Here is a 57671-nt window from a genome sequence, read left to right as displayed (position 1 = left end):
CGGACACCTCGAAGAGTCCGTTGACTTTCCGCCACATCAGCGCTGGACAGTTGTTGCCGGTCGGTCCGCCAATTAGTCCGAACGCCGGCGGTTCGAACAGCGCCGTGCACAACGCCGGAGAAATCTGGTGCGCAGCACTATGGGAGATCTTTGTGAACCTGGTGGCGAAGCACGGGCACGACGAAGCCGAGCGGCGGATCCTGTTGGACGTGGTGGGCGGCCTCAAGCTGACGCCGTCGCGACCGACCTTCCTGCACGCCCGGGACGGGATCATTTCGGCGGCGACCGTCCTCAACCCCGAGGACTTGCCCGAAGTCTGGGCGGGTTTCGCCAAACGTGGGATGGGAGATGGGGCAGTTGCCCCGGCACAGAACTCCACTGATCTGAGGGGTGTCGTGGAGAGTTTTGTGGTACCGGATCTCTAATGGTGAGGCCATTACATCCCGTTGAATCGCCGATTTACGAGGAGAGCCATGGATGTACCAGTGCAGCCTTCAGGGTGTCGTCGAAGGCTGGGCGGGCTGCCGGTTCCCGTGTTGTTGCCACGGTCGGAGTTGAGTTCCGGGCGCGCTGCCGGAATGGCGGCAACCGCGCTGGTTGATGAGGTCTCGACTGACACCTATCGGGCGACCCTCGAAGCCCTCACCGCACACCCGACCCGGCATTCGTTCTCGGCGGCTTACCGCGACGCGGCACGGACGGTCTCCGACCGCTTTGCCGCGCTTGGATACGGCACCCGCGAGGAGCCGGTCGCCGTCGGCGGCCGCGAGACACTCAACATTATCGCCGACAAGCGCGGCACTGCCCCCGAGGGCGAGCGGCAACTGGTCTACGTCGTCGCGCATCTGGACTCCATCAATGAGGCCGGGGGAGTCAATTCACCAGCACCCGGGGCAGATGACAACGCCTCGGGTGCCGCGGGAGTCCTGGAGATCGCCCGCGTACTGGCGACCGCCATCATTCGGCACGACCTGCGCTTGGTGCTGTTCGGTGGCGAGGAACAGGGGCTCCACGGGAGTCGCGTCCACGTTGCCGACCTCACTGACGCTGATCGGGCAAGGATCATCATGGTCGTCAACATGGACATGATCGGTAGGCTCAACACCGCCGCGCCCTCAGTTTTGCTGGAGGGAGCGACGGTTTCTCAACATGTGATCGACACGTTGGCACAAGCTGCTCACGATACTTCGGATTTGGAGGTATTTGTCTCGCTTGCGCCCTTCGCGTCTGACCACGTGTCCTTCATCGACGCGGACCTTCCTGCCGTGCTGACCATCGAGGGCGAGGACCAATTGAACACCGATGAGCACACCCCCAGAGACACCCTCACCGGACTGAATATTTCGGTTGCCATCAGCATCCTCCGGATGAACACGGCCGCGGTCGCAACCATGCTCGGTGTGTCGGCCTAACGACCAGACCCGGGATTAACCAATCTCGCTGCCCCGCCATCGCTAGAAAGGCAAGCAAATGGAGGATCTCATTGGTCGCCTCAAGGCCGCCAACGCTCAGATCGAACGGCGGGACAGCCTGCTGGGCGAGGAAATGCTCGAACGCCGTGCGGCCACGGCATCAATCCCGGAATTGGCCGGTCGCACCCCCGAAGGAACCCCACGGGATCCCGGGCCGACGATCGAGGTAGGCGGACAAACTGTCGATCGATCCGAATTCGCACAGGAGACCATAGTCTTGCGGACCGGCCGGCCCGTCCTGGCCGTCATCGGTGACCAGGCGCAACTCGTGTTCTCCGATCCGGAGAGCACCGTCTGGAAGTCGCGTCTTCGGGATGCCTCAGCACATTTGGTGAGCGCCGCCCGGGCGGTTGGCCGCATTGAGGTCGAGGGACACAGCCTGGCTTGGCTGGGCACCGGTTGGCTTGTAAGACCGGATGTCGTGGTTACGAATCGTCATGTGGCGGCCGAGTTCGGGCGCAACGACGGTACGTCATTCGTGTTCAAACAGGGAATCAGCGGTAGTCAGATGAAGGCCTCGGTCGACTTCCTGGAAGAGATCGGAAGCACCAAAGAGCGTACGTTTCGGCTCAATCGCATCCTTCACATCGAGGACTCAGACGGACCTGATTTGGCGTTCGTGAGCGTCACCCCGACCAGGGAGCACTCCCTTGCCGCGCCTGTCAGGCTTTCCACACATTCCGAAAACAACGAGATGGTTGCGGTGATCGGCTACCCGGCCCGGGATAGCCGGATCCCGGACCAACAGTTGATGGACGAGATCTTCGGGAACGTCTATGACAAGAAGCGGCTCGCTCCGGGACAGTTGACCGGGTCGGATTCGACGGCGCTACGCCACGATTGTTCGACTCTTGGCGGCAATTCCGGATCGGTGGTGGTGTCGCTTAAGACGGGTGAGGCGGTGGGTTTGCATTTCGCGGGGCGATTCCTCGTCAGCAATTTTGCGGTGCCGAGCACTGTCGTGGCGGAGCGGCTCGAAAGGGTCTTGAGCGGCCGAACCCGGCCGGGTCCTGTTCAGCCGTCGGTTCCGGATCGCCCGGCGCCGACAATTCCCCAGGCAGCCGCAGCTGCCCGTGCGGAGACCAGACTATCGGTCGTGGTTCCACTTCGGGTGACGGTGGAGGTTGGAAACCCGTACGCGGATGGCGACGACAAACGCGATCGGTTGACAGTCGGGTTGTCAACGCCCGATACCGACGATGATGTATTCACCGAGGCGGTTCCGGCTGACTACCGGGACCGTCTGGGTTACGAGGACTCATTTCTCGGCGATCCCCTTCCGATGCCGTCGGTAACGAGCGGGCGGGATGATGTCCTTACCTTCACTGCCGATGGCAAAACGGAAGATGTGCTGCGGTACGAGCATTTCGCGGTCATGATGAGCAGGAGCCGCCGGCTGTGTTTGTTCAGTGCGGTAAACATCGACGGGCTGCAATCCGTCTCGATGCCGCGGGTGGGCTGGCGCACCGATCCGCGTATTCCGCTCGGAGCGCAGATCCTTAAAGAGTGTTACGGCGCCGAGCCAAAGTTCTCCCGAGGTCACATGACCCGGCGGGAAGACCCCGTCTGGGGTCCTGGGGTTACTGCTTCGAAGGCAAATGCGGACTCCATGCACGTCACCAACACCGTCCCTCAGATGCAACCCTTCAACGGTGGAGTCTGGCTTGAGCTCGAAAATTACGCGCTCCAGAACGCACGCAAAGACGACATGAGGATCTCCGTCTTCACCGGTCCGTTCCTGACCAGCGAGGATCCAACCAGGTTCGGTGTACAGGTCCCGATAGAGTTCTGGAAGGTCATCGCCTTCATTCATGACGAGACGAGGCAACTATGTGCCACCGGCTACACAATGTCCCAGCAGGATTTCCTGCGTGAAGAGGAATTCGTTTTCGGCAAGCACAAAACGTCGCAGCGATCAATCGCCTCCATTGAACAACGCACGGGACTCTCCTTTGGGCCGCTTGCCGCCCTCGACCCCTTCGAGGACAACGAGGGCCTGGTTTCCGAACTGACCGATGTCCGGCAGATCCGGTTTATCGGACGCTAGCAGCGATCAGAGCCAGGGAAGGCTGTCGACCAACCCTGCGCTCTGGTGAGGTTTTTGGATTCTGAGGGGCCGTCGCCGGCTGCCACGTCGGCAGAATCCGCGTGGCTGCCTATGCCACCAAAGCGATGTCGTAGGCGATAACGCGGCAGTAACGGGTGGGATGCTGAAGTGTCTTTGTACAGACCTGACAGGTGCATCCTTCCAGAACTGGCGTTAAGGAGTTAGCCATGGCCCCGCGACTCATTGAAGTGCGCCAGCCGAAGCCGAACGACGTCATAGGCAGCGACTTTACGGTTGCCGGTTTCGGAACCGGATTCGAAGCTACCGTCCTTTGGCAGCTGCTCGACAAGAACGGTCAAAGCATAGCCCAGGGAAATATTCAGGGCGCCGGTTCCATGGGGATCATCCGGGACTTCGGCCATCAGGTTTCGGTCGGTGACTACACTGCCCGCGCGGCCCATGTGACGCTTCAGGTCTTCGGCGACGATCCCTCCGGCATCCATCCCCCGGGGACCGATCTCAACATACTTCCCGTCACCCTGTTTACAGCATTGGAGGGCTTCAGGCTTTACGAAGTCGAGGCCGGCGATACTCTGACGAAGATCGCTCGTGAGCAGGGCCAAAACACGACCGTCGAGGACGTCTTTCAAGCCAATCGGGACCGCATCAACAACCCTGACCTCATCTTTCCCGGTCAGATTTTCCGTATCCCGCTGCTCGCCTGAAGTCTGTCTGCTGTGGCTGCGGCCCGTTGGGGACGCGCCTACGAGGTATCGGCTCGTCCGACTGCGGCGAACAAATTCGCCGCCGTGGCCGCCACCGGAGGACGGGACGCCGATACAGATGCCCGTCCCACCAGTACGACGCCCGAGCTGCAGAATTCCGCCAAAGAATGGAGTCAAGAATGGCAGACCAGCCGTCTGGCGAGATCACTCTCGTCCTGAATCAGCGCAGCACCCTCGATCCAGAGGATGACCTCCGCGATGGATTGTCCGCCGTAGTTCGCCAGGGCGACTACCTCTGGGTGGCCAACGACGAGACGACCAGTGTCGAACGGCTCACGATTCAGGGCGACCAGGCCCATGACCATCACAGCTCTGACCTCACCGATTTATTAGAACTGCCCGGGGAGGGGGAGCTCGATATCGAGGGCCTCGATATCGACGGTGACAACCTGTGGCTGCTCGGGTCGCACAGCGCGGTCCGCAAGCGGGTCAAGGACAAACACAACCCGGACCAGGCCCGGAAGGCCCTGGCGACAGTCGAGGTCAGCCAGCGCCGGCGAGTGTTGGCCCGGCTCTCGACCAGAACACTCCTTGAGCCCGGTGCAAGCGGGAACGGTGGGCAGCAACGGCCCGTGGTGTTTGGCCTGGATGGAGGCGCCGGCCAAAGCCTTTTGGATCTGCTGTCCGATGACCCTCACCTTGAAGGCTTCATACCCTCACATCCGATCCCGGGCAAAGACAACGGGATCGATTGCGAGGGCCTCGCCGTGACGGACGACCGGGTGTTCATCGGCCTCCGCGGGCCAGTGCTGCGCGGGTGGGCGGTGATTGTCGAACTCGGCGTCGGCGACGGGTCCGGCATCGAGCCGCAGCCGATCGGTCCCGGGGGTCGCCGCTACCGCAAGCACTTCCTCGACCTGCGGGGGTTGGGCGTGCGGGATCTGTGCCGTCACCGAGATGACCTGCTCGTCCTGGCTGGACCCACTATGGAGCTCGACGGCCGCACAGCGGTGTTCCGGTGGCGGAACGCGCTGACGTCTGACAGCGAGGCCGTGTTGCACAGGGACGACCTGAAATGTGAAATTGACGTACCGTTCGGAAAGGGTGAGGACCGGGCCGAGGGGATCACGTTGCTGCAGGACCACAGGTCGGTGCTGGTGGTATACGACACACCAGCTGGGGAACGCAAGAGCGGAGACCACGGCATTCGAGCCGACATCTTCGACCTCCGGGAGTGAGGAAACGGCCGGAGCCTACGAGGCCGCAACCTGCCTCCGACGAGGCATGGCAGTCGCCGGGGAAGCAGGGCGATGAGCCGCCTCACTCCCGAACTCCCGACAAAATTCCGTAACTGCTAGTGAGGGCAAAGATGCTTTCGATCAATGAAATCCCGTGGGCACAACTCCTGCAAAAGAACAACTATCACCCGTCGCCCCGCGACTGGTCGGACCAGGTGATCTACTTCCTCCTGATCGACCGGTTCTCTGACGGCAAGGAAGATGGCTATCGGGATGTCGCGGGGCAGATAGTCCCAGGCGCCACCCAACTGTTTTCACCCGCCGATGCTGGCAACGGAGTCCGGTCACAGGCTGCCATTCAGGATTGGGAGTCAGCCGGCGCCAAATGGCTCGGTGGCACCCTCAAAGGGATCACATCCAAGATCGGCTACCTCAAGAGGCTCGGCATCTCCACCTTGTGGATCAGCCCGGTGCTGCGGCAGCGGCCCGGAGTGGACGACTACCACGGCTACGGAACGCAGAACTTCCTCGAAGTCGACCCCCACTTCGGCACGGACGAGGACTTCAAGGATCTCGTCGCGGCCGCGCACAAGGCCGGGCTCTACGTCATTCTGGACGTGATCCTGAACCATACTGCCGACGTCTTCCAGTACAACACCGTCGATCCGAGCGGCAATCTCTACACGCCGGCGTGGAGCGGTGCCACCTATCCCGTGCTCGGGTGGCGGGACCCCAATGGCGCCCCCACCCTCCCCTTCCCGACGCAGGTCAACCCCCATGACGTGAACAGCGCCGTTTGGCCCGAAGAGCTGCAAGCAGCGGACGTCTTCACGCGCAAGGGGAACATTGCCCACTGGGATGACAGGCCGGAGACAACCGAAGGCGACTTCGACGGGCTGAAGAACATTCACCAAGGAACGGGGCCGCTGTCCGAATACACGCCCTCGGAAGCCCTTCGAACCCTCTCCGAGGCCTACCAGTACTGGATCGCCTACGCAGACCTGGACGGCTTCCGCGTCGATACCGTCAAGCACATGGACCTGGGTGCAACCAGGTTCTTCACCTCTGAGATCCATGAATTCGCCCAGACCATCGGCAAGGACTCATTCTTCCTGGTCGGAGAGATCACCGGCAGCCGGGATGAAGCCATCAGCACCCGCGACAAGACCGGGCTCGACGCGGCACTGGGATTGCGGGACGTCCAGCAATACATGGTTGACGCCGTCAAGGGCTGGGGCAACCCGGCCAACTACTTCGAACTCTTCCGCAACTCAGCCGAGGTCGACAAGCCTTCTCACACGTGGTTCCGCAACCACGTGGTCACTGCTTTTGATGACCATGACCTCGTCAGGCTGGACAAGGAATGGAAGGCGCGCTTCGCCGCCGATCAGGATGGGCGTGCACTTGAGCTCGCCATCCTGGCCATGAATGCGACCACATTGGGAATCCCCTGCATCTACTACGGAAGCGAACAGCGTTTCGACGGAAAGTTTCCGTCCGACTTCAATCCCGCGCCCGATCCCAGGGACAAGGCGGATCGCTATATCCGGGAAACGATGTTCGGGGGCGGCTTCGGCTCATTCAGGAGCCGGGACAGGCACTTCTTCGACGAGACATCGGCGACTTACATCGAGCTGGCCAAAATCCTGGCCGTTCGAACCAGCGACATTTCACTCCGCCGCGGCCGCCAGTATCTGCGGCCTATTTCCGAGGACGGGTTCACCTTCTGGTACCCGAACCGGATCGGCGAGGGGCGGATGACCTCCATGGTGGCGTGGAGTCGGATCATGTCGGACCGGGAGGTCGTCTGTGCCATCAACACCGACTTGGCAGCGCCAAGGACGGCGTGGGTAACCATCGACGCCGGCCTCCATGCCGTCGGTGACAAATACCAGTACGCCTATTCAACGGACCCGACCCGGATTGGGTCGCCGGTGGCGGCCCAGGCGCGGAACGGTTTGGCCATCAGCGTAACCGTTCCGGCGGCTGGCTTCGTGATCCTGGCGCCATAAAAAGCAGGGGCTGATATGCCTTGGGCTGGCACCTCCACTCGAAGCCCAGGCCGGTCCAGCAAGACCTTTTGCACGGGCCGCAACCTACCGTTGACACTGCTCAGGGCCGCGAGGAGACTTCTTTTTGGGGGTGCCTCTTCGAAAGGAGCCCGAGATGCCGTGGCACGTCGAGGGTACGTATTTTGAGAACTGCAACTGCGACATGGTCTGCCCGTGTACGACTTCAGGGCAGACCGCTCCGGCGGACAACGAGCGCTGCAACGTGGCTTTGGCGTTCCATGTGGAAACCGGCGAAGTAAACGGTGTCGACGTCGGCGGTCTGACTGTCTGTGTCGTCGCCGATACCCCGGCGTTGATGAGTGACGGGGGCTGGAAGGTTGGAGTCCTGATGGATGCCGCAGCCTCGGCTCAACAGGCCGAAGCGCTCGGTGCAGTCTTCGGCGGACAGCTCGGCGGGCCGATGGAGGGCCTCGCTCCCTTGATCGGTGAAATGGCGGGAATGGAGTCCCTGGAGATGGCCTACGCCGACGACGGGCGTACCCACCAGGTCCGCATCGGCAGCGCCGTGGACATGGTGGTCGAGGACTTCGTGTCTCCCTTTGATCCCACAGGACAAGGGGTCAAAGTCAGCGGGGTTGGATTCCCGGCCGACCCTCTGGCAGCGGGCACATCCAGCACCGCGCGTGTGGACGTGTTCGGGATGACCTGGGATAACGCCGGGAAGAACTCGTTCTCGGCCCCCTTCGCCTGGTCCGCGTAAGTGCCGGTCAGGAGCGGCCTGACAGTCAGCCGCCATGCCGCAGAGCTGGCCCTGATCGCGTGCGCCGCGCTGGCGTGGTTTTTCACCTTCTCGGGCTTCGCCGGCATGTCCGCAGCCCCGGGGACCATGGGGCTGGGCCTCTGGGGTTTCCTTGGGGTGTGGGCGCTGATGATGACAGCCATGATGCTGCCGGCGCTGGCACCGCTCACTTCGACGTATCTGAGGTCCATCCGGGCCGTCCGCAGCCGCCGGGTCCGGGCCATCCGGACAACCGGCCTGCTCGGCGGTTACCTGCTGACATGGGTCGGATTCGGAGTCGGTGCCTACGCGGCCGCGTCGCTCACCGGGCTGCTGGCTGAGGACGCGGCGGCTATCGCACCGTGGGTGGGAGCCGGAGTGCTCGTGGCGGCCGGCGCCTACCAGCTGACCCCGCTGAAGGATTTCTGCCTCAGGCACTGCCGGTCGCCCGTAGCATTCCTGTTGCACGTTTCCGGGTACAAGGGCCGCCTGCGGGATGTCCGCGTCGGCATGTACCACGGCGTGTATTGCGTGGGCTGCTGTTGGGGGCTCATGGTGGTGCTGATTGCCGTTGGCGTGATGAACCTGGCATGGATGGCCGTGCTCACGGTAGTCATCTTCCTGGAGAAGACGTGGAAATACGGGCCCGTCCTCAGCCGGATCACCGGCGCCTCGCTGATCGTTTTCGCCCTCTTCGTCCCGGCGCACCCGGAGCTCCTGCCCGGGCTGTACATGACCGCGCCCATGTAAACGAGGCGGACCCCAGTGGGTGCTGCCGCCATCATTACCGTGGAATTGCTCGAGGTGGCCGGGATTATTTCGTTGAATCAAGCAGTTATGCGACTAGCTGGATTAGGTCTGCGCGCAGCGCTCTGTGAGGACGACGGGAACGAGATTACGTGACGACAATGCCTGCAGAGGGGGTCGGCTTCCGCTCGAAGCGCGGTCCCATACTGATTTCCTTGATGCTCTCGACGGGCCTGGTGGCAATAGATTCGACGATCGTCGCGACGGCGGTGCCGTCTATCGTGCACGACGTTGGCGGGTTCGTATCTTTCCCGTGGCTCTTTTCTGCATATCTGTTGGCGCAGGCTGTGTCGGTGCCCGTCTACGCGAAACTCTCCGACGTCGTCGGCCGTAAACCGATCATCCTGATCGGTATCGGGCTATTCCTGCTTGGTTCTATCCTCTGCGGCTTGGCATGGAGCATGCCGGCCCTCATCGCCTTCCGTGTGCTGCAGGGCCTGGGCGCGGGAGCAGTCCAACCGATGGCGATCACGATCGCTGGCGATATCTATACGCTGACTGAGCGGGCGAAAGTGCAAGGCTACCTTGCGAGCGTGTGGGCGGTGTCCTCCGTTGTTGGCCCGACGCTTGGCGGCGTTTTTTCCGCACTGGGCATGTGGCGAGGGATCTTTCTCGTGAACATCCCCCTGTGCCTCCTGGCCGGGTGGATGCTGCTGCGAACGTTCCACGAGAATGTCGAGCGCACCAGGCACCAGGTTGACTATCTGGGGGCAGCCCTGCTGACGGCCTCGCTGACCCTGGTCATTCTGGGGGCCCTCGAAGGCGGCCAGGCGTGGGGGTGGACCTCTGCCATCAGCATTGCGGTGTTCGCCGGCGGAGCACTCTTGTTCGCCGTGTTCATCCTCGTCGAGCGGAGGGCCACGGAGCCGGTACTGCCGACCTGGGTCGTCTCCCGGCGACTGCTGGCGACGACCGCGCTGATCTCCTTTGGCGTTGGAGCGGTCATGCTTGGCCTTACCTCTTACGTTCCGACTTTCCTCGAAGGGGCCCTCTCGACCTCCCCGATTCTGGCTGGGCTCGCACTGGCGGCACTGACGATCGGCTGGCCGATCAGTGCGTCCCAATCGGGCCGGTTCTATCTTCGGTTGGGTTTCCGAAAGACCGCGATGATCGGCATCACCATCACGGTCCTGGGTACAGCGGTACTTGCCCTCACCGCTTCCACACCCAACGTTCTCCTGGCGGCGGCGAGCTGCTTCATCGTAGGGCTAGGGCTGGGGCTGGTGGCCACCCCGAGCCTCATCGCAGCCCAGTCCAGCGTCGACTGGAACGAGCGCGGAGTTGTCACCGGCACCAACCTTTTCGCGCGGTCGATCGGTAGTTCCATCGGTGTCGCGGTTTTCGGGGCGGTTGCCAATGCGATCTATGCGGGCACTCCGGGCGGCAATACCGATCCGACCGCAGTCGTCGCCGCTTCGGGGGCTGTTTTCCTGGCGGTACTGGCCGCCGCAGTACTCACGGTCGTGGCTGTTGTGGCGATGCCCGTCACAGACAGCAAGGCCGCCGCCTGCCCGACCGTAGACCCTGCGGCGCAGGCTGAGCACAGTACGGCACCTGCACAGGATTAGGACAACCCGGTACCGGCGGGAATTTTCGGTCCGCGCCCGCGTTGGCTTTGGGTATGAAAGCAATTGTTTACCGCACAAGCGGCGACCCGTCTGTCCTTGAGCTCGTTGACCGCGACATCCGCGACCCTGGGCGCGGGGAGGTACGTGTGCGGATCATGGTCTCCGGGGTGAACCCCACGGACTGGAAGTCGCGCCGCGGCGCCAAAGCGGGCGAGCCGCTGCCGTTTGCGGAAGTCGTGCCCAATCAAGACGGCGCCGGTGTTGTGGACGCCGTCGGCCCCGGCGTCGAGCACCTCCACGTCGGTGACAGGGTCTGGTTGGCCCTGGCCGCCTACCAGCGCGCCGACGGCGGGACAGCCCAGGAGTTCGCCGTCCTGCCGGCCGAACGGGTCTTTGCGCTGCCGGAGCACGCCGGGTTCGACGTCGGCGCAAGCCTGGGCGTCCCCGCGATCACCGCGCACCGGGCCCTAACGATCGCCGAAGACGGACCACGGCGGCTGCACCCGGGAGCCATGAACGGGAAAGTGGTTCTCGTCGCGGGAGGTGCCGGAGCCGTGGGCCATGCGGCGATCCAGCTCGCCAAGTGGGCTGGCGCCGTTGTGATCACGACCGTGAGCGGGCCGGCGAAGGCGGCGCTGGTCACGGCCGCCGGTGCCGATTACGTTATCAACTACCGCGACACCGACGCGGCCGCGGAAATCCGCCGGGTCGCTCCCAACGGTGTCGATCAGATCGTGGAGGTGGCGCCGGCGCAGAACGCCGAACTCGACCTGGCAGTGATCCGGAACCGCGGCTCCGTCGCGGTCTACGCCAACAACGGCGGCGACCACCTGAGCCTGGACGTGCGCAGGCACTTCAGCCTCAACATCCGCTACCAGTTCGTGCTGCTCTACACCGTTGGTATGCAGGCGGTCCACGCCGCCGCTGAGGACATCAATGCGGCTGTCGCCGACGGCGCCCTTCCGGTAGGAGAGGCCGCAGGCCTGCCGCTGCACCGCTTTAACCTCGCTGCCACGGCAGCGGCACACACGGCGGTTGAAGAGAGCATCGTCGGCAAGGTGCTGATCGACGTGGCAGCGGGCAGCTAGCCGCCTGACTCGCCGCCCAGCGACTGAGCCGGCATGCCGGGAGGCGCCGGGCTGCAGTCATTGAGGACCGAGTACTCACCACCCTGCCGTGCCCGGGCCACCCTTGAACGGACCAACGATCTGTCTGGTGATCCAGCCGCCGTAGAAGTCACCTTCCTGGAACGTCACCTGCTCACCGCTGACCTCGCAGGAGTCCATGTGTTCCGGGTAGAGGGCCACTCGGGTACTGAGCGCTTCGAAACCCGGCGTGGGTTCCGGGTATGTCCACCCGGCACGGGGAACGGCGACTCCGCCGGCAACAACGTCGAAGTAGTGCGCTTCTCCCTTGAACTCGCACAAACTGGTCCCCGCGACCGGGACGAGTACGCCGGCCGGGAACGAATCCAGCGGTAAGTAGTAGACAGGCGGATGACTGGTCTCAAGGACGCGGAGGGCATCGGTGGTGTCGGCGATCACCTGCCCGCCAAGCCGCACGATGATCCGTTCGGATCGCGGCTCGACTCGTGGCGGCCGCGGGTAGTCCCACACCGACTCTTGACCGGCCTTGGGTTTGATGGGCTGTGGACGCCGGAAGCGGCTGGAAAAACCGTGAGCAGGGGTCATGTCTCCATGGTGCCATCTCCTGTTTGGAGGCCCCTGTCTGAGCGGGGGAGCCGCGACCCTACAACCTCGTGCCTGGCCTCTGGCCCGATCGTCTTTCGCCTATCGGTCGCGGGAATACCGGATGTATCGTTGACTATCGTTCGCGACTCGCAGAGGAGAGCATGATGCGTAATTCGTACCCAGCGGGCGGATTTGGCGGCCCCAACATTGACAGCATGTGGCAGGCCGTTGAGGAGTTGCGTTCACGGTTTGAGAAGCGCTCGGGTACCCGCGCGGGTCGAGGCGAAGTGCGGTCGGCGATACTGGCCCTGCTCGCGGAGCGGCCGATGCACGGCTACCAGATCATCGGTGAAATCGAGGAGCGCAGCCGTGGCAGCTGGAAGCCGAGCGCCGGCTCGGTCTACCCAACGCTGCAGCTGCTGGCCGATGAAGGGTTCATCAGTGCCGAGGAATCCAACGGCCGCAAGATTTACTCGCTGACCGAAGCAGGCCGGGAGGAGGTAGCGGGTGCCGATGCGTCAGCTCTGTGGGAGTCAACCGGCTCGGCGTCAGGCGCAGGGTTCGCGGCGCTGCCCAAGGCCGGCATCGAGCTCGCACAGGCTGCAGCCCAGGTGGGCCGCACCGGCTCGCCGAAGCAGGTGCAGGAGGCCGTCAGGGTGCTCGACGAGGCACGTCGTCGGCTGTACTCGATCCTCGCCCAGGACTGAAGAGGGTGCCGTCGGTTCGCCGGGATCGGCCAGATCCGGTACCCGGCGCCGCGGACCACCGCGCCCGTTACCGTCGCATCCTGCGCTTCGCCGCATGGCATCTCGCGGTGACCTGGTGGTTTGAGTTGCTGCTCCCTCGCATCGGGCTGGTGCGGATTGCAGAACGCACAAGGACTACCAGGATGCGGCGCTTCGCACAGCGCTTCCATGCGCTCGCGGTGGACCTTGGCGGCCTAATGATCAAGGTTGGTCAATTCCTGTCCTCCAGGCTCGACGTGCTTCCGCCCGAGATCACACGGGAGCTTGAAGGACTGCAGGACGAGGTGCCACCCGTCCCGTTCGCCGCAATCCGGGCCCTTGCCGAGGCGGAGCTGGGGGCGCCGCTGAGCCAGGTCTTCGCTTCGGTCGAGGAAAGGCCAATCGCCGCCGCCTCCCTCGGGCAGGCGCACCGTGCACAACTCCTGCCCGCCAACGCCGCCGACGCCGGGCTTCACAGCGTGGTGCTGAAGGTGCAGCGCCCGGGCATCGACGCGATTGTCGACGTCGACCTGGCGGCACTTCGCAAAGTGGGCGGCTGGCTCAGCCATGTGCGTCTGGTGTCCGATCGTGCTGACATGCCCGCCCTGGTCGAGGAGTTTGCGCAAACCAGCCTTGAGGAGATCGACTACCTGCACGAGGCAGTTAATGCAGAGCGCTTCGCGGCTGATTTCTCCCATGACGACAGGGTGACTGTGCCTGACGTCGTCTGGGAGCGGACCACCCGCCGCGTGCTCACCCTCGAAGATGTCACGGCGATTAAGATCACGGACTTGACGGCGCTCCTAGCGGCGGGAATCGATCCAGCGGAGGTCGCGCCGGTTTTCGCATCTGTCATGTTTGACCAGATGTTCACGGAGGGCTTTTTCCATGCCGATCCTCACCCCGGCAACATTTTTGTCACTCCGAACATCGGCTTAGCCGCCGAGCGCCCATGGAAGCTGACGTTCATCGACTTCGGCATGATGGGCGAGGTTCCGCCAAGTACTCGGAGGGGCCTGCGAAGGCTGCTCATAGCGGCAGCCTCCCGTGACGGAAAAGGATTGGTGGCCGCGATTAGCGATGTGGGTGTGCTTGTGCCCTCGGCGGATACGGCCGAGCTTGAGCGGGCCATGACGCAACTTTTCGCCAGGTTCGGCGGGATGGGCTTTGCAGAGCTTCGCGAGGTGGACCCGAGGGAGTTCCTTGATTTTGCGGCGGAGTTCGGCGACCTTGTCCGCTCGTTGCCGTTCCAGTTCCCGGAGAACTTCTTACTCATCATCCGCGCGATGTCACTGACTTCGGGTGTGTGCAGCTCGTTGGACGCGCGATTCAATCTATGGGACTCGGTCGAACCCTACGCAGCACAGCTGCTGCGCGACGAGCGCGGCAACATCGTGCAGGATATGACACAGCAAGTCTTCGACGCCATCGGCGCCGCCCTGCGGCTGCCGAAACGATTGGACGAGCTTGTCACCCGAATCGAGAACGGGTCAGTATCGTTGGCCAAGCCGCGCCTCGAACGGCAGGTGGCACGGCTTAACCGCACGGCGCAGCGATCGGCATCGGCACTGGTTTTCGGCGGCCTGCTCATCGCAGGGTCCGTAGTTCGGGCGGACGATACGATGTTCGGCAACGTTCTGATGATTGCGTCGGTGGTTCCGCTGCTACACGGGCTGTGGGTAGGGCGCCGCGGGCTCTAAAGGAGTTGGTGCCGTAGTCCGGCTGTAAGCTCTGGCCGCCAACCGGATCCTTGTCGTCCTGCGCGAGTTTTGCCGATTATCAAGCGATGGGGTTTTAGGTCGGGGGATGGCCAATCCGGTCATTTTTCCGGGTTCAGTGTTCCCCGGGCGATGCTGTCGTCGGAGTGAGCAGGATCCCCGTTGTAGGGCTGGTCGGAGATGTCGACGACGGGGTATTGGGCCAGGTCGATGCCGTCGGGAAGGGCGAAGACGCCGGATTCATTGTCGAGGACGCCCAGGCTGACCATTCTGGTGAGGTCGGTGGAGCCGACCCAAACTCCCCTGAATCCATCGACGTGGTCATTGGCGAGCCGGATCATCAGTTGGCGGGTTCCATCGGGGAGTTGTTTGACCTGTGCTTCTCCGCTGCCGGTGTGCGTGGACAGCGCAGTCAGGGACGTTTGGGCGAGGACGACGTCTGAGGAAGCCGTTTGGGTGGATGAGGGGGCGGGAGCGCCGGTGGGTGCGAGTACTCCGGCGGCGGTCCATCCGGCAGCGGAACCGAGAACCATACCGGCCGCAGCGACGGCAATCCAAGTCCAGGGACGGGCCCGCCGGGTGCCGGGGCCGGCCTCTTCCGGCGTCTTTGCGGCCGCTGTTTGGTTGCCGTTTTTCAGGGGTGCTTCATCCCCGTCTGGCCTGATGTGGGGCGTCACCAGCGGGGTGGCGGGATGGTCGGTGCGCAGGCTGAGCGGGCCTGACGCGAGGGGATCAGCCGCCAGCGCCGATGGGAGCCCGAGGGCGTCATGGATGGCGGTCCAGTTCTGGCTTCCGGGTTCTTCAAGTTCGATGCCTGAGAGGTCGAGGGTGGCTATGCGCACGGCGTGTTGAAAGCCTCGGAGGGTTTCGCTGCATGTCACGCAGCCGGCGACGTGGCCTGCTTCAGTTGCTGTACCCACCGGCTCTCCGAGTGCCATCAGGCTGAGAAGATCGGGATCAACATGTTCCACGTTCCACCTCCAGGCGGTTGCGCAACCGCGTGAGGCTGCGCCGGATGTGGCTTTTAACGGTGCCCAGCGGGAGGTTCAGACGGGATGAAATCTGGTCGTGTGTCAGGTCCTCATAGAACGCCAGCCGCATTATTTCCTGTTGTGGATCCCCTAAATGCTGCAATTCCTCGTCCAGGGTTAGGCGCTCCGCTACCTCATCGACGAGCCCTGTATCCCGTCCGCCGGTGGGGTCGGTGACCAGGTGAATGGCCGCTTGCTCGAGATGGCGCTGGCGGGAGCGTGCGGACAACGCGTCGGAAATCGCGTTGCGCGTGATCCCAATCAGCCAAGCTGGCACCCGTGCCGCCTCGGGACGATAAGTGGTCCGTGACTTCCAAGCCCGAATGAACACCTCCTGTGTAACGTCGTCGGCTGCGGTACGCTCGCCCAAGGATCTCAGCGCCAGCGTGTAAATCAATGGGCTCAACCGCCGGTACGCTTCCGCGAGGACGCGCTCATCGCCGCCGGCAAACGCGTGATCGAGGACGGGGTCCCAATCATTCGTGGTGCCAGCTTCCATAGGGTGCTCCTTTGGGCGGCAGCGGCCGCTGATGAACCACATTATGCCGCTGCCTGGCGTACTCCGCCATGGTCCGGCGGCGCCCGCTCTCCGATTGCACCTGCGCATGCCGGTGGGGCCGCGGTCGACACGGCCCCACCGGGTGATGGAATGGAATGGGATGGCTGCAGAGCTGGGGAGGGCTAGTCCTCCTGGCCGCACGATGATGAATCCACGACCTGGACGGCTACACCAAGATTATTCTTGGCGAGGCTGCCCCAGGCGTAGACGATGGTGTTCTTGCCTTCGGTGATCCTGACGTCCGCAGGGCCGACAACCGGGACAGTGGTACCCGCGGCTGCGACCGAAGCTGAAACAGTTCCGGCCTTAAGGATGAGGGTCTCCTGATCCGGGTTAGTGAGTCCCTCGATGACGGCGGTCCCGCCAGCCAGCACATCAACGGCGGGAGCCGCAGCGACGTGCCGGACGGTCAGCTTGCCCTTCCCCTCCGGGCTGGGCGCGGTGTCATTGGTGAAGAGAGTGGCAGTGGGGGTGTCGTCAGCGGCCAGGTGCGCAACCGCTGTGTAGTCCTGGCCTTCTTCCAAGTTTACGGTGACGGGGCCGATCACCGCATGGTCGGCGCTCGTGGCGTCGGCTCCGGTGATGGCGACCTGGTGGTCCCCATCGGGGACATTCAACGGCCCCGCTAAACTACCCGGCTTGAAGTCGTCCAAGGTGAGCTTGCCGTCGACCCAGACATCCACAGTCAGTCCAGGCACGCCGTGGAGGACGGACAGTTTGGCTGTGCCCTCGTCGTCTCGGTTATGCCCATTGCCGGCCTGGGCCGGGGCGGCGAGGGCGAGCGCTGCCAGCAGCGTCATTGCTCCGGCGGTGGCAAAGATTTTCTTGCGCATTTCCAACTCCTCTGAGGGGCCCACTGTGGGGCGGTGGTTGTGCTTACACCCTTACTACCGACCCGAGGCTGTACTTGGATGCACCCCTGGTGAAGATTCTGGAAGACACCAACCGAATGGACGCACGAGCTTCCTCACCATGTAACAGTTCCCGCGGCCCCCGTCCACCGTGATGCTCTGGCCATCGCGCAGCCGCGTGGTGGCATCTGCAACCCCCACCACCGCCGGGATGCCGTACTCGCGGGCCACCACGGCCCCGTGCGAGATGACGCCGCCCATTTCCATGACCAAGGCACCCGCTGTCATGAAGAGAGGCGTCCAGCCGGGATCAGTGGAGGGGGCCACCAGAATTTCCCCCGGATCCAGGCGGGCGCCCACCGGATCCATAATCACCCGGGCCTTCCCGGTGGCGGTGCCCGCGGAGGCCGGCGTCCCCGTCAGGTGGTCGCCCGGAGTCGCGTGGGGCATAGCGGCGGCCTCGACGTCGGTGCCGTCCGAGAGCAGAAGGCGCGGAACGTGCCGCCGCCGGAGTTCGAAGTCGTACAGCCGACGGCGCCGGGAGACGATGCCCTTCAGGTCCCCGCCGCGGAGGCCCACGCGCAATTCGTCGAAGTCCAGGAAGAACACGTCACCGGCCTCGTCGATGGTTCCATTCCCGACCAGTTCGGCGCCGACCTCCCCGAGCTGCCGGTGCATCTCCGCGAGCACCATTACAATACAGAACTTGGGGAACTCCCGCAGGCCGGCAATCTGCCGTGTCCGGCGCAAACACAACGACACCAGGCGCCCCCGCCACCGGCTCTTTGTCCCGGCACGCTCCACCAACTGCTTGATCCGTGCTTCCGCGTGGTCAGCGGCCCTGGCGAATTGACGGTCAGGCGCCTGCTCGGGATTTTCTACGCGGAGATAGTTCGAGATCATTCCGAGGATATGGTCCGGTTCGTCGAACCACCGCGGCATCCCCAGGTCGATCTCCGCCACGCCCCGGTGGCCGTACTTTGACAGGAACTGCTGCACCCCGGACTGGGCAGCGGCTGGCAGCACGCCCGTCCTGTAGCGGGAAGCGAGGTCTTCCGGCGTCAGTTCCGTGAACGCGCGGCGGGACTCCGGATCCTTGCCCAAGGGCACGGTCAGGTGCCACAGCTCCAGGTCCATAATGGTGGTCACGTTGTGGGGAAGCCCACGGAGGGCGGCCTCAAGTTCACGCGGCTCGGCGATTCCGCGCAGCAACCTGCGGGCTGCGGCCAGCATCAGGTACCCCACGGACGGCGCAGGCAGTGTCGCCTGGATCAACCCGTCGATCGAGGTGGCCAGGATGCCCTCACTGTGCTGGAGCCGCCTGGCCGCAGTGGCGGGCAAGGGGAGGACCAGCGTGGCTGCGAGGCGGTCCTGGTACCGCCGCGCGCTCCGCAGTTCCCGGTCCGGCCACAGCAGGGCGCGCGCCATGGCGGGAATGAGCCCGACGAACTGGCCCAGGCCCTGCGTGAATGCAGCGCCCTTGGAGTGCGTCCGGTCAGGGGCGGAGTGACCCTTGCGGTCGGATGCTTTCCGGGGAGGCCGGACAATGCTGAACCGCGGATCTTCCAGGAGGGCAGGAAAGACGGCGGCTGACCTGCCGTCTGCGAGCGGCAGCATCCTGGCCAGTGCCTTCCGGCCGGATTTGTTGCGGATGAGCGGCGTCAGCTCGACGTACATCCGCAATCCCGGGTTCACATAGTTCCAGGGTCCTTTGTTGCCCCTCATGAGGCCCAGCACGCAGAGTCCCATCGGCGTAATGGGGCGCGTGAGGCCCTGGAGGAGCGTGCCGCACAGGTAAACGCGTGTATCCGCGCCGGAGGCCGCGTCAGCCGTGCCGTCAGAACCGGTCTGCCCGTCAAGCGGATCGTCATCGGGCAGCGGGTAAAGCGTGGTGATGGGCCGCGACTGGGTCAGCCAGGCCTTGCCGTCACCGTCGATCACCCATTCCACGTCCTGGGGCGCGCCCAAAAGCCGTTGGGCAGCGTTACCGAGGGATGTCAGTTCGCGAACCTGCGACCCGGTCAGGCTGGGCGACCGGCCCTGTGCCTGCGTCTGGTGCAGGATCCGGCCCGATGCCGTCTCCACCTCGAAATGGTCCGGGTTTACGGCGCCGGAAACCACCGCCTGTCCCGGCCCGGGACTGGCATCAATGACTGTCTCGGTCCGGGTGCCGGTCACCGGATTGGCGGTGAACAGCACGCCCGCCGCACCAGCGTAGACCATCTGTTGGACGACGACGGCGAGGCTCACCTCCCGGTGCCCGATCCCGTTCGTTGTGCGGTAGGCCACCGCCCGGTCCGTCCAGAGGGAGGCCCAGCAGCGCCGGACGGACTCAACGACGGCGTCGGCTCCGACCACGTCCATGAAGGAGTCCTGCTGGCCTGCGAAGCTGGCAAAAGGCAGGTCTTCGGCGGTGGCGGACGAACGCACCGCCACCGGGCCGCCGCCGAGCGCAGCGTAGGCATCCCGGATAGCGGACTCGACCTCGGGCGGTACCGGCGCTGCTGCCATCGTCCCGCGGCCACGCCCCGCGAGCCGGTTCGGGTCCAAATCCTGCAGTCCGCTTACGCCGTCCAGGTTTTCGGCCCCGTCCAGCCGGGCGGCGATGACGTCCATTTCCGCGGGTGCGGCCTTCCGGTAGCCGGCCGTGGTCAGGCAGAAACCCGGCGGAACCGGAAAGTCCGCGGCGGCGAGGCGGCCGAGGTTGAGGGCCTTGCCGCCCACTGTGGCCAGCGATGCGGAAGCCAACTGGTTGAGATCAACAACGAGACCCGTGGCGTCGCCCCGCTCCGGAACAGGACCCAAAGAATTCATGTCCTGCTCCTAGCCGTTAGACCTTGCTCACGGAAAGATCCGGAGTGCAGTGTCCCAATTAATGTGTTGATGCTCAGGGCTGACCTGCAGACCCATGACAACCAGCATGATGGCTTTAAGTTCGCCCGCCCCCCGGAGCGGGCCGACGTCGATAGGCCTGAGCCCGCCGGGTCCGAGGCTTTCCACCATCGCACGGGTCATGTGTCCGTGCCGAGGATGCTGATGCCGGTCATGTTCATCCCGTGCCGAGAATGCCGTGGTCGTTGTGTCCATCCAGTAGACCTGCACGGACCGTTGCTGCAACAGGGACGAAAGCCCCGGATCCCGGTGGCAGTGCCTTATTCCCAGTGCCGCAACACGTCCGGAAGTTCGTCCACGTACACCGTTTGCGGCGGCTCGAAGTAGATCACCAGCACCTCATCACCCACTGCGAAGCCGCTCGTCTTGTCGAACGGGTGAGCATGGAAGGCCATGGTGCCCCCGAGGTAAGGCAGCATAACTTCGCCGATGGTGCCCGGCCCGATGCGTCCCGTCACCCGACCGATCTTGCCTGTCAGGCTCCGGTCAACCTCCCTGTGCATGCGGTATCCCTACGCGCCGGGAGCCTCGGGCGGTCGCTTGGCTTCTGGGCCTTTCTTGAGCGCCGACGCCAGGGCAGGAAGGTAGTCGCCCACCTGGGCGAGGATTCCGCCAAGCATCTTGTTGACGCCTTCGCCGCCGTTCAGGACGGTCATCTGGCCTACGTGCGAGAACGGTTCGGCCGCAGCGGCGATGATGGCGGGCATGTTCTCGGCGAGCTGCTGTGAAATCACCGCGTCCTGGTTGGTCCCCAACGCTTCGGCCCGCGCTTTGATGCCGTCAGCCTCTGCCAGCGCCTTGGCTTTGATGGCGGAGGCCGCAGCATCACCCTTGGCCTTGGTGGCCGCGGCTTCGGCCTCGCCGGTGACCTTGGTGGCTCCGGCAGCGGCAGCCGCGGCGGTGGCGTTCGCCTGTGCCTGCAGTTCCGTCCGGCGGGCGTTGGCCTGGGCCTCAAGTTCGGTGCGCCGTGCCAGTGCCTCGGCGGCGCTGATGTCCGCCGCTTTCTGGCCTTCCGCGTCGGTTCGTTTGGCGTAGGCTTTCGCGTCTGCTGGCTTCCGGACAGTGGTCTGGAGCTTCTGCTCTTCCCGGTCCGCCTCGAGCTTGGCGACTTCGGTTTCCTGGACCACCACCTGCTGCCGCGCGGTGGCGTCGGCCAGCGGGCCGGCCTGGGCAGCGTTGGCCTTGGCCCGCTCGGCGTTGGCCTGCGCCACCGACTGCCTGATGGCCGAAACGCTCTGCGCGTCTGCGATCAGCGCCGCCGCCTCCGCTTCCTTCTCGGCCGCCTCACGGTTGCGGGTGGCCTCGGCGATGCGGGCCTCCATCTTCACCTGCGCAATGTGCGGCTTTGCGATGTTCTGGATGTACCCCGTGGGGTCCTGCAGGTCCTTGATCTGCAGCGAGTCCACCACGAGCCCCAGTTTTTCCATCTCCACGCCGCTGGCGCTGCGGACCTGCGACCCGAGCTTGTCCCGCTCGCGGATGATTTCCTCCATGGTCATGCTGCCGATGATGGAGCGCAGGTGGCCCTCAAAAACGTTGTACACCTGGCTTTCCATCTTGGGCTGCTGCCCCAGGAAGCGCCGCGCCGCGTTGGCAATAAAGGGCGGGGCGTCCCCGATCTTGTAAATGACCACACCCTCTACGACTACTTGGATGCCCTGGGAGGTGACACAGGACACTTTGAGCTCAGTTTCGTTCAGGGTGAGCGACAGCGTCCGCACCGTTTGCAGGCCGGGAAGGACCAGTGCACCCTTGCCCGTGACGATTTTGAAATCCATCCCGGCCCGGGTTTCAAGGGTGCCACGCGTTAATCCGGAGATGATGAGGGCTTCATTGGGTTCAGCAACCTTCCACATCAGTTTTGTTGCCACCCAGACAAAACCGACGGCAAACAGCACCCCCAAGATGATGGAAATAAGCGGGAAGAATGCTGAGAAGTCCGGCATGACCAGGTCCTTTCAAGGGTGTGGAACAGGCATCGCGGTAAAGCCCCAAGACTGCAGCTGTCGGTTCCCGACCGGTCAAAATGCGGGTGGTTCCTCCCTGCCGGGCCAGCTGTTGTAGCCAGTCTGATTGGGCGCCGCCCAAAGGTCCAGAGGCGGGCGGATATTTGCCTGCGGCAACGGAACTGGCGCCCGACGGCGGCACTTGGCTGCCGCCGTCGGGCGCGGGTGATCCCACGCGGCGGCTGCCGCGCATCTTTACGTGGGCTGGCTGGGCTCCGGGGCTAGGACGTGGGTTCCGCCGGCGATGGTTGCTCCTCTTCGGCCCAGGCAGTGTCATCCAGCGAGAGCGTTTTCCAACCCACATACGATAGTGCCGCGGCATAGGGCAGTGCGCCGAGGATGCTGGATGCCAGTGTGGGCGGCAGGATTACCGACGCGATGATGAATGCCACTACGGCCACTGCTGGCCACCACGGAATGAAGCCGTTGCGCCAGAGCGCCAGGAGGAACAAGGGAAGTCCGAGGTAAACACCGATGAGCCCCGGAATCTGCCAGGCGACCATGTTGATCGGTGTTGCCGACCTCTCCAAGATCCCGACTGCGTCTTCAATGGGCAGCCCGGATTGGCCAAGTGCGATGGCGAACCAGTCAACAAGAAGCATGCCGCTGAGGTTGGCGAGGCCAACAAATGCCAGCAGTCCGGCCGAACGGCCCCAGACGACCGCCCGGTGGCGAACCATTGTCAGCAGTCCCAGCACTGAGATTGACAGGCAGACCAAACCGTAATGAAGGAAGAGTGGGGCAACCTCGCCTTGGACCGGATGGGCGCTGATGGTCTGAATCATACTTGCAGCGCTGTCTTCGGGCTCCCACGGCGTGAGAGCCATTCCGGTGAGCATGCCGACTGCACCGGCGACGAGTCCTGCTGACGTTGTAATACGGCTGAATCGTGCTGTTTGAAGAAGCATTTTGACCACTCGCTCAAAGGACTTTTCTTTAGCACCAGGCTGACAAATCCGACGGCGTAGCCTTACACGAGTCCGAGCACGGCGCCGATGACTGAAACCTAACGCCTGGGCGTTACTGGCCCGTTACGGGCGTAAGGCCATTTGTGCCGGCCGCTGTCGCTGCGCGGCATGACGAAGTTCGGCGTCGACTCCTGTCGGCACTCAAACCCCTCTGCGGCCCCGGGGTCCCATCACGTTAATCGGACCAACATCGGCCAAGCTGTAGCCCTCGGCGTAGACCGGCGGGGCGGCCTGTCCGGGGATGAAGCTGGGAACCGCACTCAGGGGAGTGCGGCGCCGGATGGCGTTGCGCACGCCCAGGCCGGCATTGAGGCCGAGGCGTGACCACCAGGTGCTTCGGGGGAGTCCCAGCGCCGCGGCAAGGTGTGCGTCATCGAGCATTGTCGCGATCATGCGTTCCGTGACCGGATGGAGGAGCTTTGGCTGCATGCTTTGAAATACCTGTACGGTGGCGCCCATCAGCGTCTTGCCAGCACTGCTTGGCGCCACCCTGCGGCGTTCGTAGTCGTCGAAAAACTTCTCGGCCGCCTCGAACGTGACGGGAATGTCCGCGATATGGATTCTCTCACCCAGTTCGCGGAAGAAGCGTGTTGCGGCGTCTCTTTCGGTCGGCGTCGGTTTGCGCCAGCCGTAACGGCCGGTCCACCGGATCGGAACTACCAAGAGGGTCATGAGCACGTAAAGGAAATCCTCCTGGCTGCCTGGAACGTGCCGGTGCACGCGGTTGAGCAGCGCCGTCATTTGCCTGCCGCGTTCCGAGTCCAGGCCGCAGGCGATGAGTTCGTAGATAACAAGGCCGGTGTCGATGGACCGCTTCATAGGCCGGGCGGGTATTTCCCCGTTCCTCACGAGCGTCGCTGAACCGGACGGGATGGCGAAGTTCCGGTAGTAGGCAAGAAAGAAGCCGAACTTGATGTCCTCTGCGAGGTCAAACAGGGCCATCTGACGGAACGTCTGCTCCCAGTCTTCCGGGCCCTGGGCCAGCTGCCTGTCCAGGCTGTGCGCCAGCGATGAATGGAGTCGCATCACCGCACCACCGCAGCCACGGCACTGATCTCGACCAGCGCGCCGGGCACCCCCTGCCCGGCAACCCGCGCCGCGGTCACCAGGGCAGGCTCTTCGGACGCAAGCTCCGAGGCGATCGCCCCGTACCCTGCCGCGAGGTCGGCGCCGTCGACAAAGAGGACAGTCCACTGCACGACGTCGCCGAGGGTCGCGCCAGCCGCTGCGAGCGCGGTCTTGGCGTTCGCGAGGGCGCGGGCTGACTGCACGGCGGCGTCGCCCGCTCCGACGAGCGAGCCGTCGGTATCAACGGCGTTCTGGCCGCCGACGTAGATGGTGGTCGCGCCCGGCGGCACGATGGCGACGTGGCTGAAGGCCGGGCTGGAGACGAGCCCCTGGGGGCGGATGCGCTGTATGGGTGCCATCCCTGTATGGTCCCACTCCTGGCCCATCAGGGGGAGGGGCATTCGTCCGATGATGGGTTCAAAGCCCTTCAAAGAGGTCCGTCAGCACCGGACTGCCCGGAGGCCGGCCGGGCCACGCCATGACCGTTGATTCCCGGGACGCCATCCTGGCCCAGCGGCGCTCATCCATGCCAGGGTCCACCAGGACGTCCCGCTGGGATTTGTGCTCCAACAGGCCCGCAACAACCCGGTGCGCGACCTGGCGGGTGTCCACCTCGATGTCTATCCACTCATCAGGCACCGGCCGCAGGTGGTATTCAACGGTTGGATCCCACGGCGCCAGCCCCTGCCGTTGCCGCCTGAGGTTCCACCGTTCAAACGTGGAGGCGCGCATGGCACCGTGCACCAGGCGGCGCAAGCCCGGGCCCGGCGTCTGCCGTGCCCGGTGGAACGCTTCATCGGTGGCCTTGCCGACGGCGATATGGTCACGGTGCCCGGTGATTCCGTCAGGCCCGAACGTCGCCACTACCTGGGGCCGTTCCTCAAGCAGGACCGCCAGGATCCTGCCGACCAGTTCCTCGAAATCCACCTCCGCCACCTGCCCGTCGGCGTAGTCCAGCCATTCGTGCCGGTCGGGGATTCTGCCGTGGGCCCGCCACGCGTTGGCGCTCTCACGGCGACGCCAGGCACCCAACTCATGGGACGTCGTCGGGATCCCCGCCGCGATCTGCCCGGCTCCGCCGTCGGTGGCGAGCACCAGGCAGAACCTGAACCCCGGGTCATTCTCGTGCAGGGCAATCGAGCCCGCGCAGCCGTATGCATCGTCATCGGGATGGGCAACCACCACCGCCAGGGAGTGCGGCTCATTCATGGAGAAACGCTAAACCATACAGCGGGAGAATCACAGCGGCGCGGATCCGTCGGGACCCGGCCGCCCCGGCCATTCCTTCCCGGCCCAGGGATCGTAGTCGGCAATGAGCTCCTCCTGCGGCGGACGCTCCGTCTCGGGGATGTGCTGGAGGTTCACCCGCACCCGGTACCAGAGCGAACTCGATCCGCGCATCCCGTCCACGAGCACATCGGCGGGATGCAGGGCCGGAACGACATCAGCATGCCGAATCTTCCACTGGTCGAGCGCCGCGAGAGCTTCGGGCTTGGTCTTCGTGCGGGCCACCTCGACGAGCGGCATCACCGACTGCCGGCGACCGGAACCGTCGCCGGCGCGCGGCGCTTTCTCGGCGGGGCCGAGTTCCTTGGCCAGGGCGAGGAGCCCGTCGAGGGTGCCGGCGGCGTCGTCGATTCCGTTGTGTGGATCGCCCAGATCGGCGAAGCGCCCCGGCACTGTTCGCACGGTGAACTGTTCCGGGCGGGCGGAACGGACCTCGTCCCAGGTGAGCGGCGTGGAGACCCGGGCATCGGGCAGCGGCCGCACCGAGTAGGCGGACGCCACGGTGCGGTCCTTTGCGTTCTGGTTGAAGTCGACAAACACACTCTCGCCACGCTCCTCCTTCCACCACCGGGCGGTGGCGAGGCCGGGGGCCCGGTTCTCGACCTCGCGGGCGAGGGTCTCGGCGGCCAGACGCACGTCGCGGTACGACCACTGCGGCGCGATCCGCACCAGGACGTGGAGCCCCCGCGACCCGCTCGTCTTGGGCCACCCAACGAGTCCGACGTCGTCGAGCACTTCCTGTGCGACGTACGCGACGTCCACGATCTGGCTCCAGTCGACTCCCGGCATCGGGTCGAGGTCGACCCGGAGCTCGTCGGGGCGCTCCAGGTCCTCGGCGCGTACCGGGTGCGGGTTCAGGTCCAAACAGCCAAGATTCACCACCCATGCGAGCCCGGCGGTGTCCCGGATAACGGCTTCCTCAGCTGACGTGCCGGACGCGTAGTGCAGGGTCGCCGTATCGATAAAGTCAGGGCGGTTTTCGGGCACCCGCTTTTGGAAGAACGGCTCGCCGTCGATGCCCTTGGGAAAGCGTTTAAGTACCATGGGGCGGCCGCCGGCGCCGCGCAGCGCACCGTCCGCGACGGCGAGATAATAGCGAACCAGGTCAAGTTTCGTGAGCCCCGGCTCGGGGAACACCACCTTGTCCGGACTCGAGATGCGAACCTCGGAACCGGCGATGGTGAGGATCTCGGCCGGGGTCTTTGAGGGGTTCATGACGCCACGCTAGCAACGATCGGAGGTCCCAGCCAGACCGGTAAAAGCTATCTGGAAGCCGCCCCGGGGAGGGCATGAGCCGCTGGGCCGTTCGGGCGCGGTCACGTGGCAAGGAGCCGGCCGCTGGAACCGCGCACGATCAGGCTGGTCGGCAGGGCCGCACGTCCCGGCGGCTCCGCCGGCAGCAAGCCCGTCTCGGCACTTGGAAGGGCCGCCAGAATCAAGGACAGTGCCGCGGTGCCGGCTTCGCTGAAGGGCGAGGCAATAGTTGTCAGCGCCGGGGTCGTGAAGTCTGACCCAAAAATGTTGTCGAAGCCGATCACGCTGAATTCGTCCGGTATCTTCACTTTCGCTGCCTGCAGTTCCCTCATCAGCCCGATGGCCAGGACATCGTTGTAGCACAGCGCGGCGGTGGCACCCGAGGCGATCACATTCCTCGCCGCACGCCGGCCACCCTCGGTGGTGGGTTCCGTCGTGGGAATGAGCAGAGCCTCGCGCCCTGTCCATTCACAGGCTGACCGCAGGCTTTCCCAACGGCGGTCCGAAACCCAGGAGGTGTCAGGTCCGCTCAGGAAAGCGATCCTCTGGTGGCCGCCGGAGGCAAGGTGCCGAACCGCTTCGGAGATGCCGGGTTCGACGTCCGGGACCACGGAATCGACACCTTCAACGCTGCGGTTGATGACAGCGACGGGCTTCGTGGTGTTGAGTGCCCGGATCTCCGGATCGGACATGCGGGGGCTGGCCAGAATGATGCCGTCGGTGGAGGGCTGGATCCGCTGGGCAACCAGCAATTCCGTTGACGCCGACTCGGCCGACTCCGCCAGCACCAGGGTCATGCCATTCGCGGCAGCGGCGGACTGGGCGCCGCGGATCATGTCGAAATAGCTGGGGTTGGTGATGTCCGCGACGATGAGTCCGACGGTGCCCGTGCGGCCCGTCAGCAGCGCACGGGCGAGTGGATTGGCCCTGAAGTTGAGCTCCGCGGCCGCCTCCTCCACGAGTTTCCTCGTTTTGGCGCTGACCCGCTCCGGTTTTCCCAGTGCCCGGGACACGGTGGAGGGGTTGACGCCGGCAATTTCTGCGATGTCGTAGATCGTGACCTTGGTGCCGGTCGTGCTTGAGCTCTTCGCCATGGCATCATTCTCCCAAACTCGAACCCTTGAACGTCCGAATGCTCCGGGGTTAGCATGTCCGGCACGCGGCCCAGCGGAAACTGACGTTGATCAGATCGGGGAGACAGCCATGAGCGAGACAACTGCGGAGGCGTCATCGGCACAGCTGATGGTGGACCTGATCATCTCCCTGGACGGCTATGCCTCCGCCGAAGGATGGCCCGGCTGGTGGGGCCTGGAAGGGCCGGAGTACCTGGCGTGGCTCGAAGAGGAAGGGGAGAAAGGTTATACCTTCCTTCTGGGGGCGAACACTTACCGGTTGATGTCCGGCATGTCGGGGGAAGCCGCGGCGGAGGGGTCCGGCTACTCCGAGAATGAGGGGGCCAGCCTGACCGGCCTCACCGCAGTGCCCAAGATTGTCTTCTCCTCCACACTGCAAGCGCCCTTGACATGGCCGAATTCCGAACTGGTCACCCGCAACGCGGTGGAGGCCGTGACGGAAATGAAACGGACCGGCACCGGCCCGCTGAGCACCCTTGGCAGCCTTAGCCTGGCCCGATCGTTGCTGACGGCCGGCCTGGTGGACAGGTTCCGGTTGGTCGTTTTCCCCGTGATCACCGGCCGCACCGGACGTGAGCGTATCTACGACGGCTATCCGGACGTCGCGCTCGAGATGGTGGACAGCAGGACCTTCGACGGCCGGATCCAGCTGCTTGAGTACGTCCCCACCGTCCTCAGCGGTCCGCCGGGCACCTTGGCGGATTGATTCAGAGCAGCAGGAACACGCCGACTGCCACCAGCCAAAGTGACCACACAATGTACGTCACCGGCCACGCCGGCGAGCTACGGCCTGGTGCCGGGCCAGTTGCTCGCCGGGATTTTCCTCGCAGCCGGACCGTGCCCACGCGAGCCAGTAGTCAGTAGACTGGGTCGCATGACCGAGCAGGAACCGGCCTTTCCCGGGGCCGCTGCCGTTCCCGACGCCGTCGACACGTCCTTGCGCAGTGCGGCACAGCGGTCCCGCACGTTCGCCGGGATCCTGCTGAACACTGCCCTGGCCAACATCACCACCAGCTACCTGTGGTTTGCCCTGACGTTCTGGGTCTACCTGGGGACGCGCAACGTGATCGCCACCGGTGTGGTGGGTGGCGTTTACATGCTGTTGATCGCCCTCTCCAGCATCAGCTTCGGCACCTTCGTTGACCGCTACCGCAAGCTGGCGGTGATGCGCTTCGCCGCGGGTTTCACCCTGGTGATGTTCGTGCTGTCCGGGGTGATGTTCCTGCTGACACCGGCGGACTCGCTGTTGGACCTGACCCGGCCGTGGTTCTGGATCTTCACCCTGATCATCCTGGTCGGTGCCGTGGTGGAAAACATGCGAAACATCGCCCTCTCCACAACCGTCACCATTCTCATCGAGCCGGACCGGCGGGCCAACGCCAACGGGCTGGTGGGCATGGTGCAGGGACTGATGTTCATCGTCACTTCGGTGCTCTCCGGGTTGTCGGTGGGGCTGCTGGGAATGGGCTGGACGATCGTTGTCGCCCTTGTCCTGACGGCGCTGGCCTTCGCGCACCTTCTCACGCTCCGCATGCCCGAGGAAGTGCGCGCGGCGGCCACGGACGCGCACGGCAGCTTCGACCTGCGCGGCTCCCTCGCGGCCGTGCTCGCCATCGCCGGACTGTTCGCCCTGATCCTGTTCTCCACCTTCAACAACTTCATCGGCGGCGTCTACATGGCGCTGATGGACCCCTACGGTCTGGAGATGTTCCCGGTGGAGCTGTGGGGGACCTACTTCGCGCTTGCCGCCACCGGATTCATCGTGGGCGGTGCGCTGATCGGCAAGTTCGGGCTCGGGTCCAACCCGTTGCGCAGCATGCTCCTCGCGGTGATCCTGATGGGGGTCCTCGGCGCGGTGTTCACATTGCGGGAATGGGGATGGCTGTATATCGCGGGCATCTGGCTTTACCTGGTCCTGGTTCCTTTCGTGGAGGCCGCGGAGCAGACGGTCATCCAGCGGGTGGTGCCCCTGCCGCGGCAGGGCCGGGTGTTCGGGTTCGCGATGGCTTTCGAGTCCGCGGCAGCGCCGATCACCGCGTTCGTCATCGCGCCGCTCGCCCAGTTCTGGATCATTCCGTATGCCCGGTCACCGGAGGGCGGGGCCCAGCTGTCCCCGCTGCTGGGCGAGGGCACCTCCCGGGGCATCGCGCTGGTGTTCCTGGTGGCCGGACTCATCATGGTCGCGGCCGCCCTGCTGGCCTTTCTGACCCCGGTCTACCGCAGGGTCTCGGTGTCCTATGCGCTGGCCGCTGCAGAAGCAGAGGAGACGGCGGACACTGTCTCCTCGAGCGCTCTGGACGATTAGGGGCCTGACGCCTGCACTTCCCGTCGGGCGCCCGTGCCGACATGTGGCATTCAGCTAGTGACCCCTTGTTTCGGCCATCTTGCAGTGCCAAAATACGCAGACTATGCGGGATTCGACCGTTGTACGTTGATGAGCCGGTCCGGCGGTACTTCGGGTATTGGCGCTCCAGGAGGGAGTCACGGTGAGATCCATCGTTGCGGCTGCCGGAACGGCGCTAATTTTATTGCTGACTGCCTGCGGGAACACCCCAATCAGCGGCCCGGCTTCATTGGAAACGGCAGCCGAAAACTCGCCTTCTGCGTCGATTAGCAGTAGCCCCGAGCCCTCGGGATCGAGCCCTCCAGCCACCCCTACAACTCCCGCGCCGACCGCGACGTCCACGTCCACCGTGACACCAGCGCCGGTAGATCTGGTCTATGCCACACCTGACGGATCGCTCAGCTTCAGTTATCCGCCGAATTGGCGCGTCACAACGAAATCGTCGGGCGATGGCGACGATTACGTGATCCAGGACGAGTCGGGGGCGACACGTGCCACGCTGAAAGATAAAGTGCCTGGCGTGGCGGATCGGACCGTGTCCGGGGGAATCGACACGGGGTTCCGGGCTTCTGTTCCAGGTGTAAAAGGACCTGACGGGGAGAACGTCGAACTGGTGGTGCAGGGCTCATCCGGGCAGGAATCTGGAGCACAAACGGCGCTTTATGCCATCACGACGCCAAGTAGCAGCCAACCCCTTGGCAACGCATCCGTCGAGGTCAGGCATGGCGGATATTATCTCCAGTTTGGCGGCAGCGTACCGCTGAAACAGCTAAGACCAGGGGATCAACAGGGGCTCCTCAAGGCAGCGAAAGAGTTCTCAGCATCCCCCGAATTCCAGCAAACGGCTAAAGTCATCACGTCTCTTAAACTGACCGCTGACAAGGTAGTGCAGGTAGGTTGTTTCGGCTTCAGGTATCGCTACGAGAAGATCTCAGGGCTAAGTTGCAGTGAAGCGATATTAATCCTTGACCGCGTAGAGAAGACTGGCACCGCGAACGGCGCCGGAAATCGCGAGACACTCGACTACCTGTGCTCCTATGCTGCAGCCACTGCTGCAGCCACGGCGAAACAGGACGGGCCCCCGGACGTCTCGTGCCATAAGAAGTCTAATAAAACTGTCGGGTTCGACGCTCGGAAGAAATAGCCGCCCTTCAACGGTGTGTCGCCGCGCAAGCCGACGGACATCAAGCCCCACTACCTAACTGACTGGCCCTACCGCTAGCACGGTTGGCCGCAAAATGCCCTCTTGGCTGCCCTTTTGGGCACCCTTTTTCAGCTCAGCGCTTCCAAAATAAAGCCTAAAAGGGTTCATAGGCATGGGACGAGAAACTGTGACCAACAGCCAACAAGACTTTGGGTCCGGCCGAGAGACGGCGCGGACCTTGCCACGGCGGCCGCACAGGACGTTCATTGGCTCAATAATGCTCACGGTGCTCGGCTCCTGCGCGTTGGTTATTCCCCTTTTTGTCATGGACTCGGCAGGTGCGACGAACCAAACGCAGTCCCTACGGACGGCGCCGACGTCGTCCAAAGCGGCTGGCGGAATCGAGGTGACTCCGCCCCCGACACAAGAGGGAACTCCTGTGGTCGCTGATCCTGCCGGGTTCCTTTATTTCGATCGCGTGGACGTGGAAAGCATCGGGGCGGACGGGACACGCCGGACGACGGTTGCCTCCCATGGCCTTGCACGTCCTCACGAAGGAGAGCTGCTCGCTCCCTTGGAAGTTCTCAGCCCGTCTTCCCCGTTCGGATTTCGAATCAATCCACTCACTGGCGCTCCGGGGGAGTTTCATTGGGGCCAGGATTTCGGGGCAGCATGCGGGACCCGTGTCTATTCAGCCGACAGGGGCGTGGCCCGGGCCGTCGGGTGGCATGCTTGGGGCGGCGGCAATCGCGTGGAAATCGACCATGGTAACGGGATCATTACAACGTACAACCATCTGGAGTCCACCGCAGTTAAACAGGGTGAGTCCGTAAAGGTGGGCGAGGTCATTGCGCACGTCGGTACCACAGGATCGTCCACAGGATGCCATCTCCATTTCGAGACCCTTGAGAAAGGGATTCACGCCAATCCGCTTAACTGGACCCTAATCCCGGTCTCCCAGCTGGACCGCCTTGATGAAATCCCGCGCTTCAGGTTCGAACCAGGCAGCGGTACCGAGGCTGATCGGGCCCCAGTCTGGGCTATCCCGCTAAAGAATGCCGACAACCGCGGAGTTACCGGCGGAGAAAATGAAGACCCTGTGCCCCTACCGCCCGAGACCGGCGGCAAGGAAACAAGCACAGCAGAGCCTACGAGCACCGCGTCTCCGTCCAGTGCATCGTCGTCGCCTGCGCCGGCCGTCACGTCGTCGTCGCCTGCGCCAGCGCCGGCCGTCACGTCGTCGTCGCCTGCGCCAGCGCCAGCCACGTCGTCGCCCGCGCCTGCCGCCACGTTGTCGCCTGCGCCTGCGCCGGCCGCCACGTCGTCGTCAGCACCTGCGCCTGCGCCGGCCGCCACGTCGTCGTCAGCACCTGCGCCTGCGCCGGCCGCCACGTCGTCGTCAGCACCTGCGCCTGCGCCGGCCGCCACGTCGTCGTCAGCGCCCGCGCCCGCGCCGGCCGCCACGTCGTCGTCAGCGCCCGCGCCCGCGCCGGCCGCGTCGTCGCAGCCGCAGCAGCAGGCGCCGCCGGCCACCACGTCGTCAGCGCAGCCCCAGGCACCAGCGACCACGGCAGGCCCCCAAGCCCCTGCGGTGACGTCTGCGGAGCCAAAGGAACAGCGCTAGCGGGGGATGCGGATTTATCCGCCGATGATGACAGTAGGGCAGCCAGGGCCCGGCGCAATAGGTGTTCCGTGCAGGGTGAGGTCCCCGAGTCGGGCTGCGGGAAAACCGCCGATCAGTACAGTGAGGCTCCCCGAAGCGATTCCGTTTGGGGCAGGTGAAACGCAGAGGATTCCACCGGGGGCAGCGTTGGCGACAGCGGCCGGCATGCCGCCTATGAGCACGGTCACCGTGGCAGCCGCGGGCGTGACCGGACCGCCACCATGCGGCTTTGGACCGTCGAAAAGCGGGCAAAGGGATGTATCTCCGACCCTCAGGGCAGGTCCGGCAGGCACGTGCGTCTCTTACCGTGGGGCCGGAATGGTTATGGTGCCGCTGAGGAAGGCCGCAGATTTGCACTGGGCAGGTGCGGTCTGATCGGGAGGCGCGCCAACACGGATGCAAGACATTGTCAGGCTCAGATTCTGTCCGGCCGTGACCCTCACGGGGGTCAGGAAGTGATAATCCATGTCGCGGAAGTTTTCCAGGGCCATGTCCAGAAGGGCAGCACCATCAAGTTCCAACCGCAGCCGACCGAAGTCGCCCTGGGGGTTGTTAAGGACGAGGTCCGTCAGCTTCAAGGTTCCGTCCGGATTCTCGAAAACGAAGGGTGCGGAACTGGACGCGCCTGGGGCCGCGGTCACTTCCAGGCGCTTGGCAATGGAACTGACAATGTCGGGCGGGGGCTCCGCTCCTGTGGCCACACTTGCCTTGGCTGCATCTGTTGCCGCACTTGTGGCCGAATCCTGTGCCGACTGTGCTGCCACCCCTGCATTGGCAGCACCGGCTGAGGCCTCAGTTGCCTTGGTTGCAGCTTGCGAAGCGCTCTGATCGGCCTTCGTGACAGACTCCTGGACGGCCGCCTTGGCAGTCGCCTCGACCGCAGGCTTGAACCACAGGTACCAGAGGGCAGCCAGGCCGAGGGCCAACACCAGCAGGGCGACCATGGCCTTGACGATCCACGAAGGAAGCACCGGCTCTTGCAGGTGGGTTCCGTCCAGGACAACCGGGGTCCCGTCGGCAGGTGTGGCAGTGACGGCGAAGGTGTGGGTGGCGGACATGCCGCGCCAGATTTTCCGGACGGGACGGATCCGAACATGGCCGAACTGGACCGTTCCCGGCTCGACGGTCAGTGCCTGCTCGGGCAGGCCTATGTTCAGCATTTCCCCTGGGTCGGCACCCGCCAGCGTAACCGTGATGGGGACGTTTCCCCGGTTGTCCACTGCGAGCCGGTGCAGGGCCCCGAATCTTCCCCGCGATGTTCGGGGCATGAGTTCGGCAGTGGTTTCGTAGAAGGGGAGGAGATTCACCACCCCTTCAGGCACTACGGCATCTTCTGGATGTTCCGTCGGGAGAACCTGGACCCCATAAAGGAATTCCCCTGCCTGAACGGTTGCGGACCGGGGCGGCCGGAACTCCACCGACGCCGTTGCATCCTGCCCTGGGTACAGAGAGACCAGTCCAGGAACGACTTGAGACCAGGAGCCGCTTGGCCCGACCACTTCAAGCCGGTACTCTTCAACGATTTCTCCGTCATTGCGTATGTGCAGTGGTACAAACGCCTCAGCGCCTGCCTCAAGACTGATGGGGCGCGAATCCAGAGTTGCAGTGGTGCTCATGGCCTCTCCTCGCAAACTGAGCAGCGTCCGGGGACCCGCGGCGCTCGTAGGTATTCCGAGGCTAGGGCCGCAGATGGTGGTGGCAGCACATCGGCCGGGCGGTCTTACGGGCAAACGTGTTGCCCGTTGAGCCGGTGTTGATTGCACGAAGAGTACCCACGGCTATGTTCATGTCTACGGACCAGGGCGGGCATGCACTGCCAACCCACGCCGGCCCTGGGAATCGATGGAGGATTCATGGAACCTATTACTGTTCGGGTCCACGCACGTGACCCAATATCGGAAGCTGGCGTCGCCAGCGAGCTGCGGGCGCGCCCCGAGGTGAGAGTGATAAAAGTGCACGACGCCGAGCACGCGAGGGTCGTCGTCGTGGTCACGGATTCAGTGGACGACGACGCGCTGACGCTGCTCCGCGTTGTCCAGCGAACCGGGTTGTCCCGCGCTGTCCTGGTTGCGGGCCACCTGGACGACGGCGATCTCGTCAAGGCGGTCGAAACCGGGGTTGTGGGACTGGTCCGCCGCATCGAAGCTACCCCTGATCGTTTGGTTTCCGTCATCGCGGCGGCCGCTTCCGGCGAGGGCAGTGTGCCGCCGGATCTGCTTGGACGGCTCCTGGACCAGGTGGGGAAATTGCAGCGGCATGTCTTGGGACCGCGGGGAATCATGTTCACCGGCCTCGCGCCGCGCGAAGTGGAAGTACTTCGCCTGCTGGCCGACGGCCTGGACACGGCCGAAATAGCGCACAGACTCGCGTATTCGGAGCGGACAGTCAAAAACGTTGTCCATGACGTGACGACGCGCTTGCAGCTCCGTAACCGTTCGCATGCCGTGGCGTATGCGTTGCGGGAGGGATTGATTTAGGCCGTTGCCCCAAGGGGCAGGGTCGGATACGCATACGTGTGCCCGGCGCCGCGTGCCGGACCGCCGTCCCGGGCATCATTGTGGTCCTTAGGGTGTAGGGGTGTGCCGAAGGCTCGCCCCTGGTTCGATGGCGCAGGAGGGGCCAGTGCAACAACCAAGATGGGCGGCAGCGTCCCTCGCGGCGTGGGCGATCGCGCTCGCGGGGCTGGCGTTGCCGCCCGAGTGGACCCTACCGCGGCCGGCCTCCGGCATGGTGGGAACTGCGGTCAGGGTCCCCGAGCCGGTTGCACCCCAGGTCGCTTTTACCGAAGGACGGGCCGAGATATACCAGGTCTCCCTTCCAAGTGCGTCAGCGCCCAAACCGTGGGAGCAGCAGAAGGATCCCGCCACGTACAGGGCGGAACTGTCCGCCGGGGACGGTGGCCGCCAGTTCGCCTATGTCAGTACCAAGGACAGTCCGCAGGGGGACGTGTACGTCTCCAAATCCGTCGGTGCGAGTCATCAGCGCATTACGTGCGACAACAGCGCGGCCGAGTTTCATCCGGTGATTTCCCCAGACGGCAAAATGCTGGCATATGCCTCCGATGGAAAGGGAAACCTTGATATCTGGATAATTCGGCTAGGGGAGGCATGCTCGCAGGCCCGGCAACTGACGGATTCGAAAGCTGCAGACACCTGGCCCGCGTGGGCACCGGACTCGTCCTCCATCATCTTCAGCAGTGGACGGCGGGACTCTCTCGGCGACCTGTTCCAGCTGCCCGTTCCGGACCTGGGCGAAACTTCTGACAAAGCTTCAGAGGCCGGACTCATCCAGCTCACAGATGGCCCTGATGCGGACACACAGCCGGCGGCGTATCAGTCCGTGGATGCAGATTCAGGGTCCGGGCCGACCTGGGTCACGTTCACCACTACCCGGTACGAACGAGCCGGGAGTCTGGCCGCGCTGAAGCTTCCGCCCGCCGGTGCTCAGATGCCAGAAGTATTTCCGGTTTGGCCCTCAGCAACGGAAGCCGGTGCCCCACCGGCGCAGGGCTATGGCACATCGGAGCCCGCATGGTCTCCCGACGGCAACCGGATCGCCTTCACGTCGACACGCGATGATCCGCACGGCGACGTGTTGATAGCCGGGCTGGTGTTCGGTGACGATTCTTTCCGAATTGATCCGTCCCGGGTTGTGCAGGCCGCCGCAGTTTCGGGCACATCCGAGTCCCACGCCGCTTGGCTTGGCATGGACGGCGACTACGCATCCATTGGGTACACGCGCCACACTGCAACGGCGGATATCTCCGACGCCAATGCGTCCAACGGTTCGGCGCGGCGTGTCATTGCTGCCGCAGCATTGGACGACGCCGGACCTGCCTATTCTCCGGACGGAACTTCGATTGTGTGGGGCCAGGAGCTCGATAGAGGAGCCGGTTGGCAGCTGATCCGTGGCCGGGCGGACGGCGGGAATGCCAGCCCGCTGAACTATGAGCGCGGTGACCGCGACGTGGACGTTGATCCGGTCTGGTCCCCGGATGGGCGGCGTATTGCCTTCACCCGATATTCATGGACGGAAAAGGGCTACGGCGACCCGGCCACCTGGATTGTGGACCTGGAAGCAAAACGCGATGAAGGTGCCCGGGCTCCCAGCCGCCGGGCCAGCGAGGCGCCGCCGGAGGACGTGCGCTATGAAGAAGAGAACCCGGTGTGGTCCCCGGACGGCTCATTCCTTGCCGTCGACCGGCGCTACGCGCCGGATCTCAAAGTCGAGTTAAAGGCATCCCCGACTGTCCGGGTGGGGCAGGACATCAAAGTGGAAGCAACCATTACGAATGCCGGTAAAGTCTCTACGGACCCGACAGAAATCACCCTCACGCTCCCGCCGGGCCTGGCCGCAGAGGCAGTTCCTGAGGGGTGCAAACAGGGGAAGGCTGAGCTCAGATGCCAGGTGGGCACGTTGAGCCCGGGAGCGACTTCGGTTCAAACCTGGACACTGCGCGCGAACACCCCTGGCAGTTGGGAGATCACCGCGCAGGTGCTGGAACCTTCGGACTCCAACCCCGCGAACAACAGAGCAACCTCAAGGCTGACCGTTACCGGAGCATCCGACCTGGAGGTGATACTCAAATCCGAGACCCGGATCCGATCAGAGTCGGAGATACCGGTCCACGAAGTGACCGTCACGGCTACGGTCACGAACCGCGGCGAACTTGGTGCTGGCCCCAGCACCCTGACCTTTTCCGCTAACGGCGTTCTGGCCCTGCCCCCACGCTGTTCCACGAAGCTTCCCTGCGCGGACCCGTGTCCATCCTCGGGGACCGCTGTCATGTGCCGTATCGAGGCACTCGCCCCGACGGCCACTGCTATCAGAAAAATCGTCCTTACGTCCGCCACCAGTGGGAAGGGGACCGTCACCGGCGCCGTATCGAAGGACGCTGACGAATTGTTTATCGACAACAACACCCAAACTGTTGACGTGATCCTTGAGCAGATCATTCCCAGTCGGGGTCCTTCGGAGGGTGGGGTGCCGTCGCAGCCCCCTGTGCCGCAGCCTCCGCCCCCCGTAATCAACCTCCGCCTCATCTCCTCGCCGAGCAGTGCTCCGACCGTTGTGACAGCGGGAGCACTGCAAACTCAATCGCTGCTTGCCTTGAAGCCGCTGCGTGAGCCGATCACGTCACCGCCGGAGTTGTGGGTGCTGAATTCCAGTACCGGCCAAGCGAATCCAGTGACAGCCCCCGAGCCGTGTGCGGCCCCGTGCCCGGTCACCGGCGCGCACCCGGCCTGGTCACCCGACGGCACCCGGATGGTCGTCACCGACCGCCGAATGCTTATAGGTGTAGTGCTCAGAGACGCCGACGCGGCCGGCGGGCCGGACGTTCCTCACGCCGCCGCGTCCCTAACCGCCGTCACCGGATTCGATGCGGCAGGCGTGCCGACTGCCAGCCGGGGTGAAGTTGCTTCAGCGGAAGACCCTGCCTGGTCCCCGGACGGCGCCGAAATCTACTTCACCGGACAGGCAGCCGGACAGCCGGACCATCGCGGAATCTATGCCGTTTCCCCCGATGGCAGCAAACTCCGGACAGTTGTCCAGGGCCGCGGCCCGGAAACACAGCCCGCCCTTCAACCATGGGCGGATCTTGCTGTCCGACTGCCCGCGGATCCGGTCACCATATCCAAAGGGGACACGGCCACACTCAAGGCTTCTGCCGTCAACAACGGCCCCTCTCCGGCGGCGTCGGTGAAGTTCCTGCTCGAAACGACGGATGGTCTGACCGCAGTGGGCACAACCACGAAGGGTTGTGACGTGTCAGCAAGATCCGTGGAGTGCAAGCTCGACAAGCGGCTGGAAAAGGGCGCCACTGTAAACATCGAGATACAGGTGAAAGGCGAAGCCGCAGGCGAACACATCGCCACTGCAACCGTCACTGCTGAAACCCCTGACCCACGCCCGCCAGACAACCAGTCTCGGACGGGTACGCGGACCCCGGGAGAAGTGGCCTCGGACATAGCGGTAGACCTCACCCTGAGCCAAAACGAAGGCTGGACCGGCGGCAGGCCGGCCACGGCGAAAGCCAAGGTCACCAACAACGGCCCCGCCGCCGCCTCCGGCATCAGCATCAAGGTGTCCACTACAGGTCCCGTGACCTTCCAGCCAACCGGAGGGTGCGGCGACTCACTGTGCCCGATGGACTCGCTCGAGCCGGGAGCCAGCCGCGAGGTCGAGCTGAAGTTTTCAATGCCGGACAGTGAGCCGGCCGGAGGCGTAACATCCCGCCCGGCAGAGATCAGCGTCGAGGTCAACGCGTCCAGCACGGACCCCAAGCGCGAGAACAACACGGACCGTGAAGGGCTTACCGTCCGCCAGCCCGGCGTCACCGTGTACCCGGCTCTGGGAAAACCGGGGGACGTGGTCACCGTAATCGTGGAGGGCCTGCCATCGGGCGCCCCGGTGAAGCTTGCCTGGTCGAAAGGCATCCCGCCGGACTCAGCGAAAGTCGAGCACGAGGGCACTGAGCTCCGCAGGGGCCTGCTGCTGGTTCGCCGCGACCAGCTGGGAACGCGGGAAATCATCGTCACCAGCGCGGACCAGGAGCAACTGTTCGGAGAAATCCGCGCACCCGTTCTGGTGGTCGCCCGTTCGGTGGCCCCGATGCCGGACTTCATTGGGAGGGGGTAGGCCGTGATCGCCCAGATTGACGACGCGTTGCGGACCCTGGTACGAACCGAGGCGCTGGACGGCTCAGAGGTGGACGTGGTCTTCGACGCGCCCACCAAGGACTGGGCCAGCCGGCGCAACGCCCCTACCGTCAATCTGTACCTCTACGACATCCGGGAAGACCTGCGTCGGAGGGAACGGGGACTGTCCGAAGATCGCGGAGATGACGGGTACGTCCGGACACGCCGCCCGGCTCCTCGCCATTTCAAGCTCTCCTACCTCGTCACAGCCTGGACGCAGCGGCCTGAAGACGAGCACCGTCTGCTGGACCAGCTGCTCCGGTGCTTCATCAGGCACGAGGCACTGCCGGACGAACTGGTTATCGGCCCGCTCGCGGAGACGGGACTCGTCGTTCCACTGACGGTGGGTCTGCCTCCTCCGGAGGACCGCGCGTTCGCGGACGTTTGGTCCGCGCTGGGGGGAGAGCTGAAGCCGTCACTCGACATCGTCGTCATCGCTCCGGTTGCCACGGGCATCGTCTACGTGGCGGCACCGCCGGCCTCCCAGGGCACGCATGTGGACATGTCCGATCTGATCGGCGGGGGCTCCGATTCCGGCCGCCACCAGCACATCCCGCCACCCGCCGCGCGGGGCACGTCCCGCCGCCACCCGGCGAGGTGACCACGGTGGTGCCGGTTCGATGACAGGAGATTCCAGCCTCGCCCACGTGCTTGGCCGCGTGGGGGTGGTGGAGGAGCGAATCCGTCTCCTCGTCGCGCTGCGCCGCGCCGACGACCCGCAGCCTGATGACCCGTTCCGCGGGCTCTACCTCAGCGATGAGGCCGTCGACCGTCTGCTCGGGCAGGAATCTGCGGAGCCGGACTGCGACGGGACGGAATCAGGTCAGGAGCGGCATTCACCGCGCCTCGAGGAATGCGAGGCCCGGGCGGACGCCGCCGAGGCCACCGGGCACCGGCTGAGGCTGCGTGAACTGGCCGCCACCTTCGGCCTGTCGGATCTTGACGTCGATCTGCTGCTGGTTGCGCTCGCAGCGGACCTTGACCCGCGCTTTGAGCAGCTATTCGGCTACCTGAACGACGACGTCACCCGGCGCCGTCCGTCCGTCGCCGTCGCGCTGGCGCTGTGCGGCACCCCGTTGTCAGCGTCCGACGGACGTGCACGGGTGCTGTCCGGTCCGCTGATCACCGGCGGCCTGCTCGTCGTCGAGGACCCCGACCGTCCACTGCCGGGGAGGGCGCTGCGGGTGCCGGACCGCGTCGTCGGGCATCTCCTGGGCGGTGACACGCCCGAACTGTCCCTTCAAGGCCTGCTGGCCGAACCGCCGCCGGTTGCCTGGGGAGATACCGTGCCGCTGGAACGGGCGCTCCGGGCGGGTGTCCGCCGTGCTTACCTGCGGGAGCCGGCCACAGGCTCGGGCCGCGTGCTGGCTGCGGGCGCCCTGAGCGCCACGGGCTACGGAGCAGTCCTGTTCGACCTGACCCGGCTGGCCGCCGAGCGTGAGCCGCTCCAACTCGTAGACGCTGCCGTGCGGGAAGCGCGGCTCCGCGGCGCCGGGCTGGTGGCGGGGCCGCTTGCTGCAGTGTCGGACCGGCCGGCAGTGCTCGAATCCCTGCATGCGGAACCGCAGCCTGTGATTCTCGTGGGAGACGCCGCCTGGGATCCTGCATGGACAACCCGGCCCCCACTGCTGGTGGACGTTCCTGCCAGCACATCGGCGGAACGGTCAACCCTTTGGCGCAAGGCGCTCGGCGTCATGAACGGGCTCGACGTCGAGGCCGCCACGTCGACGTTCCGGCTACGGCCCGAGCAGGTTGCCCGGGCGGCAGGATCCGCGCGGGTGCAGGCCACGTTGACCCCCGACGGAAAAGTCACCTCGTCGCACCTCGGCGCGGGGGCGAGGGCGGAAAACGGTTCAGCCCTGGACCGCCTGGCCCGTCGCGTGGAGCCGGTGGTGGGCTGGGAGGACCTGGTCCTGCCGGATGCCGTGCTGCTGGCGCTGAAGGAAGTGGCGCTGCGGGCCAAACACCGTGAGCAGGTCCTCGGTGACTGGGCAATGCGGCCCGGTGCCGGCCGCGGACACGGCGTGGCGGCGCTGTTTGCCGGGGATTCGGGCACCGGCAAGACCATGTCCGCGGAGGTTGTGGCCCGTGCGCTGGGACTGGACCTGTACGTGGTGGACCTGGCCACCGTCGTCGACAAATACGTGGGCGAGACCGAGAAAAACCTGGAACGGATCTTCACGGCAGCGGCAGGCGTCAACGGCGTCCTGCTCTTCGACGAGGCCGACGCCGTCTTCGGGCGCCGCTCCGAGGTGAAGGACGCCCACGACCGGTACGCCAACATCGAAAGCGCCTACCTGCTCCAGCGGATGGAGACGTTCGACGGCCTGGCCATCCTCGCGACGAACCTGCGCGCCAACATCGACGAGGCGTTCACCCGCCGGCTGGACGTCGTCGTCGATTTTCCGCTCCCGGATGCCGCGCACCGCCGGGTCCTGTGGGACCGCTGCCTGGGACGGACGCTGGCCCGGGCGGGGGACATCGACCTCCCCTTCCTGGGGCAGGCCTTCGAACTTGCCGGCGGCGCCATCCGCTCCGCTGCGGTCACTGCCGCCTATCTGGCAGCGGACGACGGCGGCACCGTCACCATGACCCACCTGGTCACCGCGGTGCAGCGTGAGTACCGCAAGCTGGGGCGGCTGACGCTGCAGAGCGAGTTCGGCCCGTACTGGGGAATGCTCACGACGCCGCCAAGGACCGGCGGGTAGCCCGGGTGTTGCCCCTCGGGGCACGGCCGAGTGCCCGTTTGGACGCCGTGACGGAGCTTGCGGGCCGTAGTTGCGGGGCGCATCGTCGGTGTAGCTCTGATGAAAGGGGTGCACCATGCACAGCCACGACCACGACCAGTCCGACGTCGACGGGCTGCTCAACAAGCCCGCCCGGCAGAAAGCCGCTGACTCGGCCGTGCTGTTCCGGGCTGCGGCAGCAGGCCGGACGGACGTCGTCGGGTCCCGCGGGATGCTGGCGCTGCAGCGCGCCGTGGGGAACAGCGGCGTCCGCGCGATGGCGGAGGAGGAACGGTCACCCGTCCTGGACGTCGTCTCGTCGGGAGGAGGCCAGCCGCTGGAGGAACCGGTCCGCGCGGACATGGAAGGCCGGCTGGGCCACAGCTTCTCCGACGTCCGCGTCCACACGGGGGAGGCCGCGCACAATTCTGCTGCGTCCGTGAATGCCCATGCCTACACGGTGGGGTCCAACATCGTTTTCCAGCGGGACAAATACGACCCCGGTTCGGAGGCCGGCAGGACGATGATTGCCCACGAGCTGACGCATGTGGTCCAGCAGCGGAGCGGGCCGGTGGACGGATCGGCGACCGGCGCCGGGGTGCGGGTCAGCGATCCGTCCGATCGCTTTGAACGCGAAGCCGCAGCAACAGCTGAGCGGGCCATGTCCACACCGGAAGGCCCGGCGACGGCACAGCGCGCCGGTGGCGCCGCCGTCGAGGAGACCGCGCAGGGGTCGTTGATGGACGGCGCCTCCGTGCAGCGCGAGGAAGAGGAAACTGCCCAAGGCTCCTTCATGGACGCGCCGTTGGTCCAGCGCGAAGAGGCCGAGGAGGAAGAGCCGGCGGGCTGACCCCGGTCGGTGCGGGTCATGGGGACGGTCTGGTCGCCGTAGGTGTCCGCGCTGGCCAGCCGTTCCCCAGATCCGGATTCGGTCCATTTGGCCGCTGAAGACGCCGTTGATGAGTACCCGAAAGCGAAATCTTGAATCTGCTGAGCGGGATGTTCAGGCGGTTGCAATAAATGAACCGGGCCTGGCCAGGATCGATCATTCGAATCGGGCGACGGGGAGGACGGCGAGGGCCGCGGCCGCTAGGGGCCGAGGGCGCTGGGGCAGCTACGGAGCCAAACCTCGCGCGTCGTGGCCCGAAACGGCAGACGGTGCCCGGTTAGTCACACTTATCGGGCGGCACAGTTGGGCGGAAGCAACAGCCGAGGAAATGGAGTCTGGCCGTGATCCAGAGGTGGCGGCAAAAAAGCGTGACAGTCTCGCCCGACGGGCGGGCTTCTCTGGCGACGCCCGCTGGATGACGCCGTGGAGACGCCACACGACCGCGAGCACGCGGGGGAGCGGCGCCGGCGCGCTGCGCCGGAAGCCGACACCGATATCGCGACGGACATGCCGCAGGGTGCCGACTTGGCCAGCGTCACGTTCCTGAGCAAGCCGTCGCTGCTGCACCTACAGCGCCGCGCCGGAAACAACGCGGTGTTGCGGCTGGTGCTGAACGAGGCGCAGCGCCGCGAGCGCGCCGGGGGCACCGGTAAAGACGGTGACACGAGCGACGCCGACCACGCCGCGGACGAGGTCATCGAGCTCGACGCGGACGGGAAGAACCCGAAGGAGCAGGCCCGCGAACAGCAGGAGCACCAGCAGAAGCAGAAGCAGGTGCCCGAGCATCAGGGCAAGCAGAAGATGAAGGAGGCGCCTCCGAGGGCGAAAGTCCCACCCCCGTCGCCGACCGCGACGCCGAAGAGTGGCGACGGGGGCACCGACACCACCGACGAGGTGGTGACGGAGATCAGTAAAACGGCCGAGCAGCCCCGTCCCTCCGCCGCGCCTCATCTGGTTGCCGCCGCCGTGGTCCCGCCCAAGCCCGCGCCCGGTGCCGGTAGCAAGCCCCCCGCCCCGGCCCCGAAAGCCCACAAGCCCAAGGGTCCCGCGGCGGCCGCCAAGGGCACGGCCGGCGGGCCCCACGCGACCGGTGCCGCACACGCGGGCGGAGGCGGAGGAGGCGGCGGCGGGCACAACACGCTCGACGCGTGGAAGGCCACGGTGGCTGCGGTCACGGGCGCGATCGCCGACCCGAAGCTCGACGCGAATCAGGCGGCGGCGGGAAAGCTGGCTGAGCACGCGCAGACGACCGAGCAGCAGCGCCACGCCGAGCAGCCGGACTACGGACAGGAGGCCCAGTCCCGACTACCCCCGGCGCCGCAGGAGCCGCCCCGGGAGAAGCAGCTCGACACCCGACCCGCCGACGCCGCCATCGCCAGGGTCGAGGCCGTCGGCAATGCCAAGCTTCCGGACCAAACGTTCCCGGCGATGGCGCCATTGCCGGCGTACGTCCCGTCGCCCGGCACGACCCGCGGTGGTGGCCTCCTCGGCAATGTTGGGAAGGCGGCCGGCCCGGCGAAGTCCGGCGGGAGCGGCGTCCTCGTCGGACCGGCCCCCGCCGACGCCAAGGCCGATGCGGTGAAGGCAAAGGTGGACGGAGCGGCGCCGACGAAGGCCGGTGCGGGGCCTGCGCAGCCCATCACGTTGCAGGACAAGGGCGCGGCGTCGCTCAAGCCCTCTCCTCCGGCTCAGGCGGCGGAGATCGGCGACGTGGTGGCCCGGGTTCTCAAGGACTCCGGGAAGTACGCCAAGGAGATCGTCGACACCGCGGCCGGAAAGCTCGACCCGTCACACACGGTCGAGGCGCTGAAGAGGATCACCGATCCCCTCGTCGACCAGCAGAGGGACGAGCTGACGACCGAGCTCACCGGCGTGGCCGCCGCCGCCGGTGTCTCCGCCGACCAGCTGAAGGCGAAGGTCGACAAACAGAAGGCTGAAGCCGAGGCGAAGGCGGCGACCGCGGCCACCCAGCTCGACGCGAAAGCGGGACAGGCTCAGGAGGACGTCAAGAAGCGCGGCACGGACCAGACCTCGGCGATCGCCGGGGCGAGTGCGGCGGTGAAGGAGGACGTCGAGCGCAAGGAGCAGGCCGCGAAGGGCGAGCCTGACGCAGCTGCGATCGACGCCAAGCGCGACGGCTATCTGGGGAAGCTGAACTCGACCGCGGCTGCCGACCTCGCACGATTCCGGGCGTCAGTGGAGACGCGGGCCGCCGACCTCGACCGGGTCACCGCGGAGCAGAAGGCGGCCTACAAGACCCAGGCACGGGACGAGGCGCAGCGGATCATAGGGCTGTACCCCGACGACCTGACCAAGGGAAAGATCGAGGCCCGCCCGGTGCTCGATTGGGCCGACAAGCAGGGCCTCGAGGTGGAGGGCATCGCCGCCCGACTGAAGCGGGAAGCGACTGCGGCGTCGAAGCAACTCCAGGCTCCGCTGGACGGGGCGGTCGAGCAGGCGCGCGACCAGATCCGCGACTGGGCTGCCGAGAAGAAGGGCAGCCAGCGCAGCTGGTGGGACCGGCTGCTGGACATGTTCAGCGACTGGACGTCCAAGGCGAAGGTGGACAATAAGGCCTGGGAGGCGCGGCGGAACGCGGAGACGCGGGACAAGGTCGCCGGCGACTTCGACATGCTGGTGAAGATGCGCGACCAGCTCGCGTCGGGCAACCAGGAGGTGTTCCAGGCCGAGATGTCCCGGCTCTCGGCCGAGCAGCGCGCGGTGGTGATGGCGTTCATCAGGTCGGGCGGGAAAGACTCGATCGGTGCGGTCGCCATCGGGCTCATCGCCCGCATAAAGGCCCACCGGGTGCCCGAGTTCTCCAAGGCGCTCGAGGAGCAGGCGATCGCCGAGCTCGGGTGGGAGGAGCTGAACAAGCTCGGGGCGGCGCAGACGCCGGGGTTCGACGCCGGCATCATCGTTCGTGATGTGCGTGGCTCGGTGAAGGGGTGGGGGACCGACGAGAATCGACTGTTCAAGGCGCTCCAGGGCCGCACGCCTCTCCAGGTGGGGGCGATGCGCAAGGCCTACGCGGCCACGTATCCCGGACGGGACATGGACGAGGACATCAACGAGGATGTCAGCGGGTCCGAGCAGGAGCGGGCGGACGCGCTCCTTTCCGGTGATCCCACCGCGGCAGCGGTCGCCACGCTGAACGACGCGATGGACGGGGCCGGCACCAACGAGGCACTGATCATGGAGACGCTGCGGGGGAAGACCTCGGCCGAGCGGGACGCGATCACCGCTGCTTACAAGGAGAAATACGGCGTCGACCTGAAGGTCAGCCTGGCCGACGAGATGTCGGACAACGACCTCGACCAGGCCAATGCGCTCCTAGCCGGTGACACGACCAAAGCCGACGCGATCGAGGTCAACGAGGCCATGGAAGGGGTCGGGACGGACGAAAAGGCCATCAACGCCGTATACACGCGCATCCGCGACGAGGTCGAGGCGGACGCGAAGCGCAAGGGCATGACGACGGCTGAGGTCAAAGCCGAGGTCCTGCGCCGCACAGCAGCACTGAAGTCCGCCTACGGCGCCAAGTACGCGGGCGGCGACGAGAGCAAGCTCGAAGCGGATTTCCGCGACGAGCTGTCCGGCGGCGAGCTGACCCTCGTCCTGGCGGAGCAGGCGAGCGACGAGACGGCGATGGACGCGGCGAAGATCCAGATCGAGCACGAGTCGCTCTACACCGACGACGACAAGGTTAACGCGGTCCTGATCGCCCAGCACGATCGGGCGAAGAAGGAGATCACCCGCGACCTTGAGGTCGATCTTCAGGAGAAGTCGGCGCACATGACGCCCGCGGAGCGGGCCAACGCCCGGAAGGAGATGGAGGAGAAGGCGAAGGGGCTGATCGCCGAGCGGGCCAAGCAGAACATGACCGCGCTGAAGGACCGCTACAACGCAGAGAACCCGGACTTCGGGTTTCAGGCGGTCATTGACCTCGAGCTCCAGGGGTACTCCCACGACGAGGCCCTCGAGCGCATCGACGCGGGCGGCAAGCTCGACGACGCGCACGAGCTCAAGTACTCGATCTTCGGACCCGGGACCAACGAGGACCGGATCAAGGAGACCCTCAAGGGCAAGTCAAAGGCCGAGATCGACAAGATCAAGGCGGACTACAAGGCGCTCACGGGAAACGACCTCGCCGCGGACATCGCCGGCGACATGGAGGGACGCGACGGTGCCGACGCCGACGCGTTGCTGGGGGGAACGAGTACGCCCGCCGAGAAGATGGCCTACCTCAAGAAGCGCAAGGAGTGGGAGGTCAACGAGGGCACCGGCATCGTCGGCGAGGCGTTCGAGAATGAGGAGGAGGACGTACTCGAGCGGACTGCGGCCAAAGCCCAGGAGGCGTACGCCAAGTACGAGGACTTCAAGAAGAAGTACGGCGAGAAGGACCCGCGCACCGTGGCCGCCCTCGAGGACTTCGAGCGGTGGTCCGGCTACGGCGATAAGGACATCGAGGAGCACCGCGCCGCGCTCGACAGCATCACCGACACCATCGCCGCGGGTGTGGCCATCGCGGTGGGCATCGCGGCAACCATCCTCACCGCCGGCGCGGCCGGACCTGCGGTTCTCGCCGCCGCTGCGGCGTTCGGCACCAGCACGACCGTCGTCGCCGCGGCTGCGGGCGCGATCGCGGCGACGGCCGCGAGCATGCTCACGAAGCAGCTCATGAAGGGCGGCGCCTACGACATCGAAGCCATAACCCAGGACATGGCGCAGGGAACGCTGGAGGCGCTGATCGCGGTAGGCACCGCGGGTACGGGCGAAGCTGCCCTGAAGGCCCTCATGAAGAGCCCGGCGTTCGCGGCGCTGAAGGAAGCGGCGGAATCGGGCGCCCTCGGGCGCATCGTCATCAAGGGCGTCGAGGGCGGCATTGAGGGCGGCATACAGGGCCTCCCTGGTGGGATGAGCGGCGCCATCCTCGACGAGAACACCTGGAAGAGCGACAACCCGTTCGGTGTCGTCATCTCTGCTGGCGGGAAGGGATCACTCCAGGGCGCCGGGATGGGTGCGGGCATGGGCGCGGTGATGACAGGGGTCCACGAGATCGGCGGGTCCAAGGGCGGCGGCGGCACCAAGGTCGAGCCGGAGGGTCACAGGAGCACGGGGACCGAGGAGCACGGCTCGGGCCATGGCGACACCACAACGCCGACGACGGAGAAGGCGGGTTCCGTCGACACCGTGGTGCCGATCGACGCCGACGTGCCGGCCGGTGCCGGCGGGGACGCCGCGCATGCGGGGGTGGATGAGGGCGCCCACACGGGCCCGACCGAGGAGCCCCACGGCGGCGCCGACCGCGAAGCGCAGGCGCCGAAGGCGACCGAGGAGTCGAAGGGCCTCGGGGACGAGGCACCCGTGCCCGACACCGAGCGCACCGCCGTCGACGACATCCACGACGCGATGCCCGAAGAGACGGTGATGCAGGGGCCCGACCCGAAGGACCCGTCGCACGCGCGGGAGATGTACGACAACTCGATCGCGGAGAGCCCGCGTCGCGAAGCCGCGATCTACCGGAACACCGAGACGGGCGAGTACATCGTCATCCAGGGCGACGAGGGCAAGGTCAGTGTCGGCGGCGGTGAGGCGCCGCATGAGGCGGGGAAGCAGCAGCGCTGGAAGGAGATTCTCAACGGCGGCGACCAGGGGACGTGGGAGCTCCAGGCGCACTCGCACCCCGCAGGCCCGACCGGCGTGGTCGACCCGATCAACCAGTGGCCCAGCGGGGCCAATGGCGACATGGGCGTGATGGTCAATGAGGCGCAGAACGCGGGGAAGGCGCGGTCCTCTCGCATCGACTACGTCACCGCGGATGGCCCGGGCCACACTGACTTCGGCTTCGATCCGGGGCACGAGAGGCCGTACTGGGTCGATGCGCCGGACGGGGGCGGCGGCCGCACGGTGGAGCGATTCAAGACGATGGAGGGCTATCACGACTTCATCGAGAACAAGCTGGGCGGCCCGACACAGGGCGACATCCCCGACCACATGTCTGGCGTCGCCCCCGCCGCAACAGGGGCCGAGCCGACCACCCCGAAGGCGGCGGCGGACGCCGCGCCGACCGAAGGTGAGATCAAGAAGCGGCTCGACGGGATCCGCGAGAAGTACGGTGAGTCTGCGGAGACCCCGGAGGCACGCAAGGCGTTGCAGGAACTGGCCAAGCTGGCGAAGAAGGATCCCGCCGCTGCCGCCGAGGCGCTCGACGCCTTCGAGGCGCAGGCTGGGGATCGAAATGTCGAGTCGGCTTTCGCCGAAGGCAGCAAGGCGGCGTCGAAGGAGGAGAAGGCGCTCGGTTTCGAGCCGGGGGAGGAGCCTCCCGAGGGGCTGACCGAGACCGACCAGAAGCACCGGCGGCTTCGGCAGACGGGCGCTTCAGCCGAGCTCGAAGCCGCGATGGCTGCCCAGGGCGACCCCCGACCGCCCGGCCACGACACCCATCACATCGTGGCGGACGCAGAGGCGCGGGCCGCCGTGGCTCGCAAAATCCTTCTCGAGTCGGGGATCAATCCCCGCAACAACCCCGAGAACGGAATCCACCTGCCCCGTACGACGATGGATCCCGCAACCATCCCCGTCGCAGCGACGCGTCACCCGACGATCCACAGCAATGAGTATTACAAGGAGCTCACGCTCCGGCTGATCGAGGCCAAGAACAACGGGACGGTCCCCGAGACCCTGCGCCAGATCCGGACGGAAATCGCCGAAGGCGTCTTCCTCGACGCCTTGCCGATGGCGGGCACGCAGGGTGAGACGTTCGCCGATTGGCTGGTCCAGAACAGCGACAAGTTCGAGGGAATGACCCGCGAGGAGATCGCTGCTGTGGTCGATGGCGCGACCCGCAAGCCCCGTACCAATGTGCCCTGACCCTTCTGGAATTGAGAGCGCGGGTTTCTTGCTCGGCCATCCCAGAAACTTGTACCCAATCCAGGCTCGCCTCGTCCGCCCAGCGGTGCCGGCTGCGGGACAACCCGCTTTCTTCACCGTAAGAGTATCGGTCCATTGCGTTTGGGCGCCCAGCCGGTGGTCGTCACAAAATACAACCGGTTCATAGCTACTGAGGGAAAAGGAAGGACCGGGAGCAGGGAGATCCTGATATCGGCATGAGTGCTAATCATCAAAGTGGGAGCAAGCAGCGTCACTGGCCTCGTTGAACGGTTCTCGCCTTTGGTCTAGAGCCCGGCGCGGAATGAGGTTTACACAAGGACCTGTGGCCGGACAGTTTCGTCACGAGTTGATTGGCACTGCCACGGAAAGGAATGGTGCAGGAGTCTTGGCGAACGCGCGACCCGTCTGCGCCTGGTGCAACGTTTCGAAAAGCGACGACGATAGGTCTAAGAGCACGCTTCCGGGTTTTCAGGCACCGTGGCCGCCGCGCTGGTAGTCAGCGTCCTGCCCCTTCGTGCACCCCATCCTTCCCGTCAGCGCATCCGCTTGGCCGTACCGCCGCACCCCTCCCCGCTGGACCCTTGAATCACGTTTCGGTTCATCGAGGAGACAAAAATGCCAAGCTATCTTTCGCCAGGTGTATACGTCCATGAGGTCGAAGCGGGCACGCGTCCGATCGAGGGCGTGGGCACTGCGGTGGCCGCCTTCGTCGGGCTCGCCGCCAAAGGCCCGGACAACGAGCCCACGCTCGTGTCCAACTGGACCCAGTTCTCGGAGACGTTCGGGGACTTCGTCCCCGGCTCCTACCTGGCCCATACGGTCTACGGTTACTTCCTGAACGGCGGCGGCAACTGCTACGTCGTTCGGATCGGCGCGAACGGAACGCGGGAGGAAAAGCCGAAGCAGCAGCCCAAGGCCGTAACCGCAGCCCCCGTGGCAGAACTTGGCGGGTACCGCCTGACGGCGAAGTCCAATGCGGCCAACCCCAAGCCGGTGACGGTGGAAATCGCCGACCCGGGAGGCGAAAATCCGCCAGAGGACCAGTTCAAGATTGTTGTCACCGTTGAGGGCAAACCGCCGGAGGTCTGGGACAACGTGACCACCAAGCGCGGCTCCAACAATGCAGCAACGAAGGTCAGTGCGGAATCCAAGATCGTCACCATCGAGGAAGTCGCCACGGGCGGTGCCCTGGTGAAGCCCGACAAGGGAACCATCCAGCTGGTCGCACCCGAACCTGAGCCCGAACCGCCCAGCACCGACGAACTGAACGTGGACGACTACGTCGGCGACGCAGCCGACCGGACCGGATTCAGCGGCCTGGAAGCCGTCGACGAAGTGACCATGGTGGCCGTCCCCGATCTGATGGCCGCCTACGAGCAGGGCTCCATTGACCTTGAAACCGTCAAGGCGGTCCAGCTCGCCGCCATTGCCCACTGCGAACTGATGGGCAACCGGATCGCCATCGTCGACCCGCCACCGAACCTGAATGCCCAGCAGATCAAGAACTGGCGCATGGACGGCGGCGGCTACGACTCCAAGTTCGCGGCCCTCTACTGGCCATGGGTGAAAACCTTCGATCCCTCGACGGGAACCAGCAGGTTCATTCCGCCGTCAGGTCACATGGCCGGTGTCTGGGCACGGAACGATGACACACGTGGCGTCCATAAGGCTCCGGCCAATGAGGTCATCCGCGGCGTCACCAGCCTGCAGACCCAGATCACCAAGACCGAGCAGGAGCTGCTGAATCCCATCGGGGTCAACTGCATCCGCACCTTCCCGGGCCGGGGGATCCGCGTCTGGGGAGCCCGCACGATGTCCAGCGACGCCGAATGGCGGTACTTGAACGTCCGGCGCCTGTTCAACTACCTGGAAGAGTCCATCCTGCAGGGAACCCAGTGGGCGGTCTTCGAGCCGAACGACCCTGCCCTGTGGGCCCGCATCCGCCGCACCATCAGCGCCTTCCTGACTAATGAATGGCGCAAGGGTGCGCTCTTCGGGCTGACCCCCGAGCAGGCCTTCTTTGTGAAGTGCGACTTCGAAACCAACCCGGCCGAGGGCATCGATGCAGGTCAGGTTGTGTGCCAGGTGGGAGTTGCCCCGGTGAAGCCGGCCGAATTTGTCATCTTCCAGCTATCCCAGTTCTCCGGCGGCACCAGCCTCGTGAGTGAGTAAGTACAGTTCAAAAGGAGCAAGACCATGGCCCTCGGCGATTTTGACAACTCATCAGCCAACGCCTTCTCAGTCACAATCGACGGCATTGAGGTGCCACGCGTGATCGAGGTCAGCGGCCTCAAGACCGAGGTCGACAAGATTGAGCTGAAGCAGCAGATGCAGGACGGCAAGTACGTTGTCCGCCAACTCATCGGGCGGCCCAAAGCGGGAACATTCTCGGTCACGAGAGGACTGACGGACAGCAAGACCGTCACTGACTGGCTCAGGATCGTCATGGATGGCGACGTTGCCGGAGCCCGCAAGACGGCCGCCGTCTCGTTGCTCGATTACAAGGGCGATACGCTGAAAACCTACAACTTCGTCAATTGCTGGGTGCAGAGTGTTGAACTGAACTCGCTCAAGGCAGGCGCCACTGAGCAGGCCACGGAGAAATTCACCATCTGCTACGACGAATCAACCATCTCGTGATGCAGCGGACACATGGCGCCGCGGTGTTCGCGGAACCGAACCTGAAGGACGGTCACCAGCCGGATCGGCGCACCGCCGGGGGAGGGCCAGCGGACCGCCAGGAGCTCCGCACGGAGTTCAGCTTCACCCTGCCGCGCGGCTACATGGACCAGGACGGCACAATCCACAAAGACGGAGTCATGCGGCTGGCGACGGCCCGCGACGAACTGCTGCCCCTCTACGACGCACGGGTCCAGGAGAACGCCGCCTACACCACCGTGGTCCTCCTGGGCCGCGTCATCACCTCGCTCGGCACGCTCGGAGCCGTTTCCCCGGCCGTCGTCGAGAACATGTTCGCCTCCGACGTCGCCTTCCTGCAGGACTTCTACCGGCGCATCAACGCCGAGGGCCACACCCGGATCGCCGTCACGTGCCCGGAGTGCTCCCACCGGTTCACCGCGGACCTTGCCGGTGGCCGCCTGGGGGAATCATGACGTACGCCCCGGACCGGATCTATGAGGAGGTGGCGTACGTGGCCTACCACTTTCATTGGCCGCTCAACGACATCCTGGACCTGGAACACGGCCAGCGCCTCCGCTACGTCAAGGAAATCGCCGGAATCAACACCCGTCTGTCCCAGGAGCGGTGAACCATGCGGTGGCCTTGGCAACGCGAGCGGACCGGACCCCCGGCTGACACGCTCCGCGGCGGGCCCTCAGAGCCGGCGGCGATCGCTTCCCGCGTTCCGCCCTCCGGCTGGGCCTTCCTGCCGCCACTGCAACGCACCGTCGAAAATATTCAGCTGACTTCGGATCCCGGACATTTCGCAGGGGCCCTCGCCTCGTGGAACGATCCGTCCTTCACCGGCCCCATGACGCATCTGGTCAGCGCAGCGGCACCCCCGGGATTCATTGATGTCGACGGCGGCGGCCCTGTTTCGGGAAACGCTGGATACTCGCCGTCGCCGGTGGAGATGACGCTGCTGCCGCCGCCGGCACCACGCATTCGCACGACGCCGAACAGAGCGGGGAGCGCCGGCTCGCTTCAGCGCACGGCGTCCGACGGCGGCACTCCCGCCGGTGCCTCGCTTCTGGCCGCTGAACCGGGGGCATTTCCCGTGCTTCACGTTGAGGCCGTTCCGCTCCAGCCACCCGAGCCGCCTTCGGCGGCTGACATGCCCCCTGCGTCCGCCACTCCGGCGGATCCCGGAACATATGCACCGCCCGTGTCTGAGACGGCAGGGGAATCCTTCCGAGCCAGCCTGCCCGCACAGCCGGGCCCTCCCGGCTACCCCGGGGGCAGCACATCCGATGGGCACGCCACCTATGTTCCGCTGCCCCCGGCACCAGCCGTGCAACGGGCCTTGTCCGGGACGGACGGGGCCTCGAAGCAGTACCAGCACGTGCCGCATCCGTCCAAGCTGGGGCTCGGAATGCCTCTGTCCTTTTCCGGGCCCGTCACGGCCTCGGAACCTGCGGCTTCGAACCGGCCCCCGCACCCGGCTGTGCAGCGTTCCGTTGCTCCCGTCGGTTCCCCCGGGTCGACAGGCCAGGCACCTGTTCAGGCACCTGTCGAGGCACTTGTCGAGCCACCCGTCCAGACACTGGGTCCCGAGGACAATTCAGCCGGCCAGGCCGCACTTGGTCCGGCTGAATCACCGCCTTCGCCGTCTCCTGACGGGACCGCAGCCACGTTGCTGTCAGCCGCTGTCGCTCACGAAGCCACTGACCGTGGAGGCCCCGCCACCACGCTTGAGGCACATCCGGCGAAGGCCCGGGAGGCCAGCGATACAAGCCGGCCAAACATGCCGGTTGTTTCCCGGTCAGCGTCGGCGGCAGGTGTCACGCCCGGCGCAGCCGCTGACCGGGACGGCCCCGATGCCCGCTTTGAATCTTCCGGGCAACTGCCCAGCGCCGGCCTTACCGCGGCCGGATTTACCGCGGAGAGTCCCGGCGAAAGCGCTGCGGTAGTCCGGATCGACGCGGCGGACACTGCGACCGCACCCATCGATGCTGCCGCCGATTCTGGTGCTGACTCCACCCCGCCCCCGCCAGTTGTTACCGCCAACGGCCCGGCTCCAGCGGAAGCTGGGGCAGTGCAACGTGGCCTTGAGAGTGGCAGGCCCCTCATCCAACGTGTTGCTGGACCGATGGACCGCGGCTCCCCGGACGGGCAAATGCACGCGGCGAGTCGGGAATCAGCCGTCATACTCAAGCTGCCTTCCGTCCCGATGCAGCGGGCGGCCCGGCAAGCCCCGCCAACCATTCAGCGGTCAGCCCTTCAGTCCGTTCCAAGCCAGCCGACGCAATCATTGACCCAACCGCAGGGACTGGCCCTCCCGACAGCAGTCGCTCCGGTTGTCCTGCGGGTTGTCCAGACGGCGTCCCCCGGTACCAGGCCCGAAACGTGGCAGCGCCTCACCGCGTTGCCCGCCGCGGCGCAACCTGTGCATGCCGTGCCGCTTCCCATTCCCGCGCCGGCCTCGAGCCCGGGCGGGCGGGAAACTGACGGACTTGATGGCGCTGCCACACTGCCCGGGCTGGCCATGAACTTGATCAGTGACTCTGCTGCGCCGCCTCCGATGCCAGTGGGAGTCACCAGGGATGCCGGCACACGCGAGAATGCCGGCATGGAAGGTGATTCCGGCACATACGGTGATGCCGGCTTCCACAGTGACACCAAAAGCGGCTCCGACTTCGACATGGTCCCCGGCCCCGCGGCAGCAGTTCCCGCCGTCGATCTCTTGTCTGCGGCACCTCCGCGGCAGAGTGCCGCCGTCGGACGTTCCATTCAGAGAACAGTTGCCATGGACGGCCTATGGTCTACTGCCGACGCCGGGCCAGGGCCTCTGGCCCCCTCTAACTGGTCCGTTGAAGCGGTGTCCCCAACGAATGGCGCAGGAACACAGTCCGCCGGGCGGGGTGCCGGCATTGTCCAGCGCTCGGCTGCATCCTCGGCCGTGTTCCCTCGCCACGTCGAACTGGCGACTGCCGGCGTAGCTTCTCGACGGGTGGACCCTGCCGGCACCGCCGGACTGGCGGTCCCTGCTGGCGCGCCTGCAAACGAGTACTCTTCGCCTGCCCTTGTCCTGAGCCCCGCTGCTCAGCCCGCCGGCCAGGCGACAGCAAGCGCCGTTGCTCAGCGGGAGGTCACCCCCTTTCCACCGGAAGCCCAATCCGGGGCTTCAGTGGCAGGTCCTGCGCCCGCCGCTGGACTCCCAACTGCAGCGCCGGATGCTGCAGGTTTCGCGGCGTCAGTGCAGGCCGACGCGGAGTCCGCTCCGGCCGGAGCAGCCCGGCAGGGGCCCGCGGCGAGCGGAAACGGCCGGGCAGGGCCAGAGCCACAGGGCCAGGGTACCGCCGCAGCCACTCCTGAACAGCTGGAAGAGCTAGCCAAGCGGCTTACCGGGCCGCTAATTCGTCGCATCAAAGCTGAGATGCTGCTGGACCGCGAGCGCCGCGGCCTGCGGACCGATGTGAACTGAGGAAATCATGCTGGAAGACGTAGATACCGCGGTCAGCGTCCGCTACACGGTTGCCCTGGACAACGTGAGCCTGGGAACCTTCAGCACGTGCGAGGGCCTGGGATGCGAAGTGGTCATCGAATCCCGGGAGGAAGGCGGGAACAACTCGTTTGTCTGGCAACTGCCCACCCGGCTTAAGTATCCGAATATCACCCTGACCAGGCCGTTGGGGAAGGACACCGAAAAAATCGCCAAGTGGTTTGCCGGGATCGCGTCCGGCTACACCCGCTGTACCGGCATCATCGAGGTCATGTCTGCCAACGGCAATAAGATCGCTGGCTGGGAACTCTACGACGTGGTCCCGGTGCGCTGGAAAGGTCCCTCACTCAACCCGGACCAGCCGAAAGTGATTATGGAGTCACTGGAGATCGCGCACCACGGATTTGTCTCGAAGATGGGCCGGTAGGGGCCGGCCATGACAACCAAGACTCGGGCTAAAGAGGCGGCGGACGCAGAGGATGCCAATCCGGCGGCAGCCGCCGCCATCGCTGCCGGCCGCAAAGCCCATGAGGGAGGCGAAGAAGCGCTTAAGCTCTCGCACGCGTACCTGGAACTCCGCGAACCGTCCAAGGATGGATCGCTGGACAAAGGCGGGCCGCCGATAGGCCGCATCAAATTCCAGTTCAACCCGAAGGAACTGACATTGGGCAAGTCGGCGTCCTGGAGTCGGCAGACTGCCAAGGGCAACAAGAAGGCGGGGCCGCCGCAGTACAACGGACCAATGCCCTCCAAGCTCTCCTTGGAGATGTTCTTTGACGCATCCGCAAAGCAGGACGGTGACGTGGTCAAGCGGGTGGAGCAGCTGATTTCCTGCTGTACTCCCACCCCCGCATCCCTGAAGCAGAACAAGGGATCCCCGCCGTGGGTGCTGTTCCGCTGGGGGGATCTGACCGGGTCGCTTTCCTATATAGCCAGCGTGCAGGTCAAGTACACCCTGTTCACCGCTGCAGGGCTTCCGGTGCGTGCCACCTGCACCGTGGCACTTGAAGAGATAGCGGGGGAACCGCCGAAGCAGAACCCGACGTCAGGCGGTCTGGTGCCGCGCCGCGTTCATGTCCTCGTCGAGGGGGAGACGCTCGCCGGCATCGCCTACAACGAGTACGGAAACCCGTCCCTGTGGCGGGCAGTTGCCGCAGCCAACGGCATTGATGATCCAATGCGGCTGCGGTCCGGCATGTCCATACTGCTGCCCGCGGTGGATGAGCTGCCGTCAGCGGCACTGCAGGACGAGCTGACCGACGGGCGGGGGGTGCTCCGTGGCGCACGGTGACGAATTCAGCAACATGCTGCTGGTGGAAGTCGCCGGCCGGCCGCTTCCTCCGGAGATTGCCGCACGGCTCG

Annotated in this window: 45 protein-coding genes and 1 pseudogene (2 of these 46 running past the window's edge); 30 read left to right on the top strand and 16 right to left on the bottom strand. The window is 65.3% G+C overall.

The features are described 5' to 3' along the window. The 10 genes from IAQ70_RS10090 to IAQ70_RS10045 all read left to right on the top strand — a co-directional run. Positions 1 to 425, top strand: partial view of a M36 family metallopeptidase gene (locus tag IAQ70_RS10090; RefSeq protein ID WP_190989178.1) — the 3' end only. The gene continues 1660 nt to the left of window position 1, outside the view; only the last 425 of its 2085 coding nucleotides appear in the window; its start codon lies off the left edge, out of view; it ends in the stop codon at positions 423 to 425. A 153-nt stretch (positions 426 to 578) separates the two neighbouring features. Beyond that, complete coding sequence (locus IAQ70_RS10085; protein ID WP_190989177.1) at positions 579 to 1412, top strand: M28 family metallopeptidase; 834 nt, start codon at positions 579 to 581, stop codon at positions 1410 to 1412. 58 nt (positions 1413 to 1470) lie between these two features. Beyond that, positions 1471 to 3519, top strand: a complete 2049-nt coding sequence (locus tag IAQ70_RS10080) for a DNA/RNA non-specific endonuclease (RefSeq protein WP_190989176.1) — start codon at positions 1471 to 1473, stop codon at positions 3517 to 3519. 227 nt (positions 3520 to 3746) lie between these two features. Then, the gene (locus tag IAQ70_RS10075; RefSeq protein WP_190989175.1) at positions 3747 to 4244 is read left to right on the top strand and encodes a Gmad2 immunoglobulin-like domain-containing protein; all 498 of its coding nucleotides are present in this window, start codon (positions 3747 to 3749) and stop codon (positions 4242 to 4244) included. A gap of 179 nt (positions 4245 to 4423) precedes the next feature. After that, complete coding sequence (locus IAQ70_RS10070) at positions 4424 to 5482, top strand: DUF3616 domain-containing protein (RefSeq protein ID WP_190989174.1); 1059 nt, start codon at positions 4424 to 4426, stop codon at positions 5480 to 5482. A gap of 131 nt (positions 5483 to 5613) precedes the next feature. After that, complete coding sequence (locus tag IAQ70_RS10065; protein WP_190989173.1) at positions 5614 to 7494, top strand: alpha-amylase family glycosyl hydrolase; 1881 nt, start codon at positions 5614 to 5616, stop codon at positions 7492 to 7494. A gap of 154 nt (positions 7495 to 7648) precedes the next feature. Beyond that, positions 7649 to 8254: a DUF1326 domain-containing protein gene (locus IAQ70_RS10060; protein ID WP_190989172.1), complete on the top strand. Its 606-nt coding sequence runs from the start codon at positions 7649 to 7651 to the stop codon at positions 8252 to 8254. After that, the gene (locus tag IAQ70_RS10055; protein WP_190989171.1) at positions 8255 to 9022 is read left to right on the top strand and encodes a DUF2182 domain-containing protein; all 768 of its coding nucleotides are present in this window, start codon (positions 8255 to 8257) and stop codon (positions 9020 to 9022) included. A gap of 158 nt (positions 9023 to 9180) precedes the next feature. After that, positions 9181 to 10647 (top strand): MFS transporter, encoded by a 1467-nt coding sequence (locus IAQ70_RS10050; RefSeq protein ID WP_223859827.1) that lies wholly within the window; start codon positions 9181 to 9183, stop codon positions 10645 to 10647. A 53-nt stretch (positions 10648 to 10700) separates the two neighbouring features. Further along, complete coding sequence (locus IAQ70_RS10045) at positions 10701 to 11735, top strand: NADPH:quinone reductase (protein WP_190989169.1); 1035 nt, start codon at positions 10701 to 10703, stop codon at positions 11733 to 11735. A 75-nt stretch (positions 11736 to 11810) separates the two neighbouring features. Here the strand turns inward: IAQ70_RS10045 and IAQ70_RS10040 are convergent, their stop codons facing one another. Further along, positions 11811 to 12338 (bottom strand): DUF427 domain-containing protein, encoded by a 528-nt coding sequence (locus IAQ70_RS10040; protein WP_190989168.1) that lies wholly within the window; start codon positions 12336 to 12338, stop codon positions 11811 to 11813. A 164-nt stretch (positions 12339 to 12502) separates the two neighbouring features. Between IAQ70_RS10040 and IAQ70_RS10035 the strand changes: the two genes are divergently transcribed. After that, positions 12503 to 13045, top strand: a complete 543-nt coding sequence (locus IAQ70_RS10035) for a PadR family transcriptional regulator (RefSeq protein WP_190989167.1) — start codon at positions 12503 to 12505, stop codon at positions 13043 to 13045. Between the two features lie 5 nt (positions 13046 to 13050). Beyond that, on the top strand, positions 13051 to 14763 hold the full coding sequence (locus IAQ70_RS10030) for an ABC1 kinase family protein (protein ID WP_190989166.1): 1713 nt from the start codon (positions 13051 to 13053) through the stop codon (positions 14761 to 14763). A 119-nt stretch (positions 14764 to 14882) separates the two neighbouring features. Here the strand turns inward: IAQ70_RS10030 and IAQ70_RS10025 are convergent, their stop codons facing one another. The 12 genes from IAQ70_RS10025 to IAQ70_RS09970 all read right to left on the bottom strand — a co-directional run bounded on the left by IAQ70_RS10025 (position 14883) and on the right by IAQ70_RS09970 (position 27791). After that, complete coding sequence (locus IAQ70_RS10025) at positions 14883 to 15752, bottom strand: anti-sigma factor (protein ID WP_190989165.1); 870 nt, start codon at positions 15750 to 15752, stop codon at positions 14883 to 14885. Then, the gene (locus tag IAQ70_RS10020; protein WP_190989164.1) at positions 15739 to 16311 is read right to left on the bottom strand and encodes an RNA polymerase sigma factor; all 573 of its coding nucleotides are present in this window, start codon (positions 16309 to 16311) and stop codon (positions 15739 to 15741) included. The genes IAQ70_RS10025 and IAQ70_RS10020 overlap by 14 nt, the downstream gene beginning before the upstream one ends. A 182-nt stretch (positions 16312 to 16493) precedes the next feature. Further along, the gene (locus IAQ70_RS10015) at positions 16494 to 17204 is read right to left on the bottom strand and encodes a DUF4397 domain-containing protein (protein WP_190989163.1); all 711 of its coding nucleotides are present in this window, start codon (positions 17202 to 17204) and stop codon (positions 16494 to 16496) included. Positions 17205 to 17258: 54 nt separating this feature from the next. After that, a complete protein-coding gene (locus IAQ70_RS10010; protein WP_190989162.1) occupies positions 17259 to 20036 on the bottom strand; it encodes a PEP/pyruvate-binding domain-containing protein in 2778 nt (925 codons plus the stop codon). A 338-nt stretch (positions 20037 to 20374) separates the two neighbouring features. Then, positions 20375 to 20617: a hypothetical protein gene (locus IAQ70_RS10005; RefSeq protein WP_190989161.1), complete on the bottom strand. Its 243-nt coding sequence runs from the start codon at positions 20615 to 20617 to the stop codon at positions 20375 to 20377. Between the two features lie 9 nt (positions 20618 to 20626). Continuing rightward, positions 20627 to 22060, bottom strand: coding sequence for a flotillin family protein (locus tag IAQ70_RS10000; protein ID WP_190989160.1), 1434 nt, complete (start codon positions 22058 to 22060; stop codon positions 20627 to 20629). 281 nt (positions 22061 to 22341) lie between these two features. Further along, the gene (locus IAQ70_RS09995) at positions 22342 to 22905 is read right to left on the bottom strand and encodes a hypothetical protein (protein ID WP_190989159.1); all 564 of its coding nucleotides are present in this window, start codon (positions 22903 to 22905) and stop codon (positions 22342 to 22344) included. A 324-nt stretch (positions 22906 to 23229) separates the two neighbouring features. After that, positions 23230 to 24114 (bottom strand): oxygenase MpaB family protein, encoded by an 885-nt coding sequence (locus IAQ70_RS09990; RefSeq protein ID WP_190989158.1) that lies wholly within the window; start codon positions 24112 to 24114, stop codon positions 23230 to 23232. Then, entirely contained in the window at positions 24114 to 24515 is a 402-nt protein-coding gene (locus tag IAQ70_RS09985) for a Rid family hydrolase (protein WP_190989228.1), read from the bottom strand. Before IAQ70_RS09985 ends, IAQ70_RS09990 begins: the two co-directional genes overlap by 1 nt. A gap of 58 nt (positions 24516 to 24573) precedes the next feature. After that, the gene (locus tag IAQ70_RS09980) at positions 24574 to 25365 is read right to left on the bottom strand and encodes a PIG-L deacetylase family protein (RefSeq protein ID WP_190989157.1); all 792 of its coding nucleotides are present in this window, start codon (positions 25363 to 25365) and stop codon (positions 24574 to 24576) included. A gap of 30 nt (positions 25366 to 25395) precedes the next feature. Beyond that, positions 25396 to 26658 (bottom strand): non-homologous end-joining DNA ligase, encoded by a 1263-nt coding sequence (ligD, locus tag IAQ70_RS09975; protein WP_190989156.1) that lies wholly within the window; start codon positions 26656 to 26658, stop codon positions 25396 to 25398. 101 nt (positions 26659 to 26759) lie between these two features. Continuing rightward, positions 26760 to 27791, bottom strand: coding sequence for a LacI family DNA-binding transcriptional regulator (locus tag IAQ70_RS09970; RefSeq protein WP_190989155.1), 1032 nt, complete (start codon positions 27789 to 27791; stop codon positions 26760 to 26762). A gap of 109 nt (positions 27792 to 27900) precedes the next feature. On the opposite strand from IAQ70_RS09970, the gene IAQ70_RS09965 reads away from it, so the two are divergent. From IAQ70_RS09965 to IAQ70_RS23185, 4 genes and pseudogenes are all read left to right on the top strand, one after another. Next, positions 27901 to 28536 carry a dihydrofolate reductase family protein gene (locus tag IAQ70_RS09965; protein WP_190989154.1) on the top strand — a complete coding sequence of 212 codons (636 nt, stop codon included), beginning with the start codon at positions 27901 to 27903 and terminating at the stop codon, positions 28534 to 28536. A 168-nt stretch (positions 28537 to 28704) separates the two neighbouring features. Then, on the top strand, positions 28705 to 30135 hold the full coding sequence (locus IAQ70_RS09960; protein ID WP_190989153.1) for an MFS transporter: 1431 nt from the start codon (positions 28705 to 28707) through the stop codon (positions 30133 to 30135). Positions 30136 to 30316: 181 nt separating this feature from the next. Further along, the gene (locus tag IAQ70_RS09955; RefSeq protein WP_190989152.1) at positions 30317 to 31318 is read left to right on the top strand and encodes a hypothetical protein; all 1002 of its coding nucleotides are present in this window, start codon (positions 30317 to 30319) and stop codon (positions 31316 to 31318) included. Positions 31319 to 31490: 172 nt separating this feature from the next. Then, positions 31491 to 32189: pseudogene (locus IAQ70_RS23185) on the top strand (M23 family metallopeptidase); the annotation flags it as partial. Positions 32190 to 32236: 47 nt separating this feature from the next. Here IAQ70_RS23185 and IAQ70_RS23180 read toward each other — a convergent pair. From IAQ70_RS23180 to IAQ70_RS09940, 3 genes are all read right to left on the bottom strand, one after another. Further along, positions 32237 to 32887 carry a hypothetical protein gene (locus IAQ70_RS23180; protein ID WP_317983626.1) on the bottom strand — a complete coding sequence of 217 codons (651 nt, stop codon included), beginning with the start codon at positions 32885 to 32887 and terminating at the stop codon, positions 32237 to 32239. 69 nt (positions 32888 to 32956) lie between these two features. After that, positions 32957 to 33274 carry a PAAR domain-containing protein gene (locus tag IAQ70_RS09945; RefSeq protein WP_190989150.1) on the bottom strand — a complete coding sequence of 106 codons (318 nt, stop codon included), beginning with the start codon at positions 33272 to 33274 and terminating at the stop codon, positions 32957 to 32959. Between the two features lie 9 nt (positions 33275 to 33283). Further along, positions 33284 to 34597, bottom strand: a complete 1314-nt coding sequence (locus tag IAQ70_RS09940) for a COG1470 family protein (RefSeq protein WP_190989149.1) — start codon at positions 34595 to 34597, stop codon at positions 33284 to 33286. A gap of 237 nt (positions 34598 to 34834) precedes the next feature. Between IAQ70_RS09940 and IAQ70_RS09935 the strand changes: the two genes are divergently transcribed. The 14 genes from IAQ70_RS09935 to IAQ70_RS09870 form a co-directional block, all read left to right on the top strand. Beyond that, a complete protein-coding gene (locus IAQ70_RS09935) occupies positions 34835 to 35458 on the top strand; it encodes a response regulator transcription factor (protein WP_190989148.1) in 624 nt (207 codons plus the stop codon). Positions 35459 to 35603: 145 nt separating this feature from the next. Further along, a complete protein-coding gene (locus IAQ70_RS09930) occupies positions 35604 to 39620 on the top strand; it encodes a DUF11 domain-containing protein (RefSeq protein WP_190989147.1) in 4017 nt (1338 codons plus the stop codon). Between the two features lie 3 nt (positions 39621 to 39623). Further along, positions 39624 to 40280: a DUF4255 domain-containing protein gene (locus IAQ70_RS09925; protein ID WP_190989146.1), complete on the top strand. Its 657-nt coding sequence runs from the start codon at positions 39624 to 39626 to the stop codon at positions 40278 to 40280. Between the two features lie 19 nt (positions 40281 to 40299). Next, on the top strand, positions 40300 to 42387 hold the full coding sequence (locus tag IAQ70_RS09920; RefSeq protein ID WP_190989145.1) for an ATP-binding protein: 2088 nt from the start codon (positions 40300 to 40302) through the stop codon (positions 42385 to 42387). Positions 42388 to 42502: 115 nt separating this feature from the next. Continuing rightward, positions 42503 to 43255, top strand: a complete 753-nt coding sequence (locus tag IAQ70_RS09915) for an eCIS core domain-containing protein (RefSeq protein ID WP_190989144.1) — start codon at positions 42503 to 42505, stop codon at positions 43253 to 43255. Between the two features lie 462 nt (positions 43256 to 43717). Further along, positions 43718 to 50167 carry an AHH domain-containing protein gene (locus IAQ70_RS23175; protein WP_190989143.1) on the top strand — a complete coding sequence of 2150 codons (6450 nt, stop codon included), beginning with the start codon at positions 43718 to 43720 and terminating at the stop codon, positions 50165 to 50167. Positions 50168 to 50803: 636 nt separating this feature from the next. After that, entirely contained in the window at positions 50804 to 52360 is a 1557-nt protein-coding gene (locus tag IAQ70_RS09905) for a phage tail sheath family protein (RefSeq protein ID WP_190989142.1), read from the top strand. A 24-nt stretch (positions 52361 to 52384) separates the two neighbouring features. Next, complete coding sequence (locus tag IAQ70_RS09900; RefSeq protein WP_190989141.1) at positions 52385 to 52828, top strand: phage tail protein; 444 nt, start codon at positions 52385 to 52387, stop codon at positions 52826 to 52828. Beyond that, positions 52828 to 53301 (top strand): hypothetical protein, encoded by a 474-nt coding sequence (locus IAQ70_RS09895; RefSeq protein ID WP_223859751.1) that lies wholly within the window; start codon positions 52828 to 52830, stop codon positions 53299 to 53301. The genes IAQ70_RS09900 and IAQ70_RS09895 overlap by 1 nt, the downstream gene beginning before the upstream one ends. Beyond that, positions 53298 to 53456, top strand: coding sequence for a DUF6760 family protein (locus tag IAQ70_RS09890; protein ID WP_190989140.1), 159 nt, complete (start codon positions 53298 to 53300; stop codon positions 53454 to 53456). Before IAQ70_RS09895 ends, IAQ70_RS09890 begins: the two co-directional genes overlap by 4 nt. Positions 53457 to 53459: 3 nt before the next feature. Beyond that, positions 53460 to 56291, top strand: coding sequence for a hypothetical protein (locus IAQ70_RS09885; protein WP_190989139.1), 2832 nt, complete (start codon positions 53460 to 53462; stop codon positions 56289 to 56291). 7 nt (positions 56292 to 56298) lie between these two features. Further along, positions 56299 to 56736: a phage tail protein gene (locus IAQ70_RS09880; RefSeq protein ID WP_190989138.1), complete on the top strand. Its 438-nt coding sequence runs from the start codon at positions 56299 to 56301 to the stop codon at positions 56734 to 56736. 9 nt (positions 56737 to 56745) lie between these two features. Continuing rightward, the gene (locus IAQ70_RS09875; RefSeq protein ID WP_223859749.1) at positions 56746 to 57600 is read left to right on the top strand and encodes a CIS tube protein; all 855 of its coding nucleotides are present in this window, start codon (positions 56746 to 56748) and stop codon (positions 57598 to 57600) included. Next, a protein-coding gene (locus IAQ70_RS09870; protein ID WP_190989137.1) for a VgrG-related protein crosses the window boundary here: on the top strand, positions 57587 to 57671 show its 5' end (the start). Its footprint extends 1736 nt past the window's final position; the window shows 85 of its 1821 coding nt (coding positions 1-85); it begins with the start codon at positions 57587 to 57589; the stop codon falls past the right edge of the window. Before IAQ70_RS09875 ends, IAQ70_RS09870 begins: the two co-directional genes overlap by 14 nt.

The sequence above is a fragment of the Pseudarthrobacter sulfonivorans genome (assembly GCF_014712225.1).
Classification (GTDB): domain Bacteria; phylum Actinomycetota; class Actinomycetes; order Actinomycetales; family Micrococcaceae; genus Arthrobacter; species Arthrobacter sulfonivorans.
Note: the sequence above shows the minus strand (reverse complement) of the source record. Positions and strands in the feature narration are given on the sequence as shown.

Bases quoted from the DNA above. Each gene is read 5' to 3' on its own strand.
- IAQ70_RS10080 (WP_190989176.1), top strand. From the start codon at position 1,471: ATGGAGGATCTCATTGGTCGCCTCAAGGCCGCCAACGCTCAGATCGAA.
- IAQ70_RS09875 (WP_223859749.1), top strand. From the start codon at position 56,746: ATGACAACCAAGACTCGGGCTAAAGAGGCGGCGGACGCAGAGGATGCC.
- IAQ70_RS10050 (WP_223859827.1), top strand. From the start codon at position 9,181: ATGCCTGCAGAGGGGGTCGGCTTCCGCTCGAAGCGCGGTCCCATACTG.
- IAQ70_RS09905 (WP_190989142.1), top strand. From the start codon at position 50,804: ATGCCAAGCTATCTTTCGCCAGGTGTATACGTCCATGAGGTCGAAGCG.
- IAQ70_RS09915 (WP_190989144.1), top strand. From the start codon at position 42,503: ATGCACAGCCACGACCACGACCAGTCCGACGTCGACGGGCTGCTCAAC.
- ligD (WP_190989156.1), bottom strand. From the start codon at position 26,658: ATGAACCCCTCAAAGACCCCGGCCGAGATCCTCACCATCGCCGGTTCC.
- IAQ70_RS09885 (WP_190989139.1), top strand. From the start codon at position 53,460: ATGCGGTGGCCTTGGCAACGCGAGCGGACCGGACCCCCGGCTGACACG.
- IAQ70_RS10045 (WP_190989169.1), top strand. From the start codon at position 10,701: ATGAAAGCAATTGTTTACCGCACAAGCGGCGACCCGTCTGTCCTTGAG.
- IAQ70_RS09920 (WP_190989145.1), top strand. From the start codon at position 40,300: ATGACAGGAGATTCCAGCCTCGCCCACGTGCTTGGCCGCGTGGGGGTG.
- IAQ70_RS10010 (WP_190989162.1), bottom strand. From the start codon at position 20,036: ATGAATTCTTTGGGTCCTGTTCCGGAGCGGGGCGACGCCACGGGTCTC.
- IAQ70_RS09995 (WP_190989159.1), bottom strand. From the start codon at position 22,905: ATGATTCAGACCATCAGCGCCCATCCGGTCCAAGGCGAGGTTGCCCCA.
- IAQ70_RS09965 (WP_190989154.1), top strand. From the start codon at position 27,901: ATGAGCGAGACAACTGCGGAGGCGTCATCGGCACAGCTGATGGTGGAC.
- IAQ70_RS10005 (WP_190989161.1), bottom strand. From the start codon at position 20,617: ATGCACAGGGAGGTTGACCGGAGCCTGACAGGCAAGATCGGTCGGGTG.
- IAQ70_RS09990 (WP_190989158.1), bottom strand. From the start codon at position 24,114: ATGCGACTCCATTCATCGCTGGCGCACAGCCTGGACAGGCAGCTGGCC.
- IAQ70_RS09880 (WP_190989138.1), top strand. From the start codon at position 56,299: ATGCTGGAAGACGTAGATACCGCGGTCAGCGTCCGCTACACGGTTGCC.
- IAQ70_RS10085 (WP_190989177.1), top strand. From the start codon at position 579: ATGGCGGCAACCGCGCTGGTTGATGAGGTCTCGACTGACACCTATCGG.
- IAQ70_RS09985 (WP_190989228.1), bottom strand. From the start codon at position 24,515: ATGGCACCCATACAGCGCATCCGCCCCCAGGGGCTCGTCTCCAGCCCG.
- IAQ70_RS10040 (WP_190989168.1), bottom strand. From the start codon at position 12,338: ATGACCCCTGCTCACGGTTTTTCCAGCCGCTTCCGGCGTCCACAGCCC.
- IAQ70_RS10060 (WP_190989172.1), top strand. From the start codon at position 7,649: ATGCCGTGGCACGTCGAGGGTACGTATTTTGAGAACTGCAACTGCGAC.
- IAQ70_RS10065 (WP_190989173.1), top strand. From the start codon at position 5,614: ATGCTTTCGATCAATGAAATCCCGTGGGCACAACTCCTGCAAAAGAAC.
- IAQ70_RS09895 (WP_223859751.1), top strand. From the start codon at position 52,828: ATGCAGCGGACACATGGCGCCGCGGTGTTCGCGGAACCGAACCTGAAG.
- IAQ70_RS09980 (WP_190989157.1), bottom strand. From the start codon at position 25,365: ATGAATGAGCCGCACTCCCTGGCGGTGGTGGTTGCCCATCCCGATGAC.
- IAQ70_RS09900 (WP_190989141.1), top strand. From the start codon at position 52,385: ATGGCCCTCGGCGATTTTGACAACTCATCAGCCAACGCCTTCTCAGTC.
- IAQ70_RS09940 (WP_190989149.1), bottom strand. From the start codon at position 34,597: ATGAGCACCACTGCAACTCTGGATTCGCGCCCCATCAGTCTTGAGGCA.
- IAQ70_RS10000 (WP_190989160.1), bottom strand. From the start codon at position 22,060: ATGCCGGACTTCTCAGCATTCTTCCCGCTTATTTCCATCATCTTGGGG.
- IAQ70_RS09960 (WP_190989153.1), top strand. From the start codon at position 28,705: ATGACCGAGCAGGAACCGGCCTTTCCCGGGGCCGCTGCCGTTCCCGAC.
- IAQ70_RS10075 (WP_190989175.1), top strand. From the start codon at position 3,747: ATGGCCCCGCGACTCATTGAAGTGCGCCAGCCGAAGCCGAACGACGTC.
- IAQ70_RS10020 (WP_190989164.1), bottom strand. From the start codon at position 16,311: ATGGAAGCTGGCACCACGAATGATTGGGACCCCGTCCTCGATCACGCG.
- IAQ70_RS10035 (WP_190989167.1), top strand. From the start codon at position 12,503: ATGCGTAATTCGTACCCAGCGGGCGGATTTGGCGGCCCCAACATTGAC.
- IAQ70_RS10070 (WP_190989174.1), top strand. From the start codon at position 4,424: ATGGCAGACCAGCCGTCTGGCGAGATCACTCTCGTCCTGAATCAGCGC.
- IAQ70_RS09970 (WP_190989155.1), bottom strand. From the start codon at position 27,791: ATGGCGAAGAGCTCAAGCACGACCGGCACCAAGGTCACGATCTACGAC.
- IAQ70_RS09890 (WP_190989140.1), top strand. From the start codon at position 53,298: ATGACGTACGCCCCGGACCGGATCTATGAGGAGGTGGCGTACGTGGCC.
- IAQ70_RS10015 (WP_190989163.1), bottom strand. From the start codon at position 17,204: ATGCGCAAGAAAATCTTTGCCACCGCCGGAGCAATGACGCTGCTGGCA.
- IAQ70_RS09935 (WP_190989148.1), top strand. From the start codon at position 34,835: ATGGAACCTATTACTGTTCGGGTCCACGCACGTGACCCAATATCGGAA.